Source organism: Thiohalocapsa sp., from assembly GCF_022340605.1.
GTDB lineage: Bacteria > Pseudomonadota > Gammaproteobacteria > Chromatiales > Chromatiaceae > Thiohalocapsa.
In genome coordinates this window covers 57,672-114,882 of record NZ_JAJDNQ010000050.1, presented here as the reverse complement: position 1 = coordinate 114,882, position 57,211 = coordinate 57,672, and the positions used below count along the sequence as shown (strand labels likewise).

Sequence of the window (57,211 nt, the reverse complement as noted above, 5' to 3'; positions counted from 1 at the left end):
CGCCCGCGGCGGCGCGGTGCCGTTGTTGCGGGCTTGGGCCGACCGGCACGGCGCAGCCAGCTCGGGCGAGCCGCCGCGGACCAGCGCGCCCACCGCGCCGCGCACGGGCGAGGACAAGCGGGCCGACAGCCCGGAGCGCACCGACCTGGCCGCGGTGCCGCCGCGCAAGCGCCCGGCGGCGGTGCGGCGGCTGGTCGACGCAACGCTGGTGCAGGTGCTAGGGCACGGCGACGCCGCGCGGATCGATCCCGGGGCCGACTTCGCGGAGCTGGGTCTCGACTCGCTGCTGGCCCTGGAGCTGCGCAACCGGCTGCGCGCCGCGACCGGGCTCGATCTGCCCGCGACGCTGACCTTTCAGAACCCCCATCCGCACGCCCTGGTCAGCTGCATACTCGATGCCTTGGCGGCCGGCGAAACCGGGCCACCAACCGACCGCTCCGCTGCACAGGCGACGCCGGCGGACACGGGCACGGACCGGCGAGCGCCCCCCGAGCCGGCGCTGCCGGACGCTGAGCGCCGGGACGACATTCCCCTGGAGGCCGCCGGACGCGCGTTGATTGCGGCCTCGCCGCACCTGGACGGCTACTACCGCCTCGACTTCGTTCTGGCCCCCTACGTTAATTGCTCGCTGCGACCCGGGCTGCGCATGCCGTTCATCAGCGCCGATGCGCATGGCTACCGCGTCTCCCATGCACCGGAGGGCATCGTCGACAGCGAAACCTGGCGCGGCTTCAAGCGGCGCGCCCTCGCGCTGGGCAACTCCTTCATGCTCGGCTGGGGCGCATCCTCGGACGCCACAACGGTCCCCTCGCTCCTGAACGCCGAGACCGACTACCGCTTCCTGAATCTCGCCGTCATGGGTTGCAGCTCCCTGCAGGAGGTGATCGCCGCCCTGCCGTTCCTGCCCGACACCGAGCTGGTACTGGTCGGCAGTGGCTTCGGCAACCCGCTGCACTATTTGCAATTCAGCACGGAATACGATCCCTATGGCCCGTTCTATGGACAGGACATCTACCTTGGCATCAGCCGGACGGACCACCGCCACCTGGCGGAGCTCCTCAAGGGACAGGCCGACGCCTCGGCCACAACCGGCGCGGACCCCGCCGTCGGCGCCCTGCGCGACAGGCTCGACGCCCATGCCCAGCGGGTCATGCGCTGGAGCGCGGCCGAGGTCGAGGCCCGGCTGGAATTGGCGGCCGAGCATCTGCGCCGCGACCTGCGCACGCTGCTGAAGGCGCTGCCGGACGGCGCCCGGCTGGTCTATGCGATGCAGCCGGTGGCAGCCCTGGCCAAACCGGTGCTGGAGCCCGACGAGCAGGCGTTGTTCTCGGTCTACCGGCAGTTTCCGTTCGTGCGCAATGTCTTCCTGACCTACCTGCTCGAGCGGGTGCCGGCACTGGTCGCGTCCGTCCGGGCGAGCTGCGACGCGCTCGGCGTGCCCTTCTTCGACCTCAACGCGATCGACTACCGGGGCACCTGCTGCAAGGACGATGGCCATACCCTCGATGAAGGAAACCGGCAGATTGCCGGGCGGCTGGCGCAGTGGCTGATGGAGTCGGCATGACCGGGTCGAAACAATGCGGCTTGCCCGACGGACCCGGCCCCACCCGCCTGACATGCCGGGGCTGCCACAGGGCACCACTTGAACGCGCGGTCGCACCATGAGCAGCAGTCGCGCGCAGATCGCGACAACGCTCGCGCCGCCCGCCGCCGCCGTCCCACTCGTGGTCGTCGGCGCCGGCGCCGCGGGCATCGCCTGCGCGCTGGCCGCCGCGCGCGGCGGCGCCGACGTGCTGCTGGTGGAACGGGCCGCGGCGGTCGGCGGCACCGTCGCCGATGCGCTGATCCACACCATCGGCGGCCTGTTCGACGAGACCGGCGCGCCGGTCAATGCCGGCCTGCCGCTGGAGCTGGCGGAACGGCTGGCCGCCGCGGACCCGCGCGGCGTCCAGCGGCGCATCGGCCGCACCCTGGTGTTGAGCGCCGATCCCGCCGTCTACCGCCGTGTCGTGCAGGGCTGGCTCGCGGAGGAGCCGCGCATCACCTGCCTCACCGCCAGCGAGGTAAGCGCGGTGGACGTCGCCGACGGCAGGATCGACCGGGTCAGGCTGCGCATCGCCGACACCGGGGAGCACGACCTGCACCCGCGCGCCATGGTCGATGCGAGCGGCGACGCGGCCGTCGTGCGCCGGCTCGATCCGGCCCTGGTGGAACCCGGCGCGGCCCTGGCGGGACTGGTCGCGGTGCTGGCCGGCGCCGCGCCGGGCGCGCTCGCCTTCCCGAAGGGCGTTGCGCTGATCCGGCGCATCCGCGCGGCCGCCGCGGCCGGCGAGCTACCGCCCGAGTGCGGGACACTGTGGCCGGACAGCGGCATCGCCGCCGGCGAGGTGTATCTCAAGCTTAACCTGTCCGCCGACAGCTTCGAGCCTACGCGCATGGATGCGGTGCTGGCGCGGCTGCTGGACTGGCTGCGCACGCTCCCCGAGCTGGCCGGCGCCGAGCTCGACCGCCGCGGCGCGCTCGGCGTGCGCGACGGCGGGCGCATCCGCGGCCGCTATCGGCTGACGGAGGCCGACCTCGAGGCCGGCTGCCGCTTCGACGACGCCGTCTGCGCCGGCTGCTGGCCTATCGAGCACTGGCATCCCGAGCAGGGTATCCAGCTCCAATATTTGCCTCCCGGCACCCGCTACGAAATCCCGCTGCGGGCGCTTCAGGTCGCCGGCATCGACGGCCTCTATGCCGCCGGCAAGTGCCTCAGCGCCGAGCCCCGCGCGCAAGCCTCGGCCCGTGTCGCCGGCACCTGCTGGGGCATGGGCGCAGGGCTCGGGGTGTGGCTCGCGGCGGCCACGAGCGACGATGCCGAGACAGCCTGAGCATCTGCGGGGTGCATGAGCGCAGCGACTGGGCAAGTATTCGCGCTCGCCACCATCCAACGTGCGTTCTTGTAGGTCGGGCCGACGCAGGAGGCCCAACTATGAGGTGGTTGCGACGCGTTGTAACGGAGCCAGGCGCCACGCGGGGCGTGCCATGGCGGCCGTAGCAGCGCTCACCTGGCAGGTGATGTGCGTCGTCTCGCGGACATCCAACAACCGCGGTTAGTTCGTGACTGAGATTACGGGACGCAACACCGGTTTTGGCAGCGCCAAACGGTGGTGATTGGCGCGCTGGCCCGGTCCCGCGAAGAATGCAAAGCTCGATGGCCCGCTGGAGGATCAAGCATGACAGCCGAGAACCACACCGCAACCGAGGGGAACGCGGCGGCCGCCGCAGACACCCCCGAGTCCGCTCCAATGACGTCGGAGCAGCGGCATGCGGCCGCAGAGCGCCTGGTGCGCAGCTACACCCTCGGCGGCATGGCCGTGGCCCTGGTACCGGTGCCACTGGTGGACCTGGCGGGGCTGATGGCGGTACAGCTCAAGATGCTGCACGGCCTAGCGCGGCTTTACAGCGTGGCGTTCCGGGCGGACCTGGGGCGCTCCGCTGCCGCGAGCCTGGTCGGCGGCGCACTGCCCACGGCGGTGGCGCCGGCGCTGGCGGCGAGTCTAGGCAAGCTGGTCCCCGTCTCCGGGCAGCTCCTCGGCGGCGGCTCGCTGGCGGTGGCGTCCGGCGCCGCGACTTATGCCTTGGGCAAGGTCTTCATCCAGCACTTCGCCGCCGGCGGCACCTTCCTGACCTTCGATCCGGAAGCGGTGCGCGATTACTTCCAGCAGCAGTTCGAGGCCGGCAAGCAGGTGGCCGCCGAGCTCAAGCCCAAGTCCCGTCGCGGCGCGCGCAAGGCCGGCACCGACGACACAACGACTCCAGCAACCGAGCCCCCGGCGGCCGAATAAGGCCCGCGGCCCGCGCGGGCGCATGGTATGTGAGCCCCGGGATGCGCACCGCAAGGTGCCGGGCAGCGGCAATGCCGGCCGATCTTTCCGCGACACAACAACAGCTCTGGCCAGCGCAACAGTCTGCCGGTCGGCCGTGTGCGGCCGGCCGCTAGAGTGCGTGCCGCGCCGGCCGTGGGCCGGAGACAAAGAGCCATGACAATCGAGACGCACCCGCCATGCAACACGACGCTTCCAACGCACATCGCCTTCTGCCACGTACGCGGACCTCCCGCGCCCGCCAGCGCGCGGGATGGGGTTGGCCGATGCTCGGCCTGATGGCCCTCACGGGGCTTGGCGGCACACCGGCGTCGGCACTGGCGCAAGGCCAGGAGCCGCCGTTGGCGGTCTCCGGCAGCGAGTCCGTCGGCGCGGACGCCAGCGGCAACCAGTCGGCGAAAAAGCTCTACACGCTGCGCGACCTGCCGGAACTCGGTGCGCCGCCGAGCTGGGCGGGCGAGGCACAGATCGGCTTCGCGTCGTCCAGCGGCAACAGCGACACCAACAACCTCAACGCCAACCTGTTGATCAGCTACACGGCCTATCCGTGGCGGCACTACCTGGGCGGTGAGGTGATCCGCGCCGAGAACGACGGCAAGCGCACCACGGAGCGCTACGCCGCCGCCTACAAGCCCGAGTATTTCTTCGGCCCGCGCACCTTCGCCTTCGGCTTCTTCGGCTATGACCGCGACCCCTTCTCGAACATCGAGGCCCGCTACTCGAGCACGGTCGGCCTCGGTCATGCATTGGTGGCCAACGAGCGCCAGACCCTGACGGTGCAGCTCGGCGGCGGCTATCGCGTGACCCAGTACACCGACAATACGCCCGATTCCGAGGAGCCGGTCGCACGCGGCGCCTTCAACTACACCCTGAGCCTCACCAACAACACCAACTTCAGCGAAGACTTCAGCGTGATGGCCGGCTCCGACAACACCTTCATCGAGTCCGTCAGCGCGTTGCAGGTGGCAATGACGGACACGCTCGCGCTGAGCCTCAGCTACACCGTGCTCAACAACAGCTTCACCCCACCCGGCATCGAGAGCACCGACACCTTCACCAGCGTCAACCTGGTGGCCGCGTTCTGATCCCGGGACCGGCCCTGATCATCATTCGGGCCAGCGCCGCAACCCCGTGGGAGCGGCGTCCGCGCCGCGATCGGGCGCCCGTCGCGCCGGGGACGGCGCTCCCACGTAGCCGTGCGCGGCGGTGTCGGTCGCGCCGACCCACGGCGAGCCGGTAGGTCGGGCCGACGTCAGGAGGCCCGACGCCGGGCCTGGAAACCCGTTCCGCCCGCCCCGAGCATGGTGGTTCCACGGCAGCCCGCCCGGTAGGCATCCGCGCAACCATGGAGCAACAACACAAGACGCTGTGCATGACCCACCTGGCGACGCCGGACATGGCCAACTTCGCCGGCAACGTCCACGGTGGCACGCTGCTGCGGCTGCTCGACCAGACGGCCTACGCCTGCGCGTCGCGCTACGCGAACCACTACGTCGTGACCCTGTCGGTGGACCAGGTCTTCTTCCGCGAGCCCATCCACGTCGGCGAGCTGGTGACCTTTCTCGCGTCGGTGAACTACACCGGCACCACCTCCCTGGAAGTCGGCATCCGGGTTGTCGCCGAGGACATCATCCACAAGATCACCCGGCACGTGATGACCTGCTATTTCACGATGGTCGCCGTGGACGAGCGCGGCCGGCCGGTGCCGGTGCCGGCGCTGCGCATCGAGACCCCCACCGAGCACCGGCGCAACCAGAGCGCCAAGCTGCGCCGCGAGCTGCGCCGCGAGATCGAGCAGCGCCACCAGCAGATCAAGCAGGCGCAGCCGGCGGGCGCCGACGCTGCCGCGGCCGATCCCGGTCCCTGAGCCAAGCCGCGCGCCGACCCCTCCGCGCCCCGGGCCCGACGCTGCCCGACGCCGACGCTCCCTGACCGCCAAATTCGCTGGCCTCGCCGATCTTGGCTCCCCGGTTTTTCGACTACCTGGTGCAACCGCGCGCAAGTCCCGAGACCGTCTCAGGTCATTACCGTGATCGTGATCGTGGTCGTGGTCGGAGACTCGACAACGACAACGACAACGACAGGAAAATTGGGAGAAGCGGTGCACTAGCGGCATCCCCTGCGCGAAGGCCCGGCCGCTCCCCGTTCGAAGCCGAACGGATACTGCGCCAACGCAAGCAAAGACCGCCCCCGGCTTGACCGGATAAACCCCGCGGGATACGTTCGCCTGTTGATGTCACCCGGCGCGTGCCCCGGCTCGGCGCCGCCCATGGCTGCGACACGCGCGCCGCTGCCCGCCCATTTCAAGCCTCCCAGGACCACGCTATGCCGGCTGCCTTTCCGTTCTCCGCCATTGTCGCCCAAGACGAGATGAAGCTCGCGATCCTGATCGCGGCGACGGACCAGAGCATCGGCGGCGTGCTGGTGTTCGGCGACCGCGGCACGGGCAAGTCCACGGCCATCCGCGCGCTGGCCGCGCTGCTGCCGGCGATGCGGGTGGTGGACGGCTGCGTCTACAACTGCGACCCGGACGCACCCGACGGCGCGCTCTGCGCCTCCTGCCGCGAGACCCGGGCCAGCGGCGGCAAGCTCAAGGTGCGCAAGGGCGCGGTGCCGGTGGTGGACCTGCCGCTCGGCGCCACCGAGGACCGCGTCATCGGCGCGCTGGACCTGGAGTCCGCGCTGACCCGCGGTGAAAAGCGCTTCGAGCCCGGCCTGCTCGCTCGCGCCCACCGCGGCTTCCTGTACATCGACGAGGCCAACCTGCTGGAGGACCACCTGGTGGACGCCCTGCTGGACGTGGCCGCCAGCGGCGAGAACGTGGTCGAGCGCGAGGGCCTGAGCGTGCGCCACCCGGCGCGCTTCGTGCTGGTGGGCAGCGGCAACCCCGAGGAAGGCGAGCTGCGCCCGCAGCTGCTCGACCGCTTCGGCCTCTCGGTGGAGGTGACGACGCCGCAGGAGCTCAAGACCCGCATGCAGGTGGTGCGGCTGCGCGACGAGTTCGAGCGCGACCCGGACGCCTTTATCGAGAAGCACAAGCGCAAGGACGCCAAGATCCGCAAGCAGATCCTCCATGCCAAGGACAAGCTCGGCGAGGTGGAGGTGCCAGACGCGACCCTGGAGCGCGCCTCGCAGCTGTGCATGAAGCTCGGCACCGACGGCCTGCGCGGCGAGCTGACCCTGATCCGCGCCGCCCGCGCCTATGCCGCCCTGGAGGGCGACGACAGCGTCGCAGACAAGCACTTGAAGCGCGTCGCCCCGCCGGCGCTGCGCCATCGGCTGCGGCGCAACGTGCTCGATGACGCCGGCTCCACCATCCGCGTCAACCGCGCCGTCGAGGAGCTGTTCGGCGCATGAGCACCAGCGCCCCGGCCCCGGCCGGCGCCATGCCGGGGCAGGATATGGCCGACGCGGAGGCCGCGGCCGCCGCGGAGCGCCAAGCACAACTCGCCGCCCGCTGGGATGACGCCTGCCTGGCCGCCGCGCTGTTCGCGGTGGACCCCGTCGGCACCGGCGGCATCTCGATGCGCGCCCTGCCCGGCCCGGTGCGAGACATCTGGGTGGACCTGCTGCGCGAACTGCTGCCCGCCGAGCAGCCCTACCGCCGCATCCCGCTGCACATCGCCGACGGCCGCCTGCTGGGCGGGCTGGACCTGGCGGCCACGCTGCACGCCGGCCGTCCGGTGGCTGAGCGCGGCCTGCTCGCCGAGGCCGACGGCGGCGTTCTGCTGCTGGCCATGGCGGAGCGTGTCGCCCGCAACACCGCCGCGCACCTCAGCGCCGCGCTGGACAACCAGGAGGTGGTGGTGGAGCGCGACGGCATCACGGCGCGCACACCCACCCGCTTCGGCGTCGTCGCCCTGGACGAGGGCGCCAACGACGAGGAGCAGGTGCCCACCACGCTGAAGGACCGCTTCGCGATCCTGCTGGACCTCAACGACATCCCTTACAACGCCGCGCTGCCGCCGGACCAGGACGCCGACGGCATCCTGCGCGCGCGCCGGCACCTGCCGCAGGTGGCGGTGCCGGACGACATGCTGGAGGCCATCTGCGGCACCGCGCTGGCCCTGGGCGTGGATTCGCTGCGGGCCAGCCTGTTCGCGCAGCGCATCGCCTGCGCCGCCGCCGCGCTCGCCGGGCGCGACGCCGTGGAGATGGAGGACGTCGGCACCGCCGCCCGGCTGGTGCTCGGCCCCCGCGCCACGCGCATCCCGATGCCGGACCCGCCCGAGGACCAGCAGCAGCCGGAGGAACCGCCGCCACCGGAAGAGAACCAGGACGACGACCAGGACAGTCAGTCGCCGGAGCAGGAGATCGACAAGCCGCTGGAGGACGTGGTGCTGGAGGCGGCGCAGGCGGCCATCCCGGACAACCTGCTGGCGATGCTCAAGATGGGCGCCATGCGATCGCGCTCGCGCACCAGCGGCAAGTCCGGCGCGAGCCAGAGCGGCTCGCTGCGCGGGCGGCCCGCCGGCACCCGCCGCGGCGAGCCCGGCGCCGGTGCCCGGCTCGCGGTCATCGACACCCTGCGCGCCGCCGCACCCTGGCAGCGGCTGCGGCGCCACGAGCGCGAGCAGCAAGGAACCGGCAGCGACGTGCTGGTGGAGGTGCGCCAGGACGACTTCCGCGTCACCCGCTACAAGCAGCGCTCCGAGACCACCACCATCTTCGCCGTAGACGCCTCCGGCTCCGCCGCGCTGCACCGCCTCGCCGAGGCCAAGGGCGCCGTCGAGCTGCTGCTGGCGGACTGCTACGTGCGCCGCGACCGCGTCGCCATGGTCGCCTTCCGCGGCCCCGGTGCCGAACTGCTGCTGCCGCCCACCCGCTCCCTGGTGCGTGCCAAGCGCAGCCTTGCCGGGCTGCCCGGCGGCGGCGGCACGCCGCTCGCCGCCGGCATCGACGCCGCCCTGGACCTGGCGGACGGCGTGCAGCGGCGCGGCGGCACGCCGGTGGTGGTGTTGCTGACGGACGGCCGCGCCAACGTCACCCGCGAGGGCATCGGCGGCCGCGCCCAGGCCACCGAGGACGCGCTCGCCTCCGCCCGCGCCTTCCGCACCGCGGAGCTCAAGGCCCTGGTGGTGGACATGTCCCCGCGCCCGCGCGCGGACGCCGAGAAGCTTGCCCACGAGATGGGGGCCGTTTATCTGCCATTGCCGCATGCGGATGCGAAGGCGTTGTCCGGCGCGGTGCAGGCGGTGGCTTAGGGGAAGAAGGGCCGAGTTCCAAGGGCCGGGGGCCGCGCGGGCTGTTTCGGTTGCGGGCGCTTGGCCCCGCTCGCAAGCCGGTAGTCGGGTTAGCGATAGCGTAACCCGACGTTCGACTGTCGGGTTACGCTATCGCTAACCCGACCTACACCGAGCGCTTGCCCAGCCTCCGGAGCTTCGGCACGAGGGATAGAGGTCCGCTCAGCGTCCACCGCACTTCGCACTTCGCACTTCGCACTTCGCACTTCGCACTTCGCACTCAAAAGGATGACCTCCGCCGAAGTCCTCAACGACAAGCTCGACTGGCCGCGGGACGGCGGCGACTGGCCGAACCACGCCGCCAGCCGCTTCGTCGAGGCCGGGGGCTTGCGCTGGCACGTACAGGTGGCTGGCAGCGGCCCGGTGCTGTTGCTGGTGCATGGCACCGCGGCATCCACGCACTCCTTCGGCGGGCTGTTCCCGCTGCTCGCGGAGCGGTTCACCGTGGTGTCGCCGGATCTGCCGGGGCACGCCTTCACCGGCACGCCGCATCCCAAGGAGCTCTGCCTGCCCTGCATGGCCGGCGCGCTTGGGGCGCTGCTGCGCGAGCTCGACCTCGAGCCCGAGGTCGCGGTCGGTCACTCGGCGGGGGCGGCCGTGATCGTGCAGATGGCGCTGGACGGCCTCATCAGCCCGCGGCTGATCGTGAGCCTGTCCGGCGCACTGCTACCGCTGCGGGGTTTCGCCGGCAAGTGGTTCTCGCCGGCGGCCAAGTTCTTCGCGCGCAACTCCTTCCTGCCCAAGTTCTTCGCCAACGGCGCGCGCAAGGACCCCAAGGGCGTGCAGCGTCTCGCGGACAGCACGGGCTCCCGGCTTGCGCCGCAGGACATCGCCTTCTACCGCCGCCTCATCGCGAGTCCGGGACATCTCGCCGCGGCGCTGAACATGATGGCCAACTGGGATCTGGAGCCAATGGCCCGCGACCTGCCGGAGCTGGAATCCGACTTGCTGCTCATCGCCTTCGGCAACGACCTCACCGTGCCGCCGGACGAGGCCGAGCGCGTGCTCACGGTGCACCCGGCTGCCCGCATGCGGCTCGTCGGCGGCTTCGGCCACCTCGCCCACGAGGAGGACCCGGCGACCGTGGCGGCGCTGATCTTCGACGCGGCTGGCATGAACTGACATGCCGTCAACCGCGCCCGACATCGCGCCCACCGCGCCAGAGCCGGGCGCCACCGGCTGGAGCAGGACGACGCCGTCCGGACCAGCATCATCCGCCCAAGCTTGCCTCGCGGCCGGCGCGCCGGGATACTAGCCGCATGAGCTTCGCCACGTCGCTGACCAATCACTTCCTGATCGCGATGCCGGGTCTGAAGGACCCGAACTTCTCGCGAACAGTCACCTATGTCTGCGAGCACACCGAGCACGGGGCCATGGGCATCGTCATCAACCGGCCCATGGACATCAGGCTCGGCGAGGTGCTGGAACAGCTCGACATCGAGCCGGCAGTGGCCGGCGTGGCGGACACCCAGGTCTACCTGGGCGGGCCGGTGCAGACCGACCGCGGCTTCGTCATCCACTCCGGTCCCGTGGAATACGACTCCACGCTGGCCGTCACGCAGGACATCCGCGTCACCACCTCGCGCGACGTGCTCGAAGCCATCGCCAACGGCGAGGGGCCGGCACACACGCTCATCGCCCTCGGCTACGCGGGCTGGGGTAGCGGCCAACTCGAAGAGGAGCTGAGCGCCAACGCCTGGCTCAGCGGCCCGGCGGACGCTGACATCATCTTCTCCCGCTCACCGGGGGAGCGCTGGCTCGCCGCGGCCCAGTTGCTGGGCATCGACCTGAACCTGCTGAGCGGCGATGCCGGGCACGCTTGAAGAAGGTCCTAGGCCCAAGGGCCGAGGGCCGGGGGCGGATGCGAGCGGCGGTCGCGCGAGCCGGTCGGCACGGCACGCTGCCGACCGGTAGGGCCGCCGCGGGCTGGTTTTCTTGGCCACGCTGCTGGGCTTCGATTTCGGCACCAAGAAGATCGGTGTCGCGGTGGGACAAACCGTCACCGGCACCGCGAGCGCCCTCACCACGCTGCGCCATCGCGGCCACAAGCCGGACTGGGTCGCCATCGAATCTCTGATCAGGGAGTGGCGGCCCGAGGCCGCCGTGCTGGGCCTGCCGCACAACATGGACGACAGCGAAGAGGAGACCCTCGCGGCGCCGGTGCGGCGCTTCGCCCGCCAGCTCACCGGCCGCTTCGGCATTCCGGTGCACCTCGTCGATGAGCGCCTGACGACGCTCACCGCCGAACGCGCCCTGAGAGAACAGGGTTGGGGAAAGGGCCGCGGGCGGCGTAGCACCGACGAGCTGGACGCCTACGCCGCGAAGCTGATCCTGGAAACCTGGCTCGGCGACGCCGGCCGCTGAGCGCGGCGCCTGACCTCGGCGGGAGCGAGCCGCACCGAGCCGGATTTCCGACGCGTAGCAGCGCTTGCGGGACCCGCGCTTATGGGAGCGGCACGCTTGGTGCCACGACCGGCGGCAGAGCAGCACACCACGCCCCGAGTCACTGCCAAGCGGCAGACAATCGCAGGGCCGGGATCGCGCCACAAAAGGCAGTTGAGCGCCAGTCGCGAGAACCGCACTGGATGAATCTCGATACTCAACGTCGAGATGGATCAGGAACGGCTGATCGGGCGGCGGGCGCGGCAGCAGGGCATCCGCTTTCGGCGCCCACAGACAGGCCTCCAGCACGCTGGTCTTGCCGCAGCCGTTCGGCCCCGCGAGCACCGCCAGGTCGAGCGGCGCGTCCCCGGCCGCTCCAGCGGCCCGGGTCCCGTAAGACGCGGCTTGCCGGTGTTGAGGCGGAGCCTCGGCACGAGACATACCAACCGCTGCATCCGCGGTTGCCGCCTCGAGCCACTGGCTCGGAATCGCCGCATGCTCCCGGCGGCCGGAGCCGCCCGGCACGCTGACACCTCGATGTTTGCGCCGGGACCGGTGCCGTCGCTCGCGATCAGCAGCAGCAACGCATGGCACACCTCGCCATCGGCGAGCCGCCGGCGCAGGTCGGCACGCCAGCCGTCCACGCGCTCGTAGCGGCCGATGAGGCCGGTATCGGTGAGCAGCACGGGGCCGTCGGTGGGCAGGATCTCGTCGGTGAGGGCCGGCAGCACCCGGCGCACCAGCCCCTGAAGGCGCGACCAGTCCACGCTGCCATCGAGGACAAGCTGACACAGCGCCAGTTGCTCGCGTCCTACGACTTCCGTCTGGAGACCGCCGCGCGCGAGGCCGAGCACAAGCGCGCCGAGGCGCGTGGCATCCGCGACTTCCAGGCGCGCGTCGACGCCACCCTGACACCGCGGCGGCTGCGCCATGAGGGCATTCGCGCCGCCCGCGCTCTGGCCACGTCCGAGAACACGCGCGTGGTGGTGATCGGCGCCGACGAAGGCGGCCTGCCGCTGGTGCCGGGCGGACGCACACGTTGACGGCCGGTGGTCCGCCGCGGGACAGGCTCCGCGGCAGGCGCGAGAGGGCGCGCAGCAGGTCGCCCATGACCCGCGCATCTCCGCGGTGCTCGGCCACCGCCGCTCACAGCTTGAGCTTCTGCTCCTTCGGCTGCTGCGGGCGCTGCCGCCCGGGCGCCGTGGCCGTGGTCTCGCCGGTGGGCGCCTGCGTGACGCCCTCGAAGATGGTGCTGTCGTCCACCTCCTCTTCCTCGCTCACCAGCGAGATCTTGTCCGCGCCGTCGGCGAGAGTGCGGTTGATGTCCTCGGAGCCCTTGAGTTTGACCATCAGCCGCAGCTCGTTGGCGGAGTCCGCGTGCCTGATGGCCTCCTCATAGCTGATCTCGCCCTCCTGAAGGAGCTGGAACAGCGCCTGGTCGAAGGTGATCATGCCTTGCTCGCTGGACTTGGCCATGATTTCCTTGAGCTTGTGCACCTCGCCCTTGCGGATCAGGTCCGACGCCAGCGGGGTGTTGATGAGGATTTCCACGACGGCGCGCCGCCCGCGGCCGCTCTTATGGGGCACCAATTGCTGGGCGACAATGGCGCGCAGGTTCAGCGACAGGTCCATGAACAACTGCCGGTGCGCCTCGTCGGGAAAGAAGTTGATGATGCGGTCGAGCGCCTGGTTGGCGTTGTTGGCGTGCAGCGTCGCGAACACCAGGTGGCCGGTCTCGGCGAAGGCCACGGCGTATTCCATGGTCTCCTTGGTGCGGATCTCGCCGATCAGGATCACGTCCGGCGCCTGGCGCAGGGTGTTGCGCAGCGCGATCTCGAAGGACTCGGTGTCCACGCCCACCTCGCGCTGGGTAATGATGCAGCCGTCGTGCTCGTGGACGTACTCGATGGGGTCCTCGACGGTGATGATGTGCCCCGTGGTCATACGGTTGCGGTAGCCGATAAGCGCCGCCAGCGACGTGGACTTGCCCGTACCAGTGCCGCCCACGAAGATGACGATGCCGCGCTTGTGCATGCCGAGGTCGCGCAGGATGGAGGGCAGGCGCAGCTCCTCGATGGTGGGAATGCGCGTCTCGATGCGCCGCAGCACCATGCCGGCGTGGTTGCGCTGCCTGAAGGCACTGACGCGAAAACGCCCGGCACCGCGCGCGTTGATGGCGAACTGGCACTCGTTGGTCTCTTCGAACTCCTTGAGCTGCTTGGCCGTCATCAGCTCTTGGGCGGCCTGCATGGTCTGTTCCGGGGTCAGCACCTCGGTGCCGACGGGGCGAATGACGCCGTCGATCTTGATGCTCGGCGGCCGGCCGGCGGTGATGAACAGGTCCGAGCCCCGTTCATCGTTCATCATGTTGAGCAGGTTCTTGAGATCCATGCGCCCTAGAGGAAGCTCTCTTTGTTCTGTGCCTTGATGCGTGCATCGGCCTTGGTGACGAAGCCGCGCTTGACCAACTCTGCCAGGTTTTGATCCAGGGTCTGCATGCCGCTCGCCTGGCCGGTCTGGATGGCCGAGTACATCTGCGCCACCTTGTCCTCGCGGATCAGGTTGCGGATGGCCGGTGTGCCGATCATGATCTCGTGCGCGGCGATGCGACCGCCGCTGATCTTCTTCAGCAGCGACTGCGAGATCACCGAGCGCAGCGACTCCGACAGCATGGACCGCACCATGGTCTTCTCCGCCGCCGGAAACACATCGACGATGCGATCGATGGTCTTCGCTGCCGAGCTGGTGTGCAGGGTGCCGAACACCAGATGGCCGGTTTCGGCGGCGGTGAGCGCGAGCCGGATGGTCTCGAGATCGCGCATCTCGCCCACCAGAATGATGTCCGGGTCCTGACGCAGCGCCGAGCGCAGCGCCTCGCTGAAGCCCAGCGTATCCTTGTGCACTTCCCGCTGGTTGATCAGGCACTTCTTGCTGGTGTGCACGAACTCGATGGGGTCCTCGATGGTGAGGATGTGCGAGTACTGCGTATCGTTGACATAGTCGATCATCGCCGCCAGCGTCGTGGACTTGCCGGAGCCGGTGGGGCCCGTCACCAGCACCATCCCGCGCGGCACGTCGACGATCTGCTTGAAGATCTCCGGCGCGTTCAGGTCTTCCAGCGTCAGCACCTTGGAAGGGATGGTCCGGAACACCGCCGCGGCGCCGCGCTTCTGGTTGTACGCATTGACGCGAAAGCGCGCGACGCCTGGGATCTCGAACGAGAAGTCGGTCTCCAGGAACTCCTCGTAGTCCTTGCGCTGCTTGTCGTTCATGATGTCGTAGATCAGCGCATGCACCGTGCGGTGTTCCAGCGGCGGCACGTTGATGCGGCGCATGTCGCCGTCGACGCGGATCATGGGCGGCAGGCCCGCGGACAGGTGCAGGTCCGAGGCCTTGTTCTTGACGCTGAAGGCGAGGAGCTCGGCGATGTCCACGGGCGTCTCCCGGGCTGTCGGCAATCGGTGCCGCCGACGAACGGTACCAAGCACCACGCCGACGGCCAAAGGGCAAGGATAGCGCGAAGCGTCGGGTCGGGTTCGAGCGTCAGGTCTCGCGACGGGACGGACGCCAGTCCCGGCGTCTGCCGAGCGCCAGCGCCCGGATCGCGCGCTCGTGCGGAAGAGATTGGGCAACGATTGACCGCAACGCCAAAATCGAACGTGCGATGCATTCGCTACCATCAGCGGCCGGGGTGATCGTGCCCACCGCCACCGGCTACGGAGCTTAGAATGCAGCGCCCCGCCACCGCTGCACCCGGAAACGCCGCGGGCATGGCATTCAACCGCCCGGTCCGCGCCAACAGTCATACGGAGGAACCTGCATGTCCCAATCCGCTCTTGCCAGATCCCTGCTCAGCGCCGCATTGCTCGGCACGCTCTGCGTGACCGCCGGTATGGCCCGGGCCGGATCGGACGCAGGCGTCAGGGCGCAGACCCTGATCGACGTCAATCCGCTGCTGAGCGGCTACGAGATCCGTGTGACCAGGGCGGACGGGCGACTGCGCCTGGAGGGCGCCGTGGCCGACGAGTCGGACCGCGGCCTCGCCGCGGCGCTCGTGGCGCTGGCGGCGGACGGGGCCGAAGTCGACAACGCCCTGCGCCTGGACGCGCCCTTGCCCGATGCGCCGGGGCACCTGTTCACAGGCGAAGAGGACCTGACCACCGCGGCCAGGCTGCGCCAGATCCTGAGCTGGCAGAAGGACGCCGCGGGGCTCGACGTCGAGGTCAACGTGGACGGCGGCGCCGCGCACCTCAGCGGCAACGTCGGCACCACCTCGGAGCGCGACCGCATCGCCGCGCTCGCCGCCACCACCGAGGGCGTGGACCAGGTCTTCAACTACATCAGCGTCGACCCGGAGCTCATAGCGGCCATCCGCGACCGCCAGGCCGCCATCGCCAAGGCCCGGCACTCCGACGCCTGGATCGCCAACCGACTGCGCCGGCTGCTTCAGTTCAACACCACGGTCAACGCCCACAGCATCGAGGTCGAGGCGCGCGACGGCACCCTCGTCCTCAGCGGCACCGTCACCTCATCCGCCGAGCGCAGCGTCGCCGAGGCCCTCGCCGAGCAGGTGCCCGGCGTGACGGAAGTCGACTCTCAGCTCATTATCGAAAGGCCGCTCTGAGGCGAGCGCACGCAAGCGACACTCGGCCAGCCGGGGGCACCGGCACCGTGGGAGCGCCACTGCCTTTTGTGGCGCGATGACGGCCGCGCGACTGCAAGCCGCTTGGCACTTATTCGAGGCGTGGTGTGCTGCCTTGGCGCCGGTCGCGGCACCGAGAGTGCCGCTCCCACAAGGGGCTGCTGCCGCAAGAGCTGCTACACCGAAGACCTTCACAGCCTCTTCGCTTATCGGCCCCAAAACGGATGCGCGGCTTGCCACGGAGGCGCCGAGGTCGGGGTGGCGAGACCGAGCCTCGCCACCAGCCTAAACGATGATCGTCGCGGCGCTACTCGACCGTGACGGATTTGGCCAGGTTACGCGGCTGGTCCACATCGGTGCCCTTCAGCGTCGCCACGTGGTAGGCGAGAAGCTGCATGGGGATGGTGAAGACGATGGGGTCGATGAGGTCGCCGGTCTCGGGCAGACGGATGACGGTGATGCCGGGCTCCTCCTGCATGGGCACCTGCGTATCGGCGAAGACGAAGAGCTGGCCGCCGCGGGCGCGGACCTCCTCGAGGTTGGACTTGAGCTTTTCCAGCAGGGCGTTGTTGGGCGCCACGGCGACGACGGGCATGTCCTCGTCGATGAGCGCGAGCGGGCCGTGCTTGAGCTCGCCGGCGGGGTAGGCCTCGGCGTGGATGTAGGAGATCTCCTTGAGCTTCAGCGCGCCTTCCATCGCGATGGGGTATTCCTCGCCGCGGCCGAGGAACAGGCAGTGCTTCTTCTCGATGAAGTGCTCGGCCAGCTCGGCGATGCGCGCGTCGATGGCCAGCACCTCTTCCAGCTTGGCCGTGAGTCCGCGCAGCAGCCCCACCGCCCGGGCCTCGGCGTCCGCGTCCATGCCGCGGGTGCGGGCGAGGCTAAGGGTGAGCAGCAGCAGTGCTACGAGCTGGGTGGTGAAGGCCTTGGTGGAGGCGACGCCGATCTCGGGTCCGGCGTGGGTCAGCAGCACCAGGTCGGACTCCCGCACCAGCGAGCTCTCCGGCACGTTGCAGATGGCGAGCGTCTTGGCATAGCCGCTCTCCTTGGCGATGCGCAGCGCCGCCAGGGTATCGGCGGTCTCGCCGGACTGCGAGATGGTGACGAAGAGCGCGTCCTCGGGCACAACGTGCTTGCGGTAGCGGTACTCGCTGGCCACCTCCACCCGGCAGGGGATGTTGGCCAGGGCCTCGATCCAGTACTTGGCCACGAGCCCGGCGTGGTAGCTCGTGCCGCAGGCGACGATGGTGACAGCGCGGGCCGTTGCCAGCACCGCCTCGGCCTCCAGTCCAAACGCCTCCGGCAGCACCCGCTCGGCACCGATGCGGCCCTCCAGGGTGTCGGCGATGGCGCGCGGCTGCTCGAAGATCTCCTTCAGCATGAAGTGACGGTACTCGCCGCGCTCGGCGGAGTCCGCGGCCACGCGGGACTCGCGGACCGGGCGCTCGACGATGTCGCCGGCGCGGTCCCAGATGGTGACGCCGTCGAGCCTGAGCTCGGCGAGATCGCCTTCTTCCAGGAAGATGAAGCGGTTCGTCACCGGCAGCAGCGCGAACACGTCGGAGGCGATGAAGTGCTCCTGGAAGCCGACACCAATCACCAGCGGACTGCCCTGGCGGGTGGCGACGAGCCGGGTCGGGTCACGGGCGTCGATGACGCCGAGGGCGTAGGCGCCTTCGAGCCGCCCCCGGGTACGCCGGACGGCGTCGGTCAGGGAATATCCGGCGTCGAGCTCGTCGTAGATGGCGTGAACGACGACCTCGGTGTCGGTCTGCGACGTGAACCTGTGCCCGGCGGCAATCTGCTCGGCGCGCAGGGCGGCGTGATTCTCGATGATGCCGTTGTGAACGATGGCGCAGCGGTCGCCGGAGAGGTGCGGATGCGCATTCTCGGTGGACGGCTCGCCGTGCGTGGCCCAGCGGGTGTGGGCGATGCCGACGGTGCCGCCCACCGGCTCGGCGGCGACGGCATCCACGAGCTTCGCCACCTTGCCGAGGGTCCGCAGCCGGCAGATGCCGCCGTCGGCACTCAGCACGGCGAGCCCCGCGGAGTCATAGCCACGATACTCGAGCCGCTTCAGTCCTTCCAGCAAGATGGCCGCAACCGGCCGCTGTGCGATGGCGCCGACGATGCCGCACATAGGAGCATGCCTCCGAGGTTGTTGTACAAGCCCGCGAGAAACGGTCCCGATCGATCGATGCTCGGTTGACCGGGCTCACGGCCGAGGACCGAGCGTCGGGATCGCCGCCGGACTGCGCGCGTCCCTTGCACCCAGGTCCACCCCGATATCAGAACCCAACTCGTACACGCCCGGCCAGCGGGATCTCCCCGTGCTTGCGTGAGGGGCTATACCTTAGGTTTCTTTACGGGCCTCTCCCAGCCTTCGATCGTCACTTGCCGGCCACGCGCCAGGGTGAGTTGCTCGGCTGGCGCGTCGCGCACGATGACAGAGCCGGCGCCGATGGTGGCGCCGGCGCCGATGTTGACCGGCGCCACGAGCGCGGTGTTGGAGCCGATGAAGGCACCGTCGCCGATGACGGTGCGGTGCTTGTTGGCGCCATCATAGTTGCAGGTGATGGTGCCGGCACCGATATTGACGCCACGGCCCATTTCGGTGTCACCGATGTAGGTCAGGTGGTTGACCTTGCTGCCCTCGGCGATCTGCGACTTCTTGATCTCGACGAAGTTGCCGACGTGGCAATCGCGGCCGAGGTCCGCCTCCGGCCGCAGGCGGGCGAAGGGACCGACGCGGGCACCGGCGCCGACCCGAGCACCCTCGATGACGCAATTGGCCAGCACCTCGACACCCGGACCGATCTCGCAGTCCTTGAGCAGACAGTTGGGTCCGATGCGCGCACCGGCGCCGATGCGCACGCGGCCTTCGCAGATCAGATTCACGTCCAGCACCACGTCCCGCTCGCATTCCAACGTGCCGCGGATGTCGATGCGCGCCGGGTCGATGATGGTGGTGCCCCGGCGCATCAGGCATTCCGCCGTGCGCCGCTGATGGTAGCGCTCCAGCTCCGCGAGCTGAATGCGGTCGTTGATGCCCGCTACCTCTTCCAGTGTCTCGGGCTGCGCGGTGACCACGTCGACGCCGTCGCCGGTGGCTAGGCCGATGACATCGGTGAGGTAGTACTCGCGCTGCACGTTGTCGTTGCCGACGCGCCCGAGCCAGTCCTCGAGGCGCTGGCGGTGGGCGACGATGATGCCGGTGTTGACCTCGGTGATGGCGCGCTCGGCGTCGCTGGCGTCCTTGTGCTCGACGCTGCGCAGCACGCGGCCGTCGGCATCGCGCACGATGCGGCCGTACCCGGTGGGATCGGCGAGGGTCATGGTGAGCAGGCCCAGCGCCGTCTCCGCGCTGTCCGCCACCAGCCGGTTCAGGGTCTCCGGCTCGATGAGCGGCACGTCGCCGTAGAGCACCAGCACCCGCTCCACGCCGGTCATGGCCGGCAACGCTTGCTGCACCGCGTGCCCGGTGCCAAGCCGCTCGGCCTGCTCCACCCACGCGCATTCGGCGTCGGCCAGCGTGGATGGCACCATCTCGCCGCCGTGGCCGTAGACGACGCAGACCCGTGCCGCGCCGACCGCTTCGGCGGCGTCCAGCACGTGGCGTAGCAATGGCCGGCCAGCGAGGGGATGGAGGACCTTCGGCAGGGCGGAGCGCATGCGCGTGCCCTTGCCGGCGGCGAGGATGACGACGCCTAGGCTCATGACGCGAGAACCTTTGGTTGAGGAAGGCGGAACCCGGGAGCCGACTGTGTCATGGAGCGAAGGCTTGCCTGCCGTCCGTGTCGGGAGCTCGATCCGGGCACTCAGTGCAGGAGATGCCAGGCGGTGGACCCACCCGAGGCGTCCTGTTGCGGATCGCCGGCAGAATCGCCGGCATCGGGGTTTCGCACCCCGTAGACATGGATGCGCACGAGGAGACGCTGAGGGAGCCGCTTACCGGCCAGGGGATGGGTGCCGTCCATGGTGGGGCGGCCGTTGGCGACCTGCTGGGTCATCGGGTGCGCTGTGCTGTTCCGTTCGGTGCCAGTTATGCACCGGGAGCATAGCGCAGTCAACATGACGCGCAAAACGGACGGGCGACAGGAGCGCCCGTCCGCCGGAAGATCGGCGCCGACACGTGTGCGGCGTCAGCTCGCCTTCATTTTGCGCAGCTTCTCGATGGCGCGCAATTGAGCGATGGCCTCGGCCAGCTCGGCCTGGGCCTTGGCATATTCGAACTCGGCGGTCTGGCCGGCCAGCGCGTCCTCGGCGCGGCGCTTGGCCTCGAGCGCCTTGGCCTCGTCGATGTTCTCGGCGCGGATGGCGGTGTCCGCGAGCACGGTCACCACATCCGGCTGCACCTCCAGCATGCCGCCGGAGACGTAAAAGTGGTCCATCTGCCCGTGTTGGTCTTCGACGCGGACGTCGCCGGGCTTGAGCCGCGTGATCAGCGGCGCATGGCGTGGGGCGATGCCGAGCTCGCCCATCTCGCCGGGGACGTAGACCATCGACGCGCTGCCGGAGTGGATCGCACCCTCGGCGCTGACGATATCCACGTGGATCTGCATTGCCATATCGGCGTGCTCCAGGGCTCTGTAATCCAGAGAAATCTCTTGTTCGGCGGATGCTGCCGGTGTGTGGCGCCGCACGCTGCCCGCCCGGCCATGGCCGGCGCGGGCGGCAGCGGCGCCGGACCGGTTACATCTTCTGCGCCTTCTCAACCGCCTCGTCGATGGAGCCGACCATGTAGAACGCCTGCTCCGGCAGCGAGTCGTGGTCGCCGTTGACGATGGCCTTGAAGCCGGCAATGGTGTCCTTCAGCGACACGTACTTGCCGGGCGAGCCGGTGAACACCTCCGCCACGAAGAACGGCTGCGACAGGAAGCGCTGGATCTTGCGCGCGCGGGCGACGATCAGCTTGTCCTCGTCGGAGAGCTCGTCCATGCCCAGAATGGCGATGATGTCCTTCAACTCCTTGTAGCGTTGCAGCGTGCCCTGCACCGCACGGGCGGTCTCGTAGTGCTCCTGACCGACGATGTTCGGGTCGAGGATACGGCTGGTGGAATCCAGCGGGTCCACGGCCGGGTAGATGCCCAGCTCCGCGATCTGACGCGACAGCACCAGGGTGGCGTCCAAGTGCGCGAACGTGGTTGCCGGCGACGGGTCGGTGAGGTCATCAGCCGGCACGTAGACTGCCTGGAACGACGTGATGGAGCCGGTGTTGGTGGACGTGATGCGCTCCTGCAGAGCACCCATCTCGGAGGCCAGGGTCGGCTGGTAGCCCACCGCGGAGGGCATGCGGCCGAGCAATGCGGACACCTCGGTGCCGGCCAAGGTGTAACGATAGATGTTGTCGATGAACATCAGCACGTCACGGCCCTCGTCGCGGAAGTACTCCGCCATGGTCAGGCCGGTGAGCGCGACGCGCAGGCGGTTGCCGGGCGGCTCGTTCATCTGGCCATAGACCAGTGCCACCTTGTCGAGCACGCCGCCCTCGGTCATCTCGTGGTAGAAGTCGTTGCCCTCGCGGGTGCGCTCGCCGACGCCGGCGAACACCGAGAAGCCGGAGTGCTCGACGCCGATGTTGCGGATCAGCTCCATCAACGTGACGGTCTTGCCGACGCCGGCGCCGCCGAACAGGCCGACCTTGCCGCCCTTGGCGATGGGCATGATGAGGTCGATGACCTTGATGCCGGTCTCGAGGATCTCCGCCGCACCGGACTGCTCCTCGAAGGACGGCGGCTTGCGGTGGATGGCCCAGTGCTCCTCGGCGCCGACGTCACCCTTCTCGTCGATGGGCCGGCCGAGCACGTCCATGATGCGCCCGAGGGTCGCCTGCCCCACCGGCACGCTGATGGGCTTGCCGGTGTTGCTGACGTCCACGCCGCGCTGCAGGCCATCGGTGGAGCCCATGGCGATGGTGCGCACAACGCCGTCGCCGAGCTGCTGCTCCACCTCCAGCGTCAGCCCGGACTTGTCGATGGTCAGCGCATCATAGACTTTGGGCATGTCGTCACGAGGGAATTGGACATCGACGACGGCGCCGATGATTTCCACGACCTTACCGGAGCTCATAGTTCTTTCCTCGTCTGCTACTTCGCGCGAGGGCGCAAAGCGATCGATGTATTGGATTGGGAATTCGGTCGGTACGGGTTGCTTACACCAGGCCTCAGACCGCGGCGGCGCCACTGACGATCTCGGAGATTTCCTGCGTGATCGCCGCCTGACGTGCCTTGTTGTAGACGAGCTGAAGCTCATCGATGAGGCCGCCGGCGTTGTCGGTGGCGGCCTTCATGGCGACGCGGCGGGCGGCCTGCTCGCAGGCGCCGTTCTCCACCACGGCCTGGTAGACCAGTGACTCGATGTAGCGCGAGAGCAGGTTGTCCAGCACCAAGCGGGCATCGGGCTCGTAAATGTAGTCCCAGATCGGGCCGCTCGGGCCATCCTCGGGCGCCTGCAGAGGCACCAGCTGCCGGATCGTGGGCTGCTGGGTCATGGTGTTCACGAACTCGTTGTAGGCGATGTAAATGACGTCGATCTCGCCCTGCTCGTAGGCGTTCAGCATCACCTTGATGGTGCCGATGAGATCCTCGATGTGCGGCTTGTCGCCGAGGTGCGTCACCTGCGCCTCGACGTGACCGCCGAAGCGGCGGAAGAAGCCGAGGGCCTTGTTGCCGACGGTGCAGAAGGTGGATTCGACGCCGGCGGCACGATCCTCGCGGATCTGCATCACCAGCTTGCGGAACAGGTTGGCGTTAAGGCCGCCGCAGAGACCACGGTCGGAAGACACGACGATGTAGCCGACGCGCTTCACGGCGCGCTCGGTGGCGAGGAAGCTGTGGTTGTACTCCGGCGATGCCTTGGACAGGTGCGTGATCACCTGCAGCATCTTCTCCGCGTACGGGCGCGACGCACGCATCCGATCCTGCGCCTTGCGCATCTTGGACGTGGCGACCATCTCCATGGCCTTCGTGATCTTCTGCGTGCTCTTGATGCTCGCGATCTTGGTGCGGATCTCTTTGGCGCCTGCCATAAGGGGCTCCTAACGGAAGGTTCTAACTGTCGGTATCCGAGTACGCAGCCATCACTTCATGCGAAGACCAGGCGCTTAGGGCCGAGTGCCAGGGGCCGGGGCCGGGGCGCTCGGCCCCCGGCGCTTGGCCCGGGAATCCTAGGCCCGGCGGGGCCCCAGCGGCGCGAGCTCACCGGGCCACCTCAACCTGGCCGACAGCTCGAACTTACCAAGTGTTGTTGGCTTTGAAGTCCTTCAGCGCGGCGTGCAAGGACTCCTTGATCTCGTCGCTGTAGTCGCCGGACGCGTTGATCTTGTCCAGCAGCGGCTTCTGCGCGGAGCCCATGTAGCTCTGCAGGGCACGCTCGAAGTCGACGACCTTCTTGACCTCGACGTCGTCCAGGTAGCCCTCGTTGACGGCGAACAGCGACACGGCCATTTGCGCCACGCTCATCGGGCTGTACTGGACCTGCTTCATGAGCTCCGTGACGCGCTCACCGCGCTCGAGCTGCTTGCGGGTGGCCTCGTCCAGGTCGGAGGCGAACTGCGAGAAGGCGGCCAGCTCGCGGAACTGGGCCAGCGCCAGGCGAATACCGCCACCGAGCTTCTTGATGATCTTGGTCTGCGCCGCACCACCGACACGCGACACCGACAAGCCCGCGTTGATGGCGGGGCGGATACCGGCGTTGAACAGGTCGGTCTCGAGGAAGATCTGGCCGTCGGTGATGGAGATGACGTTGGTTGGCACGAAGGCGGACACGTCACCGGCCTGGGTCTCGATGATGGGCAGCGCCGTCAGCGAGCCGGTCTTGCCCTTCACCGCGCCGTTGGTAGCCTTCTCGACGAAGTCGGCGTTGACCCGCGCGGCACGCTCCAGCAGGCGCGAGTGCAGATAGAAGACGTCACCCGGATAGGCTTCGCGACCCGGCGGGCGGCGCAGCAGCAGCGACACCTGGCGGTAAGCCCAAGCCTGCTTGGTGAGGTCGTCGTAAATGATGAGCGCGTCCTCGCCCTTGTCGCGGAAGTACTCGCCCATGGCGCAGCCGGCGTAGGGGGCGATGAACTGCATGGCCGCGGAGTCGGAGGCGCCGGCGTGCACGATGATGGTGTGCTCCATGGCGCCGTGCTCTTCGAGCTTGCGCTGCACCGCCGCCACCGAGCTGTTCTTCTGGCCCACGGCGACGTAGATGCACTTAACGCCGGTGCCCTTCTGATTGATGATGGCGTCCACGGCCACGGCGGTCTTGCCGGTCTGGCGGTCGCCGATGATGAGCTCGCGCTGGCCACGGCCGACGGGCACCATGGCATCGATCGCCTTGAGGCCGGTCTGCAAAGGCTGATCGACAGACTGACGGGCGATGACACCCGGGGCGATCTTCTCCAGCGACGAACTGCCCGCGGATTGCACCGGACCCTTGCCGTCCAGCGGCTGACCCAAGGAGTCGATGACGCGGCCGAGCAGGCCCTCGCCCACCGGCACCTCCAGCACGCGGCCGGTGCAGCGCACCCAGTCGCCCTCGGACAGGCTGGTGTAGTCGCCGAGCACCACGGCGCCGACCGAATCGCGCTCCAGGTTCAGCGCCAGGCCGAAGATGTTGTTCGGAAACTCCAGCATCTCGTAGTACTGGGCGTCCGACAGGCCGTAGATGCGCACGATGCCGTCGGTGAGGCTGACGATCGTGCCCTCGGCCCGCGCCTCGGTCTTGAGATCGAACTGTTCGATCTTCTGTTTGATCAGATCGCTGATCTCAGAGGGATTCAGTTGCATGGCTTTGCTCCGAAAGGGCTCAGATGGGGCTCCGATATGGGTGCGCGCCGCCGCGGTACGCGGCGGCGAACATCAGAATTGCAGGTCGTTGGACAGCCGCTCCAGCTTGCCGCGCACCGAGCCGTCGATGACGATGTCACCGGCACGCACCTTGATGCCGCCGATGAGGCTCGGGTCGTCCGCAACGCTTAGGTCCACGTCGGCGCCGAAATGGGCCTTCAGCCGCTGCGCCAGCTCCTCGCGCTCGGCGTCGGAGACCGGGAAGGCACTGGTCACTTCGATGTGGCGCAGCCCGTCGTAAATGGTCTTCATCTGCGCGAACAACCGCGCGACGTCCGGCAGCACGATGAGGCGCTTGTTGGCGGCCAAGAGCCTGACCAGATTCTGCTGGTGCTCGGTCAGGCCCTCGCCGGCGACGCCGAAGATCAGCTCGATGAGCTGCTGCGCGGTCGCGTTCGGGTTGTCGATCTGTTCCGCGACCCGCGGGTCCGCGACGATGGCGCCGAGCAGCACGAGCCCGTCGGCCCAGGCGTCCATGTTCCCGTCCGCCTTGGCAACCTCGAAGGCCGCCTCGGCATAGGGGCGGGCGATGGTGGTGGTGTCTCCGGCCATGCTGTGCCCCTAGATTTGCTTGGCGAAGGCTTCGACGATGTCCTTGTGCGCACGGGCGTCGACTTCCTTCTGCAGGATCTTCTCTGCCGCCGCGATGGCCAACTGCGCCATGCGCTCACGCAACTCCTCGCGTGCCCGATTCGCCTCCAGCTCGATCTCCGCATGCGCCGCGTGGCGAATGCGCTCGGCCTCCGCGACGGCGTCGCGCTTGGCCTCGTCCAGGATCTCGTTGTAGCGCTTCTGCGCCTGCGTAACGATGTCCGCGGCACTGGACTTGGCCTCTTTCATGACCTCCAGCGCGCGCTGCTCGCCCAGCTCCTGCTCCTGCTTGCCGCGCTCGGCGGCGGCGAGCCCCTCGGCGATCTTCGCCGTGCGCTCCTCCAGCGCCTTCATGATCGGCGGCCACACGTACTTCATGCAGAAGGCGACGAACACGCCGAAGGCGATCATCTGCACGAGCAAAGTAAGGTTGATGTTCATCCGTCTGCCTTTCTGACGTTTGCCTCTAGTGTGGAACGGCGGCCAGCGGCGCGCGCCGTCGACCGCCCGACTTCAGCTCCGCGGGTTGAGCTTCCTGAGGACCGGAAGTCGGCTCAGAGGGCAAACATCGCATACAGGCCCATCGCGATGGCGATGACCGGCAGCGCGTCGGTCAGACCCATGACGATGAAGAACTGGGTGCGCAGCATCGGGATCAGCTCGGGCTGACGGGCCGCGCCCTCCAGGAAACGGCCACCCAGAACACCGATGCCGACACCGGCGCCGATGGCACCGAGACCGAGCATCAGACCGGCGGCGACGTAGACGAGTGCTTGTGCGAGCTCCATTTGGATTCCCCTCGGGATCTGCTTGGGTTGGAAGGTTAGGGTGTAGGTTGTCGCGCGGCGCCCCGGTTGGCGACATGCAGCGCCGCGTGGGCGTGCCTGCGGTTGAGCCGCCGAGCCGGGACCGAGACGCCGGGCCTGTAGCGTTGCGCCTCAGTGGTGCGAATGCGCCATGTCGAGGTAGACGATGGTGAGCACCATGAAGATGAAGGCCTGCAGCGTGATGATCAGGATGTGGAAGATGGCCCAGGCCAGTTGCAGCACGCCGCCGGAGAGGTCGAGTACCAGGTTGTGGCCGTACATCAGCGCGATGAGGATGAAGATCATCTCGCCGGCATACATGTTTCCGAACAGTCGCAACGACAGCGAGAGCGGCTTCGAGAACAGGTTGATGCCTTCAAGCAGCAGGTTCGCCGGCATGCCGAACTTGCCGAACGGCTGCATGGTCAGCTCCGCCGCGAAGCCACCGACGCCCTTGACCTTGAAACTGTAGAAGAGCACCAGCAGGAACACCGTCAGTGACATGCCGAAGGTGATGTTCGGGTCGGTGCTGGGCACGACGCGCATGTAAACGTGGTGCGGGTCGGCGCCGAACAGCCCCATGAAGTGCGAGAAGGCGTAGGGGATCAAGTCAACCGGAATCAGGTCCATGAGATTCATCAAGAAGACCCAGACGAACACGGTGAGCGCCAGCGGGGCCACCATGTCGTTCTTGGCGGAGAAAGACCCGCGCACGTTCTCGTTGACAAAGTCGACGATCCACTCGAAGAAATTCTGCGCCCGGTTGGGCACGCCGGCACTGGCCTTCTCCGCGACGCCGAGCATCCAGCGGTAGGCGAGATAGCCGAGGCCGAAGGACCACAGCAGGCTGTCCACGTTGAGCGCCCAAAAGCCCATGGCGGCGGCCTCTTCGGCGTTGTGCGCGAAGGTCAGGCCGTGGTCCGGGAGGAAGCCCAGGGTCAGGTTGGTCAGGTGGTGCTGGATGTATTCCTGCGCGGTAAGCGTTTCAGCAGACATCGGTCAAGTCCGGTTGGCAAACTCTGTTGGCGGCGGTCTTAGCGTGACGGCCGCGATGCAAACAGCGCGGGCAGCACCTGCACCGCGAAATAGGTGCCGAGCAGTGCCGGCAGGTTGAGATCCGCGAGGGTGACGAACGCGAGCGTGAAGAGGCCGAGCACCAAGAAGATCTTGACGATTTCGGCGGCATAGATCCGCAGCGCGAGTTCCGACGGCGCCTGGGCGCAATATCGACGGAAGACCCTCAGGGCGAAAACCCAGTTGGCGAGGAGACAGACACCAGCGCCGATCGCCGCCGATTCGAGAGTCGTCAAGCCGAACGGCGCCGCAGTCAGGACTGCGGCAACAGCAAAGGCCAACTGCCAAAAAAGCAGCCGGCGAAGCTGGGCACGATCACGCGGACCGATGCCACGGGAATCCCCCGAAATCACCTGCCCCCCGCAAAGAGCCGCGAGTATAAGCGTGCTCGAATATTCGGGTCAAACCCCCAATGAACCTCACGGCCAGCTCGCATTACCAGCAACCCCACGGCGTTACGGATTAATGACGACGCATCTGGGCAGATTCCACTGGACACCTAGCGGATATGCCCGAGGATGCCATCGAGCTCGTCGAGGCTGTTGTAGGCGATGACCAGCTTGCCGGCGCCCTTGCTGCCGTGCTGGATCGCCACGCGGGCGCCAAGCCGCTCGGCGAGGTCGTCCTGCAAGCGGCGGATGTCCGGGTCCTCTGCCGCGGAGCGGTTGCGCGGTGCGCCCCCTTCTTCGCCCTGCAACCTGCGCACCAGCCGCTCCGTCTCGCGCACCGAGAGCCCGCGCGCCACCACCTGCCGCGCGGCCAGGGTCTGGGTGTCGCCCTTGAGCCCGAGCAGGGCGCGGGCGTGGCCCATCTCCAGCCGTCCGGCATCCAGCAGCGACTTGGTCTCGGCGCCCAGTTCCTGGAGCCGCAGCAGGTTGGTAACCGTGGTGCGGGACTTGCCGACCGCCTCCGCCACCTGCTGGTGGGTGAGGCCGAATTCCTCTTGCAGCCGTTGCAGCGCGCCGGCCTCCTCCAGGGGCGCCAGGTCCTCGCGCTGAATGTTTTCGATGAGCGCGATGGCGAGGGCGGTTTGCTCGTTGACCTCGCGCACCACCACGGGGATGTCGTTGAGCCCCGCCTGCTGGCTCGCACGCCAGCGCCGCTCGCCGGCGACGATTTCGTAGCGGTCGCCGACCACCGGGCGCACCACGATGGGTTGCAGCACGCCCTGGCTGGCGATGGAGTCGGCGAGCTCGCGCAGGCCATCCGGGTCGAACTCACGGCGCGGTTGGTAGCGGCCGCGGTCGATGCAATCCAGCGGCAAGCGCAGAACCGCATCGCCGGGCACCGCCCGGGTGAGTGGCTCGGCGGCCTCGGCCGGCCCCGCCTCCGCGGGCTCCGGCTCCCGCGCACCGCCCAGCAGGGCGTCGAGTCCGCGGCCGAGGCCGCGCTTCTTAACGCTGGTCATGGGGCGCTGATCCTCCGGCGCTGGGGTCGCGCCGCCGGGGTCGTTGGCCGCCGGCTCTGCTGCTGTGGATATCGGGGCATCGGCTGAGGGCGGCGGGTCGAGGAGCGAGATGGCGTTTCGCATGTGCGGGGCGGAGCAGACGCGGCCTAGGCGGCGTTCGGCGCCTGCTCGCGGCGGCGCAGCACCTCGCCGGCAAGGGCCAGATAGGCCAGGGCGCCGCGGGAGTTGGCGTCGTATTGCAGCACCGACAGACCGTGGCTGGGCGCTTCGGCGAGGCGGACGTTGCGCGGCACGATAGTCCGGTACACCTGCCCCTTGAAGTGGGTGATGAGCTGCGTGGACACCTGGTTGGACAGGTTGTTGCGCGGGTCGTGCATGGTGCGCAGGATGCCGTCGATGCGAAGCGAGGCGTTGCGACTGGCGCGGATCTGGTCGATAGTGTCGAGCAGGGCCGAGAGCCCCTCGAGCGCGTAGTACTCGCACTGGATCGGGATCAGCACGCCGTCCGCCGCCACCAACGCGTTCACGGTCAGCATGTTCAGCGACGGCGGGCAGTCCAGCAGAATGATCTCGTAGGCCGCGGACTGCGCGGCGAGCTTGGTGGCCAGCGTGCGCTCGCGTGCCTCGGCCTGCATCAGGCCCACCTCGGCGGCGGTCATGTCGCCGTTGGACGGCAGCAGATCGAAGCCGGGCTCCGGCGTCGACACGCGCACCACGCACTGCGAGAAGCTCGCGTCCTCCAGCAGCAGGTCGCAGCCGGTGCGCTCCAGCGCGTTCTTGTCCACGCCGACGCCCATGGTGGCGTTGCCCTGCGGGTCCATGTCCACCAGTAGCACGCGGCGCTTCATGGAGGCGAGGGACGCGGCGAGGTTCACGGCCGTGGTGGTCTTGCCGACGCCGCCTTTCTGGTTTGCGATCGCGATGATGCGGGCCATGGGGTGTTGTGGGGGCTCTCGTGGGGCTGTGAGGGCGCCTCGGGACGTCCCTGTTGGAAGAAGATTTGCGTCACGTCGTGCAGTCGCGTCCTGCCTGGGTCCGGGCTGCCAGGTCCGGGCTGCCAGGTCCGGGCTCCGGGGCGCATCCGCCGGGCTTGTTCGGGACGCGGCGCTCGAGCGTCCGGGGCGCCACCGTCGCGGGCTCAGTCGAACGGCACCTCGATGACACTGCGCTCGGCGTCGAGCCCGGGTACTTGCAACGCGTGCACCGACACGGCGGCCATGCGCACGCGCGGCAACGCCGCGGCGGCGAGCCCGGCGACCTCGGCATCCGGATCGCGGCCTTTCAGCGCCAGCAGCACGCCGCCCGGCGCCGTGAGCGGCGCGCATTCGGCGCACAGCGCCGCCAGCGGTGCCACCGCACGCGCGGTAATGGTAGCGAAATTCACCTGCGGCCGGTACGCCTGCATCCGCGCCTGCACCGGGGTGACGTTGCCGAGCTCAAGCTCGAGCACCGCCTGACGCACGAATCGGATCTTCTTCCCGTTGCTGTCCAGCAGCGTGAAGTCGAGCTCCGGACGCAGGATGGCCAGCGGCAGCCCCGGCAGGCCGGGGCCGGTGCCGACGTCGAGCAGCGGCCCGCGCCGCACAAGGGGCAGCACGGCGAGACTGTCGAGCAGGTGGCGCGGGACCATCTCGGCCGGGTCGCGCACGGCGGTGAGATTGTAGGCGAGGTTCCAGCGCGCGAGCAGGGCGATGAAGGCGAGCAGCTGCGCGCGTTGAGCCTCGCCGGCGTCGATCCTGAGGGCGGCCAGGCCGGCGTTGAGCGCCGATGGACCGTCCGCGGCCGGCGGTGGCGAGGTCCCGGCACTTGCCATCAAGCGCTCCGGCGCTTCAGCATCAGCCAGTACTTGGCGCGGCTGGTGAACATGCGATAGGGCTCGTTGTCAGTCATGGGTGGTAATCCTCGCGGGGCTTCAAGTGCCGGGTGCCGCGAACGATGCGGTTGTTGCGCGGCAGTCTACCCGGTTGAACACCCGACCGTACCCACCAGCCATGCGTGCGTCGCGCCCGGCGCGGCCGCTAACGACGCGGCTGCTGTCATTGCTCAAGCCGCAGCGGCATTAGCGGCATTCGCAAGCAGCCGCGTGCCGTGGCTAAAGCGCTGCGCCTCTTCCGCCTCGCCGTGCTGGCGGCGGCGTCGATCATAACTTCGCGCCGACGTGGGAGCACCGTCCGCGGCGCGACGGGCGCCCAGTCGCGCCGAGGACGCGGCTCCCATCCCACGCGGCCACGGCTGCGGTCGGGAGTATGATCAAGGTGGTCGCGGCCGCGGAATGCGCTTACGGGTGCTGAGTCTATTGGCGTTTGGTCCCGACTCGTCGTTTCAAGGTATCGCCCCAGCATCCTGCGATGCCGAGCCATGCTCAAATCTATCCGATGCGCGCCATGGCAACCACAGCACCAAGAATCCTAGACCGCGGTCGCGGCCCGGAAATCGCCGGAAGTTAGACAGATATTGCAGGCGACCAAGGGCTCGGCACGCCGGAAAATTGCCGGGATTCAGGCAACCGGGAGTTGGACAACCCAGCCATGACTCGACGAGTCATGAGCGACCACGACATCGAAGGCCAATTCGCGATGTTGCTCGACATCTGGACGGGTGATGGGTGGGCCGATCTGTGGCGATAAATGGCTGTTGCGGTCTACACCTTCGCCGACTTGAGGCTCGCGACCGATGCCTCTGATGCCGCGGTGTGGGAATGCTGCCAAGCCAACGAGGTGGTCCTAATCACCGGCAACCGCAACGACGACGGGCCGACCTCGCTGGAATCAACCATCCGACGCTGCGGGAAGGATACGTGTCTGCCGGTAATCACAATCGCCCGACCCGCTCAAGTCCTGATCGAACGCCGGTATGCAGAGCGAACGGCAGAAGCCGTTCTCGAGTTTCTCCTGAATCTGGACAAGCTAAGGGGCGTCGGCAGGCTTTTTGCCCACTGATGTTGACGTTGCTCCAGGGAGGATCGGAGTGCGCATCACGTTCTTGGGGGCGAAACAAAACGGCAGCACCGGCACGTAAGCGGGTGCCGATCGCGCCGAGGAGGGCGCTCCCACAGCGGTGGACGGACTTACGAACAAGGCCCTAGCTGGGCACGCCATTGGAGACCATCAGCGATGGCCGGCACCATCAGGCGCTCTGCCGCTTGAGATGGATCAGCAGCAGCGACACCGCCGCCGGCGTCACGCCTGGGATGCGCGCTGCCTGGCCGATGGTGGCCGGCCGCACCCGCTGGAACTTCTCGCGCACCTCGGCGGACAGGCCGCGCACGTTGGCGTAGTCGAAGTCCGCCGGTAGGGTGCGGGCGTCCTCGGCGCGCTGCCGCGCCACCTCGTGCTGCTGGCGCTCCAGGTAGCCCGCGTATTTGGCCTGGATCTCGATCTGCTCGGCCACCTGGGCATCGTCCACGCCGGGACCCAGGCTTTCAGCCTGCATCAGCTCGGTATAGCCCACGCGCGGGCGGGCCAGCAGCTCCAGCGCGCGTATCTCGCGGGCGATGGTCTCGCTGGTGCTTGCCACCAGCGCCACGGCCGCCGGCGTGCCCGGCCGCACCCAGCACTCGCGCAGCCGCGCCTGTTCGCGCTCGATGGCCTCGCGCTTGGCCTCGAAGCGCCGCCAGCGCGCATCGCCGACGAGTCCCAAGCGCCGGCCGGTCTCGGTCAGGCGCAGATCCGCGTTGTCCTCGCGCAGCATCAGCCGGTACTCGGCGCGGCTGGTGAACATGCGGTAGGGCTCGGTGGTGCCGCGGGTGATGAGGTCGTCCACCAGGACGCCGATATAGGCCTCGTCCCGGCGCGGTGACCAGGGCTCGCGCCCCTGCACCGCGAGCGCCGCGTTGGCGCCGGCGAGCAGGCCCTGCGCCGCGGCCTCCTCGTAGCCTGTGGTGCCATTGATTTGGCCAGCGAAGTAGAGGCCGGGCACGAAACGGGTCTCCAGGGTGGGCGCAAGGTCACGCGGGTCGAAGAAGTCGTATTCGATGGCATAGCCGGGCCGGGTGATGTGCGCCTGCTCGAAGCCCGGGATGGAGCGCACCAGGTCGAACTGCACCTCGAACGGCAGGCTGGTGGAGATGCCGTTGGGGTAGACCTCGGTGGTGTCCAGCCCCTCCGGCTCCACGAAGATCTGGTGCGACGCCTTGTCCGCGAAGCGCACGATCTTGTCCTCGATGGACGGGCAGTAGCGCGGCCCGACGCCCTCGATGACGCCGGTGAACATGGGCGAGCGCGACAGCCCGGCGCGGATGATCTCGTGCGTGCGCTCGGTGGTGCGGGCGATGTGGCAGCTCACCTGGGGCGGGTGCTCGGTGGGGTCGCCGAGGTACGAGAACACCGGCACGGGGTCGTCGCCCGGCTGCTCTTCCAGCTTGGAGTAGTCGATGCTGCGGGCGTCGATGCGCGGCGGCGTGCCGGTCTTGAGCCGGTCCACGGCGAAGGGCAACTCGCGCAGCCGCTCAGCCAGCGCGATGGACGGCGGGTCGCCGGCGCGCCCGCCACGATAATTGCTTAAGCCCACGTGAATGCGCCCGCCGAGGAAGGTGCCGACGGTGAGCACCACCGCCGGCGCGCGGAACGCGAGCCCGGTCTGGGTGCGCACGCCGGCGACTCGCTCGCCGTCCAGCATGAGATCGTCCACCGCCTGCTGGAACAGCCACAGGTTCGGCTGGTGCTCCACGGCGCCGCGCACTGCCGCCTTGTACAGCAGCCGGTCCGCCTGGGCGCGGGTGGCACGCACGGCCGGCCCCTTGCGGCGGTTGAGAATACGGAACTGGATACCGCCGCGGTCCGCGGCGCGGGCCATGAGGCCGTCGAGCGCGTCGATCTCCTTCACCAGATGCCCCTTGCCGATGCCGCCGATGGCGGGGTTGCAGCTCATCTGGCCGATGGTCTCGATATTGTGCGTGAGCAGCAGCGTGCGCGCGCCAAGCCGCGCCGCGGCGAGCGCGGCCTCGGTGCCGGCATGGCCGCCGCCGACGACGATGACCTCGAAGCAGTGATTGTCGGACATGGGTCGCATTCCTCGTGGACGAGGCAAATATACTAGGCAATGGGCCTCTCGAAGAAGAAAAGCGCTGAAAATTCAGCATTTCCGAGCCCAGCGGCGTCAACGCCGACGGACGACCACAAGCGGGCATGCCACCGGCATGCCGCACTCACAGCTAGGCGGACCCATGCTCCAAACCTTGCGCAAGCCACCAGCCGAGGCGCCGCTGCACGCGGTGCTCGACGCCGCGGACGCGGTCATCCTCGGCAAGCCCCACCAACTCCGGCTCGCGCTGGCCTGCCTCCTGGCCGGCGGGCATCTGCTCATTGAAGACGTGCCGGGCGTCGGCAAGACCACGCTGGCGCAACTGCTGGCGCGCCTGCTCGGGCTCCAGCATGCGCGTATTCAGTTCACCAGCGACATGCTGCCGGCCGACGTGGTCGGCGTGTCCGTGTACGACCGCGGCAGTGAGCAGTTTCGCTTCCACCGCGGGCCGATCTTCGCGCAGGTGGTGCTGGCCGACGAGATCAACCGCGCCACGCCCAAGGCGCAGAGCGCACTGCTGGAGGCGATGGAGGAGCGACAGGTGACCGCGGAAGGCGAGACCCGGCCGCTGCCGGCGCCCTTCTTCGTCATCGCCACCCAGAATCCGTTCTACCAGATCGGCACCTTCCCGTTGCCAGAGTCCCAGCTCGACCGGTTTCTGATGCGCCTCACGCTGGGCTATCCCGACGCGGACCAGGAGAAGGCCCTGCTCGCCGGCCGCGACCGCCGCGAGATGCTGGGGGACCTCGAGCCAGCGATGGACGCCGACGGCCTGATCAAAGCCCAGCAGGAGGTGCTGGCCGTCCACGCGTCCGCCGCGGTCATCGACTACTGCCACGCCATCCTGCGCTTCACCCGCAACAGCGAGCGCTTCGTGCACGGGCTCTCGCCGCGTGCCGGGCTTGGCCTGCTGCGCGCCGCCCGCGCCTGGGCGCTGCTGGCTGGGCGCGACTTCGTCCTGCCGGAGGACATCCAGCGCGTGCTGCCGGCCGTGGTACCGCACCGGCTCGCCACCGGCGACGACGACAGCGCCGGCGGCCACGCGGCCATTGCCGAGCTGATCCTGGAGTCGGTGCCGGTGAGCTGACAGCCGCCGGCTCGCCGCCCCCGGCGCCTCCAGCGCGGGCGACGCGAGCACCGGCAGCGTTGTCGCCTGCCTCTCCCTGTATCTCTCAGTGCGCATGCCCAATCCGCCGAGCACCCGATCCAGCGCCACCGCTCCCCGGGCACGCCGATCTCGGTCGGCCCCCGGGGAGGGCGCACGTCAGTCGGCCGTGCACGTAGGCGCGATCCGAGCCGACGGCCGAAGCCCTCTGGCGGCGGGCCTGCAGGCGACCCTGGCGCGAGCCGCTCGACGCCTGCGCCGGCGCGGCGAGGCGCCCGACTCGGCCACCGCCGCGACCCATCACCGCCGCATCTACATCCTGCCCACCAGGGCTGGACTCAGTTACGCCGCGGTGATGCTCGCGACCCTGCTGGGCGCGCTCAACTACCAGAACAATCTCGGTTTGTTCTTGAGCTTTCTGATGGTCTCCATCGCCCTCGTGGGCATGCACCACTGCTGGTTCCAGCTGCTGGGGCTCACGGTGCAGGCGCGCGACGGGCTGCCGGTGTTCGCCGGCGAGACGGCGCGCTTCCCGGTGCTCGTGCAGGAGCATCGGCAGAAGCCTCGGCCGCAGCTGCGCATCACCGACGGACCGGCCTTCGCGCTCACCGCCGGCGGCGAGGCCCGGGCGGCGCTGAGTCGCCCGGCGCGCCAGCGCGGCCCGATGCCGCTGGAGCGCGTGGTGCTGGAGACTCGCTACCCGTTCGGTTTGTTCCGCGCCTGGACGGTCCTGCGCCCGCGCGCGGAGGTGCTGGTGTACCCCAAGCCCGCGTCACGGGCACCGCAGCCACCGCTGATCGCGCACTTCGACCAACAGGGCCGCGGCGACCTCGGCACCGGTGCCGAGGACTTCGTCGGCCCCCGCGCCTACCAGCCGGGCGACTCGCCAAGGCAGCTGGACTGGAAGGCATACGCCCGCGAGCGCGGGCTCATCGTCAAGCAGTTTGGCGGCGACCAGTCGGCGCGCGTGCGCGTGGACTGGGACGCGGTGCCGGGCGCCGACCCGGACCAGCGCCTGTCCGTGCTCGCGCGCCAGGTGCTGGACGCCGATGCGCTGAGCTGCAGCTACGGCCTGCGCCTGCCGGGCATGAGCATCGACTACGACCGCGGCGGCCGGCACAAGCACCGTTGCCTCGCAGCGCTGGCACGCTTCTCGCCGGGACACCGCCCGCAGGCGCCGCCGGAGGCACGCGAGCTTCAGTCCGCTGACCACGCGCGCAAGCGCGGAGGCTAGGATGCGCGCACCGGCCTGGCGCCTTTTGCGCAAGTTCCCCTCCATCGCCGGCGCCCGCCGCGCCGATCGGCGCCGCCGCGGCGAACCGTCGCCGGCCGACACCCCGGACCGCCATCAACTCATCGCCGCGACGACCCTGATCGCGCTGTGTACCCTGCCGCTGCTGCCGGAGCTGGACCGCCAGGTGGGTGCCTTCGTCGTCGGCATCTTGGTGCTGCGCGGCGTCGCCATCCGCTGGCCGCGGTGGCGCCCCGGCATGGCGGTGCTGGCGCTGCTCACCGTCGTCGGCGGCGCCAACGTCCTGGACGCCTACCACAGCATCTGGGGTCGCAATCCCGGCACGGCGCTGCTGCTGTCGATGGTGGCGCTGAAGCTGCTGGAGGTGCGGAGCCTGCGCGACCTGCGCGTGCTGCTGCTGGTGTTCTATTTCCTGCTGGTGGTGCAGTGCCTGTTCGGCGACTCACCCTGGCGGCTCGCATTCCTCGCCGGGCTGCTGGTGGCAGGCTTCGGGCTGCTGCGGGATTTGGGTCTGCCCGTGCACCCACCCGCGGCGCCGGCGCGCGTGCGGGAGGGGCTACGCAGCACCACCATCATGGCGCTCCAGGCGCTGCCGCTGGCACTGGTGCTGTTCGTGTTCTTCCCGCGGCTCGACGCGCCGCTGTGGAACCTCGGGCTCGACAACCCCAACGCCGTCACCGGCCTCAAGGACTGGCTGGAGCCGGGCTCGGTGACGGACCTGGTGATCTCCGGCGAGGACGCGATGCGGGTGCACTTCGACCGTCCGCCCCCCATCGTCGTCGACCGCATGTATTGGCGCGGCCCGGTGCTCTGGCACGCGCGCGGCAACCGCTTCGAGCCGGCGCGGCACGGTGAGTTCCCGGAGGCCACCGTCGACGTCGCGCCCATTTCCGAGCCCATCGGCTACACGGCCCTGCTGGAAGCCAGCGACCAGCGCTGGATCACGGCCCTCGACGGCCCCATCGGCGCACCCCGCGGCGCCACCCTGACCCCAGACCTGCAGGTGCTCGCCGACCGGCCCATCGACGAGCGGCGCCTGTTTCGGCTGCGCTCCGCACTGTCCTACCGCGCCGCCGGGCTGACACTGGAGGAGGAGGCCGCGGCTACCCAACTACCCGAGGACAAGGTCACACCGCGCATGCGTGCGCTTGTGGCCGGCTGGACCGCCGATGATCCGCCCGCCGAGACCGTCGTTGAGCGGGCGCTCGCGTATTTCAACCAGCAACCGTTCCGCTACACGCTGTTGGCGCCCGACATGGGCGAGAAGGCCGCGGATACGTTCCTGTTCGAGGCCCGGGCGGGCTTCTGCGAGCACTACGCGGCGGCCTTCACCCTGCTGATGCGCATCGCCGGCATCCCGACCCGAATCGTCCTCGGCTACCTGGGTGGCGAGCGCAACCCCTACAGCGACGACTATCTGATCCGACAGTCCGAGGCCCACGCCTGGACCGAGGTCTGGCTGGACGGCAGAGGCTGGACGCGGGTCGATCCCACCGCCGCCGTCGCCGCCAATCGCGTGGACCCGGAAGGCGAATTCGCCCGCCTCGGTGCCGGCGCACCGGCGCGCTTCCGCCTGGACCACACATCCTCCCTCGGCCGCCTGCTCTACAACCTGCGCCTCGCCGCCGACGCCTTCGACGCCGCATGGCAGCAATGGGTGGCGGACTTCTCCCACTTCAAGCAGCAGCGACTGCTCGCCAACATCGGCCTCGGCCCGCTCCGGGACATCGGCCTTGTTGCCGTCATGGCGCTGGCCGGCGCAGTCGTCATGCTCGCCTGGGGCCTTTGGCTCGCCCGCCCACCGGGGGCCGCCGACCCCGTCGTCGCCGCCTACGCCGACTTCCAGCGGCGGCTGCGGCGGATCGATCCCGAGCTCACCAAGCGCCCGGATGAGGGGCCGCTGGACCACCTCGCCCGGCTCGCCGCCGCCCGGCCGGAGCTCGTCGCCGCGGCCGAACCCGTGGTCGATGCCTATGTGCGGTTGCGGTATGCGGGCAGCAGCGCCGGACCAGACCTGCTCGGCCGGCTGCGCCGCGCCGTGCGCAATCTGCATTGAACCCGGACAGAGCGGTTGACCGCTTGCAATCGCTTCGACATGCCCGCGGTTGTTGGATTTCCGCTCAACGATGCGAGGCTTGCGGACACGTCGAATAATTCAAGGTCCCCTTGCCTCTCAGGCATCATAGTGCTTGTTCAATTCCCGCTTCGCGTCATTGTGCCAAGCGTCGACAATGACGTCTGCGGCCGTTCCACAATCCCTGCCGATGCCAGCCCAAGTCACGGTACCGCCCCAACAGACGACGAACCAGCGCCCGTCAGTGAGCCGCCAGAAGCGATACAAGCCACTCAGCGTATCATGAAAAACCGCCTTTTCCCTGGGTGAGCAGTCATGGACGTTCAGCGACATTGGGTCGGTTCTCGTGGCTTGCATGTTGGAAAGCTCGCGTGTTGAAAAAAGCAGTCCCTTGGCATGCGTGGACATGCCCGCCATCGCGCCTCAAGACTGCTCCATGTGCCACTGCACCGCGTGGCGCACCAGCTCGCCGCTGGTGGCAAGTCCGAGCTTGCGCTTGATCTTCTCGCGGTGGGATTCGACGGTCTTGACGCTCAAGTGCAGCCGCTCGGCGATCTTCGAGGTGGACATCCCCTGGCCAATGAGGCCGAAGACCTCCAGCTCGCGGTCACTCAGGTCCTCGATGCTCGATGCGCCGCCCTCCTTCTTCTTGGCGAAGCCGTTGATGACGCGCTCCACCATCTTCTCGCTGAGATAGATTCGGCCCGCTAGCACCTGGCGAATCGCCTCCAGCACCTGCTCGGTGACCTGATGCTTGTTCACGTAGCCGCGGGCGCCGGCGTTGATGGCACGCTCGGCGAACAGCGACTCTTCGTGCATAGAGCACACCAGCATCTTGAGTTCCGGGTTGTGCACCTTCAGCCGCTTGATGAGGTCGATGCCACTCCCGTCTTGCAACGAAATATCGACAAGCACCAGATCGGGCGCCGCGGTCCGCACCACCTCGAGAGCATCCCGGATGCTACCCACCTCCCCGCAGACAGAGAGATCTGGTTCATCAGCAATGATGCTGCGCAGACCGGCGCGTGCCACCGGATGATCGTCAACGATAAGAATGCGGCTCGGTCGATTAGCCATGGAATTGTCCCTTGCAGTGCGTCAATGCCAAACCGTGGTCCTGGACCCCGATTCCACGCGCGGGACGGCAAGCTTCGGATTGCCTCGCATGCCGACCCGTACGCGGGCCTGTTCTAATGCGGCTTTTCAGCCTTTCCACCACGCTCTATGAAGCGTTGCGCCACGCCGTCCTTGGCAGCAATCTCCCTCGCCAGGAGCATTGAGGACGCGGCTCGGTTTGCTCCTTGCCCCCGCCGACATGGTCAGACCACTCTTCCTCACCGTCCCGGATACCCGCTGACGGTGCGTCCCCCGTGCCTGCATCCGCTTCGTAGCATGTATAGTGGCGTAGACGCGCCCATGCGACTATTGATCTCGCGCCTATTGCCCGTTAGGTACCCCGCAGAATGGGACCTAAGTGGGCCTCTGAAGCAAACTCCGGGTCTGCACTATGTGTACTAGGAAGGGCCGGTATAGCTGGCTAGGGAGACGCCGCGTACTCGGCAGCGCCCAGCGGGGGGAATGTCGGAACATGCTCGATGCCGGCAAGGTGCTGAAAATGCGGGCATTCGGCAACGGCGTTCTCGAATGCCGTGCCGAACCTGGCCAAGCATGGCCAATAATCAGCGTGTTCCTAGAGGTGCCGCGAGGAGAACTGCTCGGGTGGATGAATCCGACCGATCTGCGGCATGCTTTCCCAAGTGGAAGGTGTGCGCGGTGTGGTGGGGAAGCGCTAAAGCAATGTTGCGTATGGAGCCATCACAACCCGGGAATTCGGTAAAGATATAGACCCAAGGTCGGTCCTGTTCTCCGTTCAGTCTGGGAGATCCACCACGGTGAACTTGCGAGGCGTCATTTTGGAATGTGACACCGGAGACGCGTTATCGGCCCAGTTGCCGCCGGTACAGCTCGCGAATGTCGGGGGGCAACTGCTCCAGGGCGGCGGGGTCTTCCTCCGGCAGCGGTCCGGTGCGCGACCCACCCAGCGCGTCCAGTTGCTCCTGCGCCTGCTTCAGCTTGTTCTGCAATTGCGCCGCCGCGTTCAGATCCAGGGTCGTGGAAGCTCCCGCCTGAGCCGGCAGTACGTTGTTGCCGGCAGCCTCGAGTGAGGCGGCGACGTCATCCGGCAGTTGGCCGAGCTGGTGCGTGCCGACTGGCGGTGAGCCGGCTGCGGACGTGCCGACTGGGTTCGTGCCGACCTGTTGCCTGCCGACCTGTTGCCTGCCGACCTGTTGCCTGCCGACCTGTTGCCTGCCGTCTGGGGCGGAGGTCTGTGCCCATGCGCGAGCATCCTCTTCGGGCAAGTCCCGAGGGCCTTTTGCCGTCGGCGCCCCTCGGTCGTGGGGCTTAGGACCGGCAGCGGCCGCCACCGGAGACGTCGGCTCAGGCTTCGGGCCAAGCGAGAACGTTATTGCCACGGCAGTCAAGGCAACCACCACGCTGACGATCGCCAACGTGATGAAAAGGTCGTTGATGCCGGCGCGTCTGCGATGCTTCCGACGCCTCAGCGCCTGCCGGCGTTCTTCTATCGTCTTGCTCACCGGTTGCCCCCGTTGGTCATCCGGCACACATGCGCGTGCGATTCTTGATAACCCCTACATTCTACAGCGCCTCCCGTGTCCGAAATGCGGTATTTCGGTCACAGCGCGTTGTCGCGACTCGAGACATCCCCGTGGTGCGAACCAGGCGGTGCAGAAAGCGGCGCCGGTCCCGGCTTCCGCGCCTTCCAGGGCTCCGGTTCGGGGTGCGCGCGACCAGCGGGACCGTAGCCGCTACCCAGACCGTCGCGCCTGCTTGGATACGGGAGCGTCGGTCTGGAGCTGAAGCAGCACCACCAGGCCGACGGCAGCGGCCGGAACCAGCAGGGCCAGCACGTCGAAGTGCAGGAACAAGACGCCGCAGCCGATCGCGCTGGTCAGGTACAACAGCCATGTGAGGCCACTGCGCCAGGGCGAGGTGCCCGCGGGCTGGCCGCCGGCTTGGTCCAGCGCCGCGCCACGCGACGCCCGTCGGCGCGCCTGTAACCGTTCGACGAGGCCGGTGCCGAAGGCGGTCAGGGTGCCGGTCATATAGGTGGTGGTGGGGCCGCGCAGGTGCAGGGCCAGGGCGCTTTGCAGACCCATCGCCAGGGCCGCAAGGGCGATCACGCCCAGCGCCTCGTGGCGGTCCAAGGGCTTGACGCCAATCCAAAACCCGAGCAATCCGAGCAGCAACAGCGCCTCGATCAGGAGGGTCGGCAGCGCCGGCGCACGGTTGGCCGCTCCCCGGGCAAGCAGCAGGGCGCCGAGTGACACGCCAAACAGGAAGGCCAGTACCGACAGCGCGGCGCTGGTGCCGCCGACCGCATCGCCCCGCGCCAAGGCCACCGCCAGCAGGATCGTATTGCCGGTCTGGGCCGCGGTCAGCACGTTGAAGCCGAGCAGGACCACCGCATCCACGCCGCCCCCCGCGATGGCCAACAGCCAGGGCGAGACCACCTGGCGCCAGCCGAGGGTGCCGACCTGCGGGTCCGCCCTTCCGGAGGCGCCGCCGATCAATGCGCTTCCTCCCAGTTGTCGCCGATGCCGGTGTCGGCGATCAGTGGCACCTTCAGCTCGGCCGCCCCCTGCATGATGCCCTTGACGTGCAAGGCGACAGTGTCGACGGCGTCGGCGGCGACCTCGAACACCAGCTCGTCGTGGACCTGCATGATCATGCGCACCGGGGGCTGCTCGGTCTGGAGCCAATGGTCCACCCGGATCATGGCGCGCTTGATGATGTCGGCGGCCGTGCCCTGCATGGGGGCGTTGATGGCGGTGCGCTCGGCGGCGTTGCGCAATTGGTTGTTGCTGTGGTTGATATTGGTGAGGTAAAGGCGGCGGCCGAACAGGGTCTCGACGTAGCGGTCGGCGCGGGCCTGGGCACGGATGCGGTCCATGAACTCATGCACGCCAGGGTAGCGCGTGAAGTAGAGGTCGACGTATTCCTGCGCTACGCCGCGCTCGATGCCGAGCTGGCGGGCGAGGCCGAAGGCGGACATGCCGTAGATGAGGCCGAAGTTGATGGCCTTGGCGCTGCGGCGCTGGTCCGCGGTGACTTGGTCTGGCGGCAAGCCGTGGATTTCGGCGGCGGTGGCGCGGTGGATGTCCTGTCCGGCCTCGAACGCGGCGAGCAGCCGGGCGTCGCCGGAGAGGTGCGCCATGATGCGAAGCTCGATCTGGCTATAGTCCGCGGCCAGCATCCTGAAGCCCGGCTCGGGCACGAAGGCGCGGCGGATGCGCCGGCCGTCCTCGCTGCGGATGGGGATGTTCTGCAGGTTGGGGTCGGATGACGACAGCCGGCCGGTGGCGGCGACGGCCTGGTGATAGCTGGTGTGCACCCGGCCCGTGTCCGGGTTGATGAGCGCCGGCAGCTTCTCGGTGTAGGTGGAGCGGAGCTTGGTGAGCCCGCGGTGCTCGACGATCAGCCGCGGCAGCTCGTAGCCGTCGGCGGCGAGCTGCTCCAGCACCGACTCGGACGTGGACGGGGCGCCCTTGGGCGTCTTGGCGATGACCGGCAGCTTCAGCTCGTCGAAGAAGATGGCGCCGATCTGCTTCGGCGAGCCAAGGTTGAACTTGCGCCCCGCCGCGGCGTACGCGCGTTCCTCGAGGTCCAGCGCGCGCTCGGCGAGGTCCGCGCTCTGGGCGCGGAGCTCGTCGGCGTCGATGCGCACACCGGTGCGCTCCATGCGCGAGAGCACCGGCACCAAGGGCATCTCGATGTCCGTGTAGACCGATGCGATGCTCGGAATGGCCTCCACCTTCGGCCACAGCGCCCGGTGCAGGCGGAGCGTCACGTCGGCGTCCTCGGCCGCGTAGGGCGCGGCCTGCTCCAGCGGGATCTGGTCGAAGGTGAGCTGCTTGGCGCCCTTGCCGGCGATGTCCTCGAAGTGGATCGTGTCGTGGCCCAAATACTTCTTGGCCAGCGAGTCCATGTCGTGCCGGGTCGCGGTGCTGTCCAGCACGTAGCTCTCCAGCATGGTGTCGTGGGCGATGCCGGCGAGCGCCACGCCGTGGTTCGCACAGACGCTCATGTCGTACTTGAGGTTCTGGCCCACCTTGGGGCGCTGCGGGTCCTCCAGCAGCGGCTTCAGTCTGCCGAGCACCAAGGCCCGGTCGAGCTGATCCGGCGCACCCGGACAGGTATGCGCGACGGGCACGTAGGCGGCCGCGACGGCCCCCTCGTCGTCGACGGCGAAAGACACGCCGACGATCTGTGCCCGCATGTAGTCGAGGGCCGTGGTCTCGGTGTCGAAGGCGAACAACGGCGCCGCGCTGAGCTTGTCGATCCAGGCATCCAGCGCCTGCGCGTCCATCACCACGGCGTACTCGGGCGGCGGCTTGGCGGCGCCAGCGTCGGCCTCGCCGCCGTCGCCGTTCAGGGTGGCGAGCAGCCGCTTGGACTCGATGCGCTCGTACCAGCCGCGCAGCAGCTCTGCGTCCGGCTCACCCGGCGTCAGGTCCGTGGGGCCGAAGTCGAGCGCCACATCGGTCTTGATGGTGGTGAGCGCGCGGGACAGAGGCAGCTGCTCCAGGGTCGCCCGCAGGCTCTCGCCGATCTTGCCCTTGACCTTGTCGGCGTTGCTGATGACGCCGTCGAGGTCGCCGTACTCGCTGATCCACTTGGCGGCGGTCTTGGGGCCGCACTTGGGCACGCCGGGGATGTTGTCGATGCTGTCGCCCATGAGCGCCAGGTAGTCGACGATGTGCCGGGGCTGCACGCCGAACTTCTCCTCGACCCCCGCCGCATCCAGCACCGTGTCGGACATGGTGTTGACCAGCGTGACGTGCTCGTCCACCAGCTGTGCCATGTCCTTGTCGCCGGTGGAGATGAGCGTCGGCAGGCCGGCGGCGGCGGCGCGCCGGGCCAGCGTACCGATGACGTCGTCGGCCTCCACGTCCGGCACCTCCAGCAGCGGCAGGCCCATGGCGCGGATGACCTCCTTCAGCGGCGCCAGCTGCTCGCGCAGGTCGTCCGGCATGGGCGGCCGGTTGGCCTTGTACTCGGTGTAGATGCGATCCCGAAAGGTGGGCCCGGAAGCGTCGAAGACGACGCCGATGTACTCCGGCTGCTGCTCGCCGATGAGCTTGCGCAGCATGTTGAGCACGCCCACCAGCGCGCCGGTGGCTTCGCCGCGGGAGTTGGTCAGCTTGGGCAGGGCGTGGTACGCGCGGAACAGATAGCCGGAGGCGTCCACGAGGACGAGCGGGTACCGGTCAGGCATGGGCGTTGTGGTCGGCGGCGGCAAAGCGCCAACCGTACCACGGGGTGTTGGAGCGCGCGCGGCGGCGGCCGCGCGGCTGAAATCAAAACCGGAGAATCAGGCGCGGAGACTTAGGCGCACGCGGCCTGGGGAAGCTGCACGGCGGCCGGTCGCGCCACGGGCGCCGAGCGGATCAGTGCCGGTGCCAGCTCGCGGTAGACGAGCCCCATGGGCGAGCGGTGCGAGAGTGTCAGGATCCGCGTCCCGCTCGGGTACATCAGATGATAGGTCTCGTACAGGTGCAGATCCGTGCCCTGATCCAGCAGGTTGCGCACGGCGTCGATGACCGCAGCCGGACAGCGGCGCAACGTGAGCCTGCCGAACCGCAGTGTCTCGCTGCCCACGTCCACCAACGCCAGCGGTGTAATCGCCACGCCCAGCCGGCGCAGCGGCCGCGGTGCCGCGGGTTGGGCGGCGGGCGCGCGCAGCTCGTCGGCGAGGAGCCCGCCCAGCCCTTGCTCGTCGCCGCCGCGCAGCCGCGCGCGGATGGTCGGGTCCAGGATCAGCCCGAGCTGCCCCTCGCCCAGCAGCCAGCGCAATCCCTGCTCGCCGTCGCGGAGCAGCTCATGGCGGCCGAAGGCCTGTGCCCATCCGTTGAAGTAGGCGCGGTGGCGGCGCAGCAGACGGGCGTCGGTCATGATCGGTGCTCCGTGACGGTGGCTGGGAATGACCTAATAATATTGAGGGATCGGATCGTATTTGTCCAGAAAGTCAATGGTGGAATTCCAGGGTGCCAGTACCCCGATCAACGAAGCGGGCGTGTGCCGGCGGAACTGGAATGCTCGCGGCAATGTCCCCTCGACAGCGCGGTGCGCCACCGGTCGGCGGACCAACTCGGATGATCGGTTCCAGTGCGGCGGCCGCTTCCAACACGGCGCATCCGCCGACCGCGGATCAAGCGTGACGCCGAACCCAATTTCGGGTCCGATGCCGCCCGCCGGGGGATCAATGTCGGGCAACGTGCACCGCGTCCAGGGATGCGGTCGAGGCCAGTGCTACCATCCATCTATATCGGTCCGCGCGCCGCCGCTGCGCCCGGTCGCGGCGAGGGGCGGCCACTGCCGCGGCACCGCCACCGGCCAGAACTGCCAACCCGAACAACCGCGCCGGCCCGCGCCCCTTGTTCGCCACTGCCCTGTCACGCCCAATGCCGCGGCTGCTGTCGATCCTGCTCTCTGCCATGCTCGGAATGCTGCCCGCCGCCGCGGGCGGGCAGAGCTACAACTGGCTGGACAACCCGCAGCTCATCATCCTCGGCGCGAGCCTGGAACCACAGAGCAAGGTCCTGCACGTCAAGGGCGAGCACTTCGGGCTACGCCTGCCCACCGTGACCCTGGACAACATGCCGCTGACCGTGCGCCGGGCGACGCAGAACTTCATCGAGGCCGGCCCGCTGCCACCCGGGGTGGGGCCGGGCAGCCACATCCTGCGCGTGGTGGCCGGCGACGACCGCTCGCGCTTCGATGCCTTCAGCCTGCAGCTCGGCGCCGCCGCCAAGCGTCCGGCCCCGACGCCACCGCCGGAGCCGGCGGGCGGCTTCAACCGGCTCGGCGTGCTGGATGATGTCGGCGACGTGGGCTGGTCGCCCGCCATCGTCATCGGCGCAGACGGGCTGCCGGTGGTGGCCTACCTGGACTACGGCAACCGTGACCTGAAGGTCGCGCATTGCGCGGATACCGCCTGCAGCAGCGCGAGCCACGCCGTGGTGGACCCCGCGGGCAACGTGGGCTGGACCATCGGCCTCGCCATCGGCGCGGACGGCCTGCCGATCATCGCCTACTTCGACAGCGAAACGGGCGTGCTCAAGGCGGCCCGCTGCCGCGATGCCGGCTGCTTCCGGACCGACATCGCCGAGGTGGACGCCTCCGGCGACGCGGGCAAGTTCGTGGACATCGCCGTGGCCGACGACGGCCTGCCGGTAATCAGCTACTACGACAGCAGCCACAGCGACCTGCTGGTGGCCCTGTGCCGCGATACCGCCTGCAGCAGCGCCGCGCTGCGGCCGGTGGACACCGCCGGCGACGTGGGCTGGCACAACGCCATCGCCATCGCACCCGACGGCATGGTGGTGCTGAGTTACTTCGACGCCAGCCGCCGCGACCTTAAGTTCGCCCGCTGCCTGGACCGCGGCTGCACCGAGACCGACGCCGTCGCCCTGGACCTCGGCGGCGTCGGCATGGGCACCGACCTGCTGTTGGATGCCGCGGGCCTGCCCTTCATCGCCTACTGGGACTTCTTCAGTGACGATCTGAAGACCGCCCATTGCACGGATGCCGCGTGCAGCGATGTCACACTCAGCCGCATCGATACGGCCGGCTCCGTGGGCGCCAATCCGGCGACCGCCCTCGGCGCCGATGGCCTGCCGGTGATCGCCTACCACGACCACACCAACAGCGACATCAAGTTCGCGCGCTGCCGGGACGCAGCCTGCTCCAGCGCCGCCGTGGTCACCCTGGACGCGCAGGGCTCCGTCGGCTGGCACATCGATGTGGCCGTCGGCCGTGACGGGCTGCCGGTGGTGGTCTACTACGACGAAACCAACGGCGACCTCAAGGTGGCGCACTGCGCCGACCGCGGCTGCACGCGGGCGGCGCCGCCACCGTCGCCTTATTGAGTCACCAGGGCAGGAACATCCAGGCGCGCTTGGTGCGCCAATACTGCGCAACGTGGGCGCTGCGCGGCGTGTGCTTGTCCTCGGCGATGCGCCGGATCAGCGGTCGCGGCACGCGGTCGATCCAGCCTAAGTCCTCGATGCGGCTCATGACCTCGAGCCGCGCGATGTCGTCGTCGGTCTCGAGCAACGCGAGCAGAACGCTCAGCGCCTGCCGCGCCTCGCCGATGCCGGCAAGCGCCGCCGCGGACGCGGCGCGGATGGCGCTGTAGGCGTCGCCGTCCGCCAGCGCCCGCAGCCGTCGTGCCTGCACGCGGGCGAGGTCCGGATGCAGCACGCAGCCCATGACGCCCCAGTAGCGCAGCACCGGGTGCGGGTCTGCCAACGCCGCCGCCAATTGCCCGCGCTGCGCCGCGTCCGGTGGCTCGCGTGCGGTGGCCGCCAACGCCAGGTGGACGATGCGTGCGATGGGGTACGCGGCGCTGCGCCCGTAGCTGTAGGGCGAATCGGTGCCGGCGAGGGGCCGCAGCATGCTCTCCGGCACGAAGCCCAGGTCGCGGGTGTCGATCAGACGCTGTTCCAACAGCCGTGCGAGGCGCTCCTTGCGTGCCGCCTGGGCGAGGTCATCGGCGAGGTTCGTCACCTCCCAGGGGTCGCTGGCGGTGTGAAACAGCGCCTCGCTGGGGCGCGGCTCCCAGAACGCACGCTGGACCGCGTTGCAGTCACCGGCGTCGCAGGTGTCCCGCCAGACGGACCAATTGCGCTGCATGCGGAACGGAAACTCCAGGTGCCGCCCATCCGGGCGCTGCGGCTGGAAGTTGCGCACATAGCGCCAATCGCCGTCGGTGACCGCGCGCACGAGGTCGTCGCGCTCGTCCATGCGCCCGCGGCCGAGCAGCACCACTGGCGCCGCCGGCTGCACGCGCTCGCCGAGGAAGGCGCGCCCCTGCATCTGTGGCGGCAACGGCATGCCGGCAAGCGCGAGCAGCGTCGGCGCGAAGTCCACGAAGGACACCAGCCGCTCGCTCACGCCGGTGCGCGGCCCGGGCACCAGGGCCGCAAAGCGCTGTGGAATGCGCACGAGCAGCGGCACCCGCGTGCCGGTGTCGTAGACGAAGCGCTTGCTGCGCGCCAGTGCGCCGCCGTGGTCGCTGAAGAAGAAGACGATGGTGTCATCGGCCAGCCCGGCCGCATCCAGCTCCGCCAGCAGCGCACCCACCTGCCCGTCCAGCGCCGTGATCAAGTCGTATTCGCGCGCCCAGTCGGTGCGGATCTCGGGGCGATCCGGTTGGTAGGGTGGCAGCGTGATCCGATCCGGGTCCAGCCGCGGCTGCCGAGGCAACAGCCCTTGCTCGACCAACTTGGCGATGTGCTCGGGCTTGAGCCTGCCTTCGTGCGAGACCTCCAGATTGAAGACCGCGAAGAAGGGACGGCCGGGCGGGCGGTTGCGGTAGTGCGCGTCCGGGCCGGAGGCGTCCCAGGCGGCGTCCCAGTTGCCGTAGAAATTGTAGTCCGTCTTTGCATTGTTGCTGGTGTAGTAGCCGGCCATGCGCAGGTACTGCGGCAGCAGCCGGAACCAGGGCGGCACCCGTTCGTAGCTGCGCATGTGCTCGGTGCCCAGCGTGCTGGCGTAGACGCCGAAGATGAGCGTGCTGCGGGCCGGTGCACACACCGGGTAGTTGGCGTAGGCGTGCTCGAAGCGCAGGCCGTCCGCGGCGAGCCGGTCGAGGTTGGGCGTCTGTGCCAGCGGATCACCATAGCTGCCGAGCAGCGGGCTCATGTCCTCACTGGTGATCCACAGGATGTTCGGCCGCTCGGGCCGGGTCGGTGGCGTCTCGGTGGACGTCGCGCGGACGCCGGGGCAGACAGCGGCAGCCGCCAGCAGGCAGCCGAGCGCGAACAGGCGCACGGCGATGGCTCGCCGGCACGGGCGCCGCGGCGGCTCGTCCGCGCTCGGGGGAAAAGAGGACATGGATAAGGGATACACCCTGATATCGTAAGGATTCGGCTTCGCAATGCGCAAATCCCCGTTCGCCGGGGGGCTTGCCGCCGTTGCGGTGGGCCTGAGCCCAACCCGCCGGCCAATGTCGGTTAGGAGCCGATTGGTGTTGGACGTAAACTCTCTGGCGTCGAGGCTTTGTCTGATGCCCGCATCGGGGCATGATCCATTGTCGGTATCAGCTTCAGCGCGGAGGGCATTGATGGCAGAACAACGATCCAGGGGCGGACTCAAGTGGGTGCGTGACGAGTTGCTCGCCAACCTGGAGCGAATCGGTGCGCAGATGCGCGCGGACGGCGACATCGGCGAAGCGGTGACGCTGCTGTTCGAGATGCGCGCGGTTTTGATGGCGCTGCCGTTGCCCGCGGCGGCGATGCTCGCCGAGGAGATGCAGCGCACCTGCGAGCAGATCATCAAGGAGGACGCCGCCGACGCCCCGCAGGCGCGGGAGTCCGTCTCGCTAGCGCTGGTGCAGCTCGATGAGCACCTGCGACGCAGCGACTCCGGCGAGCACCAGGAGCCGCTGGCGTTGCTCGCCAGCATCAACGACCTGCGCCATTCACGCGGGGTGCCGCCGATGAGCTCGGCGGAGCTGTTGATCCCCTCGTCGGTGCTGGCGCAGAGCGAGCAGGTGGCGCCGGACTCGCTCGCGGCGCTGGTGCGTCTGGCGCTCAAGGTGCGCCCGCATTTCCATCGCTACCTGGTGCGCTGGTTCAACGGCGACAACGCGCACGAGGGCCTGCTCGGGCTTTCCAGGCTGTTCAACCACATGCGCCGCTACTTCAAGCAGGGCCCGGTGCATGAGCTGTTCCTCGCCGCCGAGGCCGTCGTGGATGGCCTGTTGGACGGCCAGCTCGACGCCGACGCGCCCACCAAGGCGCTGATCGGCCGGCTGGACAAGCTGCTGAAGCCACTGACCGCCACGGTACCGGAATGGCCGGCCGACCTGGCGCAGGCGCTCATCGGCGATCTCCTGGCACGCATTGGGAAGATGCCGCCGGGCGCGCCGGCGGTGCAGGAGCTCGAGCGCATCTACGGCCGCAGTCTCACCGACGAGCCGCACCCCGACAGCATCAGCCAGTCCAACGACAACGACACGGCGCCAATGTTGGACGCCCTGCGCCGCGAGTTGGACGACATCGCCGCGCCGCTGCTGCGCACCGCCGGCGGCCGGCCAGACCCCATCGCCGCGGGGGCGATGCCGCGGCGGCTGTCACGGCTCGCCGAGTCACTGTCCGCCCTCAACCAGGAGGCGGCGGCCGGGCGCATCCGGCGCTGCGTGGAAGCGCTGGAGATCGAGGGACACACCGGCTTTGCCGACGCTGGCCGGCTCGGCGACGTGCTGCGCACACTGCGCCAGGTGGACGCGGAGCTCGCCGCCTGCGCCGAGCTGGCGGCACCGCCACCGGCCAGCACGGCGCAGCGCGCGGCACCGCGCGCGCGTGACACCGTGGCGGCGACCTTGCGCGAGGTGCGCGTGGCGCTGGCCTGTGCCCGCACGGCCATCGGCAGCGGCCCCATGAGCCCCGCGCAGAGCATCCAGCTCGCGGACGCATATCGCTCCCTGCAAGGGCTCGCCGGCACCCTGCGCGGCATCGGCGAGATGGAGCCGGCGCGGCTCCTGGATGGCCTGGCGACGCAGCTACGCATCCGTTACCTGGACCCAGGGCAGGTGCCGGGCGAGGCCGGGGTTGAGCTCATCGGCCGCGCGCTGGCGGCGGTGGACATCCACTTGGAGGACCGCCTGGAGCGCGATCTCACCGACGTGCGCATGATCGCCGAGGCGGATTACGCCATCGAGCGCCTGTCGGGCCTGCTGCGTCCGGACGAGGACGTCGACGGCGACTCCGAGGCCACCGACTCGCTGCCCTGGTCCGAGGCCTCGCAGTCGGTCAATCTGGAGTTCCTGAACCTGTTCCTGGACGAGGCCCAGGACGAGCTGGAGAGCATCCGCGTCCAGCACGAGCGCTGGTCCAGGGACCGCCACGACGACGTGGCGCTCTCCATCATGCGGCGCTCGTTCCAGACGCTGAAGAACAGCGGCAGCCTGGTGGGTGCGCGCCACCTGGCGGATCTCGCGCGCAACACGGCGGCCGTGCTGGAGCGCCTGCTCGATGGCGAGCTGCCGGCGGACCTCGCGGCGGCGGACTTCCTCGCCGACGTGGTGGCCATGCTGCCGGAGATCATCGATGCGGAATCGCAGCGCCGCAAGGCGCCCACCGCCAACCTGATTCACGCCGCCAAGGCGCTGCTTGCCATCGGGCGGGAGCCCCGCGGGAGCGGCGGCAAGGTGATCCAGCTGCCCCTGCGAGCTGGCGCGCCGGCCGCCGAGCCCGACGCGGGCGACGCGGGCCGTCGCACCGAGCCAGGGGCTGCGGCCGCCACCGCGCCGACGGCGTCACCACCCGGCGATGACGCGCCACCGGCGCCTGCCGTCGCACACGCCCGCGATGCGGCGCGCGATGCCGCACCGGCGGCGACCGACGAGGGCTTGGAGGCATTGCTGGCCGGTGATGATCTGCTGGAGGTGTTTGCCGACGAGGCGGACGAGCTCATCAACGCGCTGGATGCCCAACTGCGCGACTGGCGCGGCCAGGGGCTGGACGCGGACGGCGTAGCCTCGGCACGCCGGCGCCTGCACACCCTGAAGGGCAGCGCGCGCATGGCCGGTGTCGCCCCGGTAGGTGACCTGAGCCATGCGCTGGAATCCCTGCTCACCGGAGCCGAGGCGCTGCCGGCCGCCATGACCGGTCCGCTGACGGCGTTGCTGCAGCGCGCGCTGGACACGCTCTCGGCACAAGTCACCGCCGCCCGGCAGCGCGCGCCCCTCGTCCTGCCGGACGGCCTGCTTGACGAAATCGCGGCGGCGGCGCCGGCAGTCACGCAACAGCTCCGCGAGGAGGCGCCGCACGCCGTCACACCGGCCGGGCCTGGTGCCGAGCCGGCGGCAGCCCCGGACACGGAGACCACGACCGCACGCGACGACCCCGCCATGCAGCTCCGGGTCGGCGCCGACTGGCTTGACGGCATCATCAACCGCTCCGGCGAGGTGGGCGCCTTTCGCGCGCGGCTGGTGCAGCAGAACGCCAGGCTCGGCTTCCGGCTCGCCCAGCTCGAGGACGGCCTCAGGCGGGCCGCCCGGCGTGTCGACACGCTGGCAGAGCGGGACCAAGAGTCGTCGCCAACAGATGCCGACGCCGACGCCGAGCCGCCCGAGGCCGAGGCGCTGCGCACCCTGCGCGAGGCTGCGGCACTGCTCGGCGAGTCCCGCACGCTGGCGGCGGCGATCGGCGAGCTCCAAGACGACAACGCCGAGCTGCTCCGCCTGGAGATGCGGCTCGCCGAGGCCATGCAGGATGAGCTGCTGCAGGCGCGCATGCTGCCCTTCGGCCGGGTGGAGGCACGCCTGGCGCGGCTCGTGCGCCTCACTGCCGAGGGCACGGGCAAGCAGGTGGAGCTGAGCATGCAGGGCACCGACGTCGCGCTGGACCGCAACGTGCTGGAGCGCTTCCTGCCGCCGCTGGAGCACCTGTTGCGCAACGCGGTCGTGCACGGTATCGAGGCGGCGCAGGCGCGTCAGGCGCACGGCAAGCCGGCGGCCGGACGGCTGCGCGTGCAGGTGGCCCGGGAGGGCAATGACGTGGTCTTCGAGGTGACCGACGACGGCGCCGGCATGGACCCGGTCAAGTTGCGCGAGCGCGCCGTCGCCCAGGGCCTGGTGGCCGCCGATGCCGAGCTCTCGCACGCCGAGATCCTGTCGCTGGTGCTGCGGCCGGGGTTCTCCACCGCCGCCGAGGTCACCCTGGACGCCGGTCGCGGCGTCGGCCTGGACGTGGTGAACACCCAGGTAGCCTCGCTGAACGGCGAGCTGGAGCTCTCTTCCAAGCAAGGTCACGGAACGCGCTTTCGGGTGCGGCTGCCGCTGACCCTGTCCATCGTCGAGGCGCTGTTGGTGAGCGCTGCCGACACCCTCCTCGCCGTCCCGCACGGCACCGCGCTGGCGGTGGCGCGGGTGGCGCGCGAGCAGCTCGTCGCCGGCGACGCGGTGGTGGAGTATCGCGGCGAGCGCTTTCCGGTCGAGCCCATCGAGCGGGCGCTCAACCCGGCGGCGGCGCCGAGCCCGCCGCAGCAGCGCTGGTTGCCGGTGCTGCTGGTGGCGGCGGGAGCGGAGCGGGTCGCTTTCCAGGTGGACGCGCTGCTCGACACCCAGCGCGTCATGGTCAAGCCCATCGGCCCGTCGCTGGCGGCCCTGCGCTGGCTCTCGGGCGGCACCGTGCTGCCCGACGGCCGCGTGGCGCTGCTCGCCGACCTGCCGGCCCTGCTGCGCGCGATGCGCCAGCAGCAGGCGGCCGAGGCGCCCGCGGAACGGCGCCCGGTGGTGCTCGTGGTGGACGACTCCGCGACGGTGCGGCGCGTGGCGCAGCGCCTGCTGGCGCGGGAGAACATGGAGGTGATCGGCGCCCGCGACGGCGTGGAGGCGCAGGTGATGCTGCGCCGCCGCCAGCCCGACCTGCTGCTGGTGGACCTGGACATGCCGCGCATGAACGGGCTTGAGCTGACGCGCTGGGTGCGTGGCAGCGACGAGCTGCGGCGTCTGCCGGTGATCATGATCACCTCCATGGCGGGCGATGCCGAGCGCGCCGAGGCGCTGTCCGCGGGGGTGGACCGGTTCGTCGCCAAGCCGTTCGCCGAGGACGAGCTGCTGGCGCAGATCGAGTCGCTGTTGATGGTCGGCATCAGCGCCTGATGGCGCGGCCATGCACGCGTAGGCCGGCAGGGTGTCGCTACGGCTGCCAACGCCGATTCTGGCGCTGAACTGGGCGACCGCCGCAGCCGGCGACGGGCCGCGCTGGCTGCTGCCCGCTGCCGCGGTGCTGGAGGTCACGCGCTGCCCGACGCCCGCGCCGCTGCCGCTGCCGCTGGATACCGACCCCAGGCTGGCACAAGCGCTGCTGGGCACCTTCGCCTGGCGCGGGCGGCGCCTGCCGCTGCTGCACTTGGACGCGAGCCTGGCTGGCCAGGTGCCGGCGGGCGCCAGCGCGCCGGCGATGACTGGCGGCGATGCCGGCGTTGGCGTTGGCGATGACGCTGGCGGCGATGCCGACAGCGACCTGCCGCTGCGCCTGCGGGCGGTGATCTGCCCGAGCCTGCGCGAGGATGCGATCGATGCCTTCGCGCTCGCGGCGCTCGGGATGCCGGGCCTGCTGACGCTGCGGGAAGGGGAGGTCGACCCGTACGCCGAGACGGGCATGCCACCGCCCTTTTGCACCGCGCTACTGCGCGCGCATGGGGAGCTCTTCGCGGTTCCGGACATGGACGCACTGGCCGCGGCCCTGGCGCCCGTGTCGGCGTTGATGGCGTGAGACCGGTCCCGCGCCGGCGCGCGTGTGCCCGGGCTCAGCCGCGGAAGTCCCCCCACAAGATCTGCAGCGCCGCCAACGCGGCAAGCGGCGCCGTCTCCGCGCGCAGCACCCGCGGGCCGAGCCGCACCGCGGTGAAGCCGTGCGCGAGCGCCGTCTCCCGCTCGTCGGGCGCGAGTCCGCCCTCGGGACCGACCAGCAACATCGCCTGCCCTGCCGGTGGCGGCGGCAAATCCGTCAGCGTGCGCTCGGCACGATGGTGCAACAGCAGGCCGTTATGGCCAGGCGGCAGCGTCGTCAGCCAGGTGCCGAGCCGTTGCGGCGGCGCGAGCCCTGGCAGCCGCCGCCGCCCGCTCTGCTCGCAGGCGGACACCACCACGCCCTGCCAATGGCCGTGGCGCCTGTCGAGGCGCTCATTGCGCAGCTTCACCACGGTGCGCTCCGTGAACAGCGGCACCAGGTGCGTGACGCCAAGCTCCACGGCCTTTTGCAGCGCATAGTCCATGCGCTCGCCCTTGGTGATGCCGAGCGCCAAGGTCACCGCGAGCGGCAGCACCGGTTCCGTGGGTCCCGGCGGCGCCACCTCGGCCAGCACCGCGGCGCCCGTCTGCACCAGCGTGGCGGGGTAGTCGTGCCCGTCGCCGTTGAACAGCACCAGCGCGTCGCCGACGCCGAGTCGCAGCACCTGGGTGACGTGGCGACGCGCTCCGGGCTCCAGTTCCACGCGCGCGCCGGCGGCGAGCGGCTGTGCCGTGTAGATGCGGTCCTGGCGCATGCCCGCCCGCGGGGCGCTAGCCGGCGTCGCCATCGCGCGCCACGCCGAGCTTCAGCGAGGCCGCGAATGCCAGCGAGGCCCAGCCCAACGCCAGCGCCACCCCGCCAAATGGGGTGACGGCACCCCAGGCGGGGGTGTCGGTGAGCACCAGCACGAACAGGCTGCCGCTGAAGAGGATGCTGCCCACCACCATGGCCCAGGCGGCCACCCGCAGCCAGACACCGCGAAAGTGCGCGTCGAGCAGCGCGATGGCGAGGAGCGTGGTGGCATGCCAGCCCAGATAATGGGCGGCCGTCTGCCAGATGGCGAGCCGCTCCGGGCTCACCCGCTCGGTGAGGCCATGGGCGCCGAAGGCGCCGAGCAGGACGGCGGCGAACCCGAACAGGGCGGCCACCGCGATCAGGAGACTACTCGGTCGTGTCATGGGCTTCGTCGGTTGGAGGTTGTGGGGAGTCGGCATGGCCCCGAGCGCCGGGCGCCGCGTCGATGCGGCCGCGTCGTTGGCGCCGACGATGCCTGACGCTCGGGGTGGCGGCAACGGGTCGGGTGGTGGATTTGGGCGGTGGATTGCCCGCGCTCGGGCGGCGAGTGGCACCGAGCCCGCTGCCCGGGCACCCGACAAATCGGCCTTATACTACGCGGCGCATTTGCTGCTTTAACAGTGTTTATAGGGGCTGCCTATGCTCGCCGGCCTACGGTGACAGCCCCACCAGCCCGAAGCGATGGACAGGTCGAGGCGGCGACGAGCCATGAGAACCCCAACGCCGCTCGGGCCGCTCGGGCCATAAGCCACCACCAGAGGATGCGTCGAGGACGCCGCGACGCGCTCGACCCTTGGGGCATCGCAACCCGCCTTGCCCGACCATGCCGCACGCAGGCGCTGCCGATCCGAGCCAAGCCCGCGTCTGCGACGGAAACGTCTGGAGAATCGCAACATGCCAACCTTTGTGCGTACCGACAAGTGCGATGGCTGCAAGAGCCAGGACAAGACCGCTTGCGTGTACATCTGCCCCCACGACCTGATGAAGCTCGACAAGGATGGCAGCAACACCGGCTGGGCCATGAAGGCGTACAACCAGGAGCCGGAGCAGTGCTGGGAGTGCTACGCCTGCGTCAAGATTTGCCCGCAGCAGGCCATCGAGGTCCGCCACTACGCCGACTTCGTGCCCATGGGCGCCTCCGTGCAGCCGCTGCGGGGCGCCGACTCCATCATGTGGACCATCAGGTTCCGCAACGGGAAGATGAAGCGCTTCAAGTTCCCGATCCGCACCACCCCCGAGGGGTCCATCGATCCCTACGACGGTAAGCCTGCGGCCGACATCGCCAAGATCGGCGAGCCCGGCTACTTCACCCTGGGCGGTGTGCAGAAGGCCGGCGACCCGTCCGAGCTGATCCGCAAATAAGCGCTCGCCAGCGCCAAAGAGCCTGATCGGCGCCGCTGCCGGCGCCATCGAGCCCGAAAAGCAGAGATCCAGAGGCATTTCCACATGGCAGGAGAATTCGGCAATCCCGAAGTCGTCGAAGAAGAAGTCGACATCCTCATCATCGGCGGCGGCATGGGCGCTTGCGGCGCGGCCTACGAGATCGGCCCGTGGCTGGACGCGGCCAAGGCGCAGGGCGTGGACCTGAAGGTCAAGCTGGTGGACAAGGCCGCGATGGACCGTTCCGGCGCCGTCGCCCAGGGCCTGTCGGCCATCAACACCTACCTCGGCGAGCAGGACCCGGCCGACTACGCGCGCATGGTCTCCAACGACCTCATGGGCATCACCCGCGACGACCTCGCCTACGACCTCGGCCGCCACGTGGATGATTCCGTGCACCTGTTCG

The 57,211-nt window shown here is 69.2% G+C and carries 48 protein-coding genes (1 of these 48 running past the window's edge); 21 read left to right on the top strand and 27 right to left on the bottom strand.

What is annotated here, in order from left to right:
• The 11 genes from LJE69_RS06800 to LJE69_RS06750 all read left to right on the top strand — a co-directional run.
• A partial coding sequence (locus LJE69_RS06800; RefSeq protein WP_296923056.1) for an acyl carrier protein occupies positions 1-1,564 on the top strand: 1,564 nt, incomplete at its 5' end.
• A gap of 97 nt (positions 1,565-1,661) precedes the next feature.
• A complete protein-coding gene (locus tag LJE69_RS06795; protein WP_296923053.1) occupies positions 1,662-2,873 on the top strand; it encodes an FAD-dependent oxidoreductase in 1,212 nt (403 codons plus the stop codon).
• Between the two features lie 345 nt (positions 2,874-3,218).
• The gene (locus LJE69_RS06790; RefSeq protein ID WP_296923050.1) at positions 3,219-3,830 is read left to right on the top strand and encodes a YcjF family protein; all 612 of its coding nucleotides are present in this window, start codon (positions 3,219-3,221) and stop codon (positions 3,828-3,830) included.
• A gap of 305 nt (positions 3,831-4,135) precedes the next feature.
• A complete protein-coding gene (locus LJE69_RS06785) occupies positions 4,136-4,954 on the top strand; it encodes a YdiY family protein (protein ID WP_296923048.1) in 819 nt (272 codons plus the stop codon).
• A 260-nt stretch (positions 4,955-5,214) separates the two neighbouring features.
• Complete coding sequence (locus tag LJE69_RS06780) at positions 5,215-5,736, top strand: acyl-CoA thioesterase (protein WP_296923045.1); 522 nt, start codon at positions 5,215-5,217, stop codon at positions 5,734-5,736.
• A 458-nt stretch (positions 5,737-6,194) separates the two neighbouring features.
• Complete coding sequence (bchI, locus tag LJE69_RS06775; RefSeq protein ID WP_296923042.1) at positions 6,195-7,226, top strand: magnesium chelatase ATPase subunit I; 1,032 nt, start codon at positions 6,195-6,197, stop codon at positions 7,224-7,226.
• A 44-nt stretch (positions 7,227-7,270) separates the two neighbouring features.
• Positions 7,271-9,073, top strand: coding sequence for a magnesium chelatase subunit D (locus LJE69_RS06770; protein ID WP_296923065.1), 1,803 nt, complete (start codon positions 7,271-7,273; stop codon positions 9,071-9,073).
• A 267-nt stretch (positions 9,074-9,340) separates the two neighbouring features.
• Positions 9,341-10,234, top strand: a complete 894-nt coding sequence (gene bchO / locus LJE69_RS06765; RefSeq protein WP_296923038.1) for an alpha/beta fold hydrolase BchO — start codon at positions 9,341-9,343, stop codon at positions 10,232-10,234.
• 137 nt (positions 10,235-10,371) lie between these two features.
• The gene (locus tag LJE69_RS06760) at positions 10,372-10,935 is read left to right on the top strand and encodes a YqgE/AlgH family protein (RefSeq protein WP_296923035.1); all 564 of its coding nucleotides are present in this window, start codon (positions 10,372-10,374) and stop codon (positions 10,933-10,935) included.
• 112 nt (positions 10,936-11,047) lie between these two features.
• On the top strand, positions 11,048-11,476 hold the full coding sequence (ruvX, locus tag LJE69_RS06755) for a Holliday junction resolvase RuvX (RefSeq protein ID WP_296923032.1): 429 nt from the start codon (positions 11,048-11,050) through the stop codon (positions 11,474-11,476).
• Between the two features lie 605 nt (positions 11,477-12,081).
• Positions 12,082-12,537 carry a hypothetical protein gene (locus LJE69_RS06750; protein WP_296923029.1) on the top strand — a complete coding sequence of 152 codons (456 nt, stop codon included), beginning with the start codon at positions 12,082-12,084 and terminating at the stop codon, positions 12,535-12,537.
• 103 nt (positions 12,538-12,640) lie between these two features.
• Here the strand turns inward: LJE69_RS06750 and LJE69_RS06745 are convergent, their stop codons facing one another.
• Together LJE69_RS06745 and LJE69_RS06740 are read right to left on the bottom strand one after the other, a co-directional pair.
• Complete coding sequence (locus LJE69_RS06745) at positions 12,641-13,885, bottom strand: PilT/PilU family type 4a pilus ATPase (protein WP_296923026.1); 1,245 nt, start codon at positions 13,883-13,885, stop codon at positions 12,641-12,643.
• Between the two features lie 5 nt (positions 13,886-13,890).
• Complete coding sequence (locus LJE69_RS06740) at positions 13,891-14,928, bottom strand: type IV pilus twitching motility protein PilT (protein ID WP_296923024.1); 1,038 nt, start codon at positions 14,926-14,928, stop codon at positions 13,891-13,893.
• Between the two features lie 386 nt (positions 14,929-15,314).
• Between LJE69_RS06740 and LJE69_RS06735 the strand changes: the two genes are divergently transcribed.
• Complete coding sequence (locus LJE69_RS06735; protein ID WP_296923021.1) at positions 15,315-16,118, top strand: BON domain-containing protein; 804 nt, start codon at positions 15,315-15,317, stop codon at positions 16,116-16,118.
• A gap of 325 nt (positions 16,119-16,443) precedes the next feature.
• Here LJE69_RS06735 and glmS read toward each other — a convergent pair whose 3' ends face one another.
• From glmS to rsmG, 15 genes are all read right to left on the bottom strand, one after another.
• Positions 16,444-18,276 (bottom strand): glutamine--fructose-6-phosphate transaminase (isomerizing), encoded by a 1,833-nt coding sequence (gene glmS, locus LJE69_RS06730; protein ID WP_296923018.1) that lies wholly within the window; start codon positions 18,274-18,276, stop codon positions 16,444-16,446.
• Between the two features lie 206 nt (positions 18,277-18,482).
• Positions 18,483-19,853 carry a bifunctional UDP-N-acetylglucosamine diphosphorylase/glucosamine-1-phosphate N-acetyltransferase GlmU gene (gene glmU / locus LJE69_RS06725; RefSeq protein ID WP_296923015.1) on the bottom strand — a complete coding sequence of 457 codons (1,371 nt, stop codon included), beginning with the start codon at positions 19,851-19,853 and terminating at the stop codon, positions 18,483-18,485.
• Between the two features lie 101 nt (positions 19,854-19,954).
• Entirely contained in the window at positions 19,955-20,146 is a 192-nt protein-coding gene (locus tag LJE69_RS06720) for a hypothetical protein (protein WP_296923013.1), read from the bottom strand.
• A gap of 132 nt (positions 20,147-20,278) precedes the next feature.
• Positions 20,279-20,704 (bottom strand): F0F1 ATP synthase subunit epsilon, encoded by a 426-nt coding sequence (locus LJE69_RS06715; protein ID WP_296923010.1) that lies wholly within the window; start codon positions 20,702-20,704, stop codon positions 20,279-20,281.
• A gap of 124 nt (positions 20,705-20,828) precedes the next feature.
• On the bottom strand, positions 20,829-22,205 hold the full coding sequence (gene atpD / locus LJE69_RS06710) for a F0F1 ATP synthase subunit beta (RefSeq protein WP_296923007.1): 1,377 nt from the start codon (positions 22,203-22,205) through the stop codon (positions 20,829-20,831).
• Between the two features lie 94 nt (positions 22,206-22,299).
• Positions 22,300-23,163 (bottom strand): F0F1 ATP synthase subunit gamma, encoded by an 864-nt coding sequence (atpG, locus tag LJE69_RS06705; RefSeq protein ID WP_296923002.1) that lies wholly within the window; start codon positions 23,161-23,163, stop codon positions 22,300-22,302.
• Positions 23,164-23,368: 205 nt separating this feature from the next.
• Positions 23,369-24,910, bottom strand: coding sequence for a F0F1 ATP synthase subunit alpha (gene atpA, locus LJE69_RS06700; RefSeq protein ID WP_296922999.1), 1,542 nt, complete (start codon positions 24,908-24,910; stop codon positions 23,369-23,371).
• A gap of 72 nt (positions 24,911-24,982) precedes the next feature.
• Entirely contained in the window at positions 24,983-25,522 is a 540-nt protein-coding gene (locus LJE69_RS06695) for a F0F1 ATP synthase subunit delta (RefSeq protein WP_296922996.1), read from the bottom strand.
• Between the two features lie 9 nt (positions 25,523-25,531).
• The gene (locus LJE69_RS06690; protein WP_296922993.1) at positions 25,532-26,002 is read right to left on the bottom strand and encodes a F0F1 ATP synthase subunit B; all 471 of its coding nucleotides are present in this window, start codon (positions 26,000-26,002) and stop codon (positions 25,532-25,534) included.
• A gap of 113 nt (positions 26,003-26,115) precedes the next feature.
• Complete coding sequence (gene atpE / locus LJE69_RS06685; RefSeq protein WP_058557788.1) at positions 26,116-26,349, bottom strand: F0F1 ATP synthase subunit C; 234 nt, start codon at positions 26,347-26,349, stop codon at positions 26,116-26,118.
• A 150-nt stretch (positions 26,350-26,499) separates the two neighbouring features.
• Positions 26,500-27,363, bottom strand: a complete 864-nt coding sequence (gene atpB / locus LJE69_RS06680) for a F0F1 ATP synthase subunit A (protein ID WP_296922991.1) — start codon at positions 27,361-27,363, stop codon at positions 26,500-26,502.
• A gap of 38 nt (positions 27,364-27,401) precedes the next feature.
• Positions 27,402-27,794 carry an ATP synthase subunit I gene (locus tag LJE69_RS06675; protein WP_296922988.1) on the bottom strand — a complete coding sequence of 131 codons (393 nt, stop codon included), beginning with the start codon at positions 27,792-27,794 and terminating at the stop codon, positions 27,402-27,404.
• 146 nt (positions 27,795-27,940) lie between these two features.
• Positions 27,941-28,849 (bottom strand): ParB/RepB/Spo0J family partition protein, encoded by a 909-nt coding sequence (locus LJE69_RS06670; protein WP_296922985.1) that lies wholly within the window; start codon positions 28,847-28,849, stop codon positions 27,941-27,943.
• A gap of 146 nt (positions 28,850-28,995) precedes the next feature.
• The gene (locus LJE69_RS06665) at positions 28,996-29,784 is read right to left on the bottom strand and encodes a ParA family protein (protein WP_296922982.1); all 789 of its coding nucleotides are present in this window, start codon (positions 29,782-29,784) and stop codon (positions 28,996-28,998) included.
• 203 nt (positions 29,785-29,987) lie between these two features.
• Positions 29,988-30,662, bottom strand: a complete 675-nt coding sequence (gene rsmG / locus LJE69_RS06660; protein WP_296922979.1) for a 16S rRNA (guanine(527)-N(7))-methyltransferase RsmG — start codon at positions 30,660-30,662, stop codon at positions 29,988-29,990.
• An 814-nt stretch (positions 30,663-31,476) separates the two neighbouring features.
• Here rsmG and LJE69_RS06655 point away from each other — a divergent pair.
• On the top strand, positions 31,477-31,788 hold the full coding sequence (locus LJE69_RS06655; protein WP_296922976.1) for a hypothetical protein: 312 nt from the start codon (positions 31,477-31,479) through the stop codon (positions 31,786-31,788).
• A 187-nt stretch (positions 31,789-31,975) separates the two neighbouring features.
• Here LJE69_RS06655 and mnmG read toward each other — a convergent pair whose 3' ends face one another.
• A complete protein-coding gene (mnmG, locus tag LJE69_RS06650) occupies positions 31,976-33,850 on the bottom strand; it encodes a tRNA uridine-5-carboxymethylaminomethyl(34) synthesis enzyme MnmG (RefSeq protein WP_296922974.1) in 1,875 nt (624 codons plus the stop codon).
• A gap of 163 nt (positions 33,851-34,013) precedes the next feature.
• On the opposite strand from mnmG, the gene LJE69_RS06645 reads away from it, so the two are divergent.
• From LJE69_RS06645 to LJE69_RS06635, 3 genes are all read left to right on the top strand, one after another.
• Positions 34,014-34,958 (top strand): AAA family ATPase, encoded by a 945-nt coding sequence (locus tag LJE69_RS06645; RefSeq protein WP_296922972.1) that lies wholly within the window; start codon positions 34,014-34,016, stop codon positions 34,956-34,958.
• Positions 34,959-35,145: 187 nt separating this feature from the next.
• Positions 35,146-36,210 carry a DUF58 domain-containing protein gene (locus LJE69_RS06640; RefSeq protein WP_296922970.1) on the top strand — a complete coding sequence of 355 codons (1,065 nt, stop codon included), beginning with the start codon at positions 35,146-35,148 and terminating at the stop codon, positions 36,208-36,210.
• Position 36,211: 1 nt separating this feature from the next.
• Positions 36,212-38,284, top strand: a complete 2,073-nt coding sequence (locus tag LJE69_RS06635; protein WP_296922967.1) for a DUF3488 and transglutaminase-like domain-containing protein — start codon at positions 36,212-36,214, stop codon at positions 38,282-38,284.
• Between the two features lie 117 nt (positions 38,285-38,401).
• Here LJE69_RS06635 and LJE69_RS06630 read toward each other — a convergent pair whose 3' ends face one another.
• The 6 genes from LJE69_RS06630 to LJE69_RS06605 form a co-directional block, all read right to left on the bottom strand.
• The gene (locus tag LJE69_RS06630; protein WP_296922965.1) at positions 38,402-38,635 is read right to left on the bottom strand and encodes a hypothetical protein; all 234 of its coding nucleotides are present in this window, start codon (positions 38,633-38,635) and stop codon (positions 38,402-38,404) included.
• Positions 38,636-38,725: 90 nt separating this feature from the next.
• Complete coding sequence (locus LJE69_RS06625; protein ID WP_296922962.1) at positions 38,726-39,379, bottom strand: response regulator transcription factor; 654 nt, start codon at positions 39,377-39,379, stop codon at positions 38,726-38,728.
• Positions 39,380-40,239: 860 nt separating this feature from the next.
• Positions 40,240-40,926, bottom strand: a complete 687-nt coding sequence (locus LJE69_RS06620; RefSeq protein WP_296922960.1) for a hypothetical protein — start codon at positions 40,924-40,926, stop codon at positions 40,240-40,242.
• Positions 40,927-41,130: 204 nt separating this feature from the next.
• Positions 41,131-41,895, bottom strand: a complete 765-nt coding sequence (locus tag LJE69_RS06615) for a DUF1275 family protein (protein ID WP_296922957.1) — start codon at positions 41,893-41,895, stop codon at positions 41,131-41,133.
• A complete protein-coding gene (gene polA / locus LJE69_RS06610; protein WP_296922955.1) occupies positions 41,892-44,600 on the bottom strand; it encodes a DNA polymerase I in 2,709 nt (902 codons plus the stop codon). The genes LJE69_RS06615 and polA overlap by 4 nt, the downstream gene beginning before the upstream one ends.
• A gap of 110 nt (positions 44,601-44,710) precedes the next feature.
• Positions 44,711-45,277 carry a hypothetical protein gene (locus LJE69_RS06605; RefSeq protein ID WP_296922952.1) on the bottom strand — a complete coding sequence of 189 codons (567 nt, stop codon included), beginning with the start codon at positions 45,275-45,277 and terminating at the stop codon, positions 44,711-44,713.
• Between the two features lie 509 nt (positions 45,278-45,786).
• Here LJE69_RS06605 and LJE69_RS06600 point away from each other — a divergent pair.
• Positions 45,787-47,253, top strand: a complete 1,467-nt coding sequence (locus LJE69_RS06600) for a hypothetical protein (protein WP_296922950.1) — start codon at positions 45,787-45,789, stop codon at positions 47,251-47,253.
• Position 47,254: 1 nt separating this feature from the next.
• On the opposite strand, the gene LJE69_RS06595 is transcribed toward LJE69_RS06600, so the two are convergent.
• Positions 47,255-49,222 (bottom strand): sulfatase, encoded by a 1,968-nt coding sequence (locus LJE69_RS06595; RefSeq protein WP_296922947.1) that lies wholly within the window; start codon positions 49,220-49,222, stop codon positions 47,255-47,257.
• Between the two features lie 229 nt (positions 49,223-49,451).
• On the opposite strand from LJE69_RS06595, the gene LJE69_RS06590 reads away from it, so the two are divergent.
• Both LJE69_RS06590 and LJE69_RS06585 read left to right on the top strand, forming a co-directional pair.
• Entirely contained in the window at positions 49,452-53,996 is a 4,545-nt protein-coding gene (locus LJE69_RS06590; RefSeq protein ID WP_296922944.1) for a response regulator, read from the top strand.
• 31 nt (positions 53,997-54,027) lie between these two features.
• Positions 54,028-54,612, top strand: coding sequence for a hypothetical protein (locus tag LJE69_RS06585; protein ID WP_296922941.1), 585 nt, complete (start codon positions 54,028-54,030; stop codon positions 54,610-54,612).
• A gap of 34 nt (positions 54,613-54,646) precedes the next feature.
• Here LJE69_RS06585 and LJE69_RS06580 read toward each other — a convergent pair whose 3' ends face one another.
• Together LJE69_RS06580 and LJE69_RS06575 are read right to left on the bottom strand one after the other, a co-directional pair.
• Positions 54,647-55,417, bottom strand: coding sequence for a 16S rRNA (uracil(1498)-N(3))-methyltransferase (locus LJE69_RS06580; protein WP_296922938.1), 771 nt, complete (start codon positions 55,415-55,417; stop codon positions 54,647-54,649).
• Positions 55,401-55,808, bottom strand: coding sequence for a DUF423 domain-containing protein (locus LJE69_RS06575; RefSeq protein WP_296922935.1), 408 nt, complete (start codon positions 55,806-55,808; stop codon positions 55,401-55,403). Before LJE69_RS06575 ends, LJE69_RS06580 begins: the two co-directional genes overlap by 17 nt.
• A 511-nt stretch (positions 55,809-56,319) precedes the next feature.
• On the opposite strand from LJE69_RS06575, the gene aprB reads away from it, so the two are divergent.
• Both aprB and aprA read left to right on the top strand, forming a co-directional pair.
• The gene (gene aprB / locus LJE69_RS06570; RefSeq protein WP_296922932.1) at positions 56,320-56,787 is read left to right on the top strand and encodes an adenylyl-sulfate reductase subunit beta; all 468 of its coding nucleotides are present in this window, start codon (positions 56,320-56,322) and stop codon (positions 56,785-56,787) included.
• A gap of 84 nt (positions 56,788-56,871) precedes the next feature.
• A protein-coding gene (gene aprA / locus LJE69_RS06565; RefSeq protein WP_296922929.1) for an adenylyl-sulfate reductase subunit alpha crosses the window boundary here: on the top strand, positions 56,872-57,211 show its 5' end (the start). 1,640 nt of this gene lie beyond the right edge of the window; only the first 340 of its 1,980 coding nucleotides appear in the window; the start codon lies at positions 56,872-56,874; its stop codon lies beyond the right edge, outside the window.

What these genes read in the sequence shown, in the direction of transcription:
- atpD (WP_296923007.1), bottom strand. Translation starts at nt 22,205, where the DNA reads ATGAGCTCCGGTAAGGTCGTGGAAATCATCGGCGCCGTCGTCGATGTC.
- LJE69_RS06630 (WP_296922965.1), bottom strand. Translation starts at nt 38,635, where the DNA reads ATGTCGCTGAACGTCCATGACTGCTCACCCAGGGAAAAGGCGGTTTTT.
- LJE69_RS06580 (WP_296922938.1), bottom strand. Translation starts at nt 55,417, where the DNA reads ATGGCGACGCCGGCTAGCGCCCCGCGGGCGGGCATGCGCCAGGACCGC.
- LJE69_RS06720 (WP_296923013.1), bottom strand. Translation starts at nt 20,146, where the DNA reads ATGACCCAGCAGGTCGCCAACGGCCGCCCCACCATGGACGGCACCCAT.
- LJE69_RS06690 (WP_296922993.1), bottom strand. Translation starts at nt 26,002, where the DNA reads ATGAACATCAACCTTACTTTGCTCGTGCAGATGATCGCCTTCGGCGTG.
- aprB (WP_296922932.1), top strand. Translation starts at nt 56,320, where the DNA reads ATGCCAACCTTTGTGCGTACCGACAAGTGCGATGGCTGCAAGAGCCAG.
- polA (WP_296922955.1), bottom strand. Translation starts at nt 44,600, where the DNA reads ATGCCTGACCGGTACCCGCTCGTCCTCGTGGACGCCTCCGGCTATCTG.
- glmU (WP_296923015.1), bottom strand. Translation starts at nt 19,853, where the DNA reads ATGAGCCTAGGCGTCGTCATCCTCGCCGCCGGCAAGGGCACGCGCATG.
- LJE69_RS06770 (WP_296923065.1), top strand. Translation starts at nt 7,271, where the DNA reads ATGGCCGACGCGGAGGCCGCGGCCGCCGCGGAGCGCCAAGCACAACTC.
- atpG (WP_296923002.1), bottom strand. Translation starts at nt 23,163, where the DNA reads ATGGCAGGCGCCAAAGAGATCCGCACCAAGATCGCGAGCATCAAGAGC.
- LJE69_RS06785 (WP_296923048.1), top strand. Translation starts at nt 4,136, where the DNA reads ATGCTCGGCCTGATGGCCCTCACGGGGCTTGGCGGCACACCGGCGTCG.
- LJE69_RS06625 (WP_296922962.1), bottom strand. Translation starts at nt 39,379, where the DNA reads ATGGCTAATCGACCGAGCCGCATTCTTATCGTTGACGATCATCCGGTG.
- LJE69_RS06735 (WP_296923021.1), top strand. Translation starts at nt 15,315, where the DNA reads ATGTCCCAATCCGCTCTTGCCAGATCCCTGCTCAGCGCCGCATTGCTC.
- LJE69_RS06670 (WP_296922985.1), bottom strand. Translation starts at nt 28,849, where the DNA reads ATGACCAGCGTTAAGAAGCGCGGCCTCGGCCGCGGACTCGACGCCCTG.
- mnmG (WP_296922974.1), bottom strand. Translation starts at nt 33,850, where the DNA reads ATGTCCGACAATCACTGCTTCGAGGTCATCGTCGTCGGCGGCGGCCAT.
- LJE69_RS06695 (WP_296922996.1), bottom strand. Translation starts at nt 25,522, where the DNA reads ATGGCCGGAGACACCACCACCATCGCCCGCCCCTATGCCGAGGCGGCC.
- LJE69_RS06590 (WP_296922944.1), top strand. Translation starts at nt 49,452, where the DNA reads ATGGCAGAACAACGATCCAGGGGCGGACTCAAGTGGGTGCGTGACGAG.
- bchO (WP_296923038.1), top strand. Translation starts at nt 9,341, where the DNA reads ATGACCTCCGCCGAAGTCCTCAACGACAAGCTCGACTGGCCGCGGGAC.
- LJE69_RS06780 (WP_296923045.1), top strand. Translation starts at nt 5,215, where the DNA reads ATGGAGCAACAACACAAGACGCTGTGCATGACCCACCTGGCGACGCCG.
- atpA (WP_296922999.1), bottom strand. Translation starts at nt 24,910, where the DNA reads ATGCAACTGAATCCCTCTGAGATCAGCGATCTGATCAAACAGAAGATC.
- LJE69_RS06715 (WP_296923010.1), bottom strand. Translation starts at nt 20,704, where the DNA reads ATGGCAATGCAGATCCACGTGGATATCGTCAGCGCCGAGGGTGCGATC.
- LJE69_RS06575 (WP_296922935.1), bottom strand. Translation starts at nt 55,808, where the DNA reads ATGACACGACCGAGTAGTCTCCTGATCGCGGTGGCCGCCCTGTTCGGG.
- LJE69_RS06605 (WP_296922952.1), bottom strand. Translation starts at nt 45,277, where the DNA reads ATGACCGACGCCCGTCTGCTGCGCCGCCACCGCGCCTACTTCAACGGA.
- rsmG (WP_296922979.1), bottom strand. Translation starts at nt 30,662, where the DNA reads ATGGCAAGTGCCGGGACCTCGCCACCGCCGGCCGCGGACGGTCCATCG.
- LJE69_RS06655 (WP_296922976.1), top strand. Translation starts at nt 31,477, where the DNA reads ATGGCTGTTGCGGTCTACACCTTCGCCGACTTGAGGCTCGCGACCGAT.
- atpB (WP_296922991.1), bottom strand. Translation starts at nt 27,363, where the DNA reads ATGTCTGCTGAAACGCTTACCGCGCAGGAATACATCCAGCACCACCTG.
- LJE69_RS06595 (WP_296922947.1), bottom strand. Translation starts at nt 49,222, where the DNA reads ATGTCCTCTTTTCCCCCGAGCGCGGACGAGCCGCCGCGGCGCCCGTGC.
- LJE69_RS06795 (WP_296923053.1), top strand. Translation starts at nt 1,662, where the DNA reads ATGAGCAGCAGTCGCGCGCAGATCGCGACAACGCTCGCGCCGCCCGCC.
- LJE69_RS06645 (WP_296922972.1), top strand. Translation starts at nt 34,014, where the DNA reads ATGCTCCAAACCTTGCGCAAGCCACCAGCCGAGGCGCCGCTGCACGCG.
- LJE69_RS06665 (WP_296922982.1), bottom strand. Translation starts at nt 29,784, where the DNA reads ATGGCCCGCATCATCGCGATCGCAAACCAGAAAGGCGGCGTCGGCAAG.
- LJE69_RS06745 (WP_296923026.1), bottom strand. Translation starts at nt 13,885, where the DNA reads ATGGATCTCAAGAACCTGCTCAACATGATGAACGATGAACGGGGCTCG.
- LJE69_RS06750 (WP_296923029.1), top strand. Translation starts at nt 12,082, where the DNA reads ATGGCACACCTCGCCATCGGCGAGCCGCCGGCGCAGGTCGGCACGCCA.
- LJE69_RS06760 (WP_296923035.1), top strand. Translation starts at nt 10,372, where the DNA reads ATGAGCTTCGCCACGTCGCTGACCAATCACTTCCTGATCGCGATGCCG.
- LJE69_RS06790 (WP_296923050.1), top strand. Translation starts at nt 3,219, where the DNA reads ATGACAGCCGAGAACCACACCGCAACCGAGGGGAACGCGGCGGCCGCC.
- LJE69_RS06600 (WP_296922950.1), top strand. Translation starts at nt 45,787, where the DNA reads ATGCCGCGGCTGCTGTCGATCCTGCTCTCTGCCATGCTCGGAATGCTG.
- glmS (WP_296923018.1), bottom strand. Translation starts at nt 18,276, where the DNA reads ATGTGCGGCATCGTCGGCGCCATCGCACAGCGGCCGGTTGCGGCCATC.
- LJE69_RS06635 (WP_296922967.1), top strand. Translation starts at nt 36,212, where the DNA reads ATGCGCGCACCGGCCTGGCGCCTTTTGCGCAAGTTCCCCTCCATCGCC.
- atpE (WP_058557788.1), bottom strand. Translation starts at nt 26,349, where the DNA reads ATGGAGCTCGCACAAGCACTCGTCTACGTCGCCGCCGGTCTGATGCTC.
- bchI (WP_296923042.1), top strand. Translation starts at nt 6,195, where the DNA reads ATGCCGGCTGCCTTTCCGTTCTCCGCCATTGTCGCCCAAGACGAGATG.